At 62.0% G+C, this 53720-nt stretch carries 48 protein-coding genes (1 of these 48 running past the window's edge); 12 read left to right on the top strand and 36 right to left on the bottom strand.

Annotated elements, in window-relative coordinates:
* Positions 1 to 217: 217 nt before the first annotated feature.
* From AC1ROI_RS13830 to AC1ROI_RS13735, 20 genes are all read right to left on the bottom strand, one after another.
* Positions 218 to 1084: a CsgG/HfaB family protein gene (locus tag AC1ROI_RS13830; RefSeq protein ID WP_010455674.1), complete on the bottom strand. Its 867-nt coding sequence runs from the start codon at positions 1082 to 1084 to the stop codon at positions 218 to 220.
* Between the two features lie 31 nt (positions 1085 to 1115).
* Positions 1116 to 1535, bottom strand: a complete 420-nt coding sequence (locus tag AC1ROI_RS13825) for a curli assembly protein CsgF (RefSeq protein WP_010455676.1) — start codon at positions 1533 to 1535, stop codon at positions 1116 to 1118.
* Positions 1532 to 1924 carry a curli production assembly/transport protein CsgE gene (gene csgE / locus AC1ROI_RS13820; protein ID WP_077750410.1) on the bottom strand — a complete coding sequence of 131 codons (393 nt, stop codon included), beginning with the start codon at positions 1922 to 1924 and terminating at the stop codon, positions 1532 to 1534. The genes AC1ROI_RS13825 and csgE overlap by 4 nt, the downstream gene beginning before the upstream one ends.
* Positions 1921 to 2460 (bottom strand): type II secretion system protein, encoded by a 540-nt coding sequence (locus AC1ROI_RS13815; RefSeq protein ID WP_077750409.1) that lies wholly within the window; start codon positions 2458 to 2460, stop codon positions 1921 to 1923. The genes csgE and AC1ROI_RS13815 overlap by 4 nt, the downstream gene beginning before the upstream one ends.
* A complete protein-coding gene (locus AC1ROI_RS13810) occupies positions 2435 to 2809 on the bottom strand; it encodes a type II secretion system protein (protein WP_042932745.1) in 375 nt (124 codons plus the stop codon). The genes AC1ROI_RS13815 and AC1ROI_RS13810 overlap by 26 nt, the downstream gene beginning before the upstream one ends.
* Positions 2810 to 2812: 3 nt before the next feature.
* Entirely contained in the window at positions 2813 to 3286 is a 474-nt protein-coding gene (locus tag AC1ROI_RS13805) for a type II secretion system protein (protein ID WP_042932743.1), read from the bottom strand.
* A gap of 2 nt (positions 3287 to 3288) precedes the next feature.
* Complete coding sequence (locus AC1ROI_RS13800; RefSeq protein ID WP_077750408.1) at positions 3289 to 5124, bottom strand: type II secretion system protein GspD; 1836 nt, start codon at positions 5122 to 5124, stop codon at positions 3289 to 3291.
* Entirely contained in the window at positions 5121 to 5639 is a 519-nt protein-coding gene (locus AC1ROI_RS13795) for a hypothetical protein (protein WP_010455686.1), read from the bottom strand. The genes AC1ROI_RS13800 and AC1ROI_RS13795 overlap by 4 nt, the downstream gene beginning before the upstream one ends.
* On the bottom strand, positions 5639 to 6187 hold the full coding sequence (locus AC1ROI_RS13790) for a GspMb/PilO family protein (protein WP_010455688.1): 549 nt from the start codon (positions 6185 to 6187) through the stop codon (positions 5639 to 5641). Before AC1ROI_RS13790 ends, AC1ROI_RS13795 begins: the two co-directional genes overlap by 1 nt.
* Positions 6174 to 6719: a PilN domain-containing protein gene (locus AC1ROI_RS13785; RefSeq protein ID WP_010455690.1), complete on the bottom strand. Its 546-nt coding sequence runs from the start codon at positions 6717 to 6719 to the stop codon at positions 6174 to 6176. Before AC1ROI_RS13785 ends, AC1ROI_RS13790 begins: the two co-directional genes overlap by 14 nt.
* Position 6720: 1 nt before the next feature.
* On the bottom strand, positions 6721 to 7524 hold the full coding sequence (locus AC1ROI_RS13780) for a hypothetical protein (protein WP_102595510.1): 804 nt from the start codon (positions 7522 to 7524) through the stop codon (positions 6721 to 6723).
* Positions 7505 to 9211, bottom strand: coding sequence for a GspE/PulE family protein (locus tag AC1ROI_RS13775; RefSeq protein ID WP_083376370.1), 1707 nt, complete (start codon positions 9209 to 9211; stop codon positions 7505 to 7507). The genes AC1ROI_RS13780 and AC1ROI_RS13775 overlap by 20 nt, the downstream gene beginning before the upstream one ends.
* 84 nt (positions 9212 to 9295) lie before the next feature.
* Positions 9296 to 9829 (bottom strand): response regulator, encoded by a 534-nt coding sequence (locus AC1ROI_RS13770; protein ID WP_102595509.1) that lies wholly within the window; start codon positions 9827 to 9829, stop codon positions 9296 to 9298.
* Between the two features lie 219 nt (positions 9830 to 10048).
* Positions 10049 to 11005 (bottom strand): peptidylprolyl isomerase, encoded by a 957-nt coding sequence (locus tag AC1ROI_RS13765; protein WP_256580181.1) that lies wholly within the window; start codon positions 11003 to 11005, stop codon positions 10049 to 10051.
* 11 nt (positions 11006 to 11016) lie between these two features.
* Positions 11017 to 12567: a cytochrome c/ABC transporter substrate-binding protein gene (locus AC1ROI_RS13760; protein ID WP_102595508.1), complete on the bottom strand. Its 1551-nt coding sequence runs from the start codon at positions 12565 to 12567 to the stop codon at positions 11017 to 11019.
* A gap of 9 nt (positions 12568 to 12576) precedes the next feature.
* Positions 12577 to 13191 carry an SCO family protein gene (locus tag AC1ROI_RS13755; RefSeq protein ID WP_102595507.1) on the bottom strand — a complete coding sequence of 205 codons (615 nt, stop codon included), beginning with the start codon at positions 13189 to 13191 and terminating at the stop codon, positions 12577 to 12579.
* On the bottom strand, positions 13188 to 13844 hold the full coding sequence (locus AC1ROI_RS13750; protein WP_042932740.1) for an SCO family protein: 657 nt from the start codon (positions 13842 to 13844) through the stop codon (positions 13188 to 13190). Before AC1ROI_RS13750 ends, AC1ROI_RS13755 begins: the two co-directional genes overlap by 4 nt.
* Positions 13845 to 13857: 13 nt before the next feature.
* The gene (locus AC1ROI_RS13745; RefSeq protein WP_102595506.1) at positions 13858 to 15810 is read right to left on the bottom strand and encodes a cytochrome D1 domain-containing protein; all 1953 of its coding nucleotides are present in this window, start codon (positions 15808 to 15810) and stop codon (positions 13858 to 13860) included.
* A gap of 77 nt (positions 15811 to 15887) precedes the next feature.
* On the bottom strand, positions 15888 to 21713 hold the full coding sequence (gene mnxG, locus AC1ROI_RS13740) for a manganese-oxidizing multicopper oxidase MnxG (RefSeq protein ID WP_102595505.1): 5826 nt from the start codon (positions 21711 to 21713) through the stop codon (positions 15888 to 15890).
* A gap of 205 nt (positions 21714 to 21918) precedes the next feature.
* Positions 21919 to 22527, bottom strand: a complete 609-nt coding sequence (locus AC1ROI_RS13735; protein ID WP_010455720.1) for a lytic transglycosylase domain-containing protein — start codon at positions 22525 to 22527, stop codon at positions 21919 to 21921.
* A gap of 195 nt (positions 22528 to 22722) precedes the next feature.
* Between AC1ROI_RS13735 and gspG the strand changes: the two genes are divergently transcribed.
* The 3 genes from gspG (at position 22723) to AC1ROI_RS13720 (ending at position 25150) form a co-directional block, all read left to right on the top strand.
* Entirely contained in the window at positions 22723 to 23157 is a 435-nt protein-coding gene (gspG, locus tag AC1ROI_RS13730; RefSeq protein WP_010455721.1) for a type II secretion system major pseudopilin GspG, read from the top strand.
* A gap of 16 nt (positions 23158 to 23173) precedes the next feature.
* On the top strand, positions 23174 to 24361 hold the full coding sequence (locus tag AC1ROI_RS13725) for a type II secretion system F family protein (RefSeq protein ID WP_102595504.1): 1188 nt from the start codon (positions 23174 to 23176) through the stop codon (positions 24359 to 24361).
* Positions 24362 to 24511: 150 nt separating this feature from the next.
* Positions 24512 to 25150 (top strand): hypothetical protein, encoded by a 639-nt coding sequence (locus AC1ROI_RS13720; protein ID WP_258538179.1) that lies wholly within the window; start codon positions 24512 to 24514, stop codon positions 25148 to 25150.
* 146 nt (positions 25151 to 25296) lie between these two features.
* Here the strand turns inward: AC1ROI_RS13720 and AC1ROI_RS13715 are convergent, their stop codons facing one another.
* Positions 25297 to 26193, bottom strand: a complete 897-nt coding sequence (locus AC1ROI_RS13715) for a LysR family transcriptional regulator (RefSeq protein WP_102595902.1) — start codon at positions 26191 to 26193, stop codon at positions 25297 to 25299.
* 161 nt (positions 26194 to 26354) lie between these two features.
* Between AC1ROI_RS13715 and AC1ROI_RS13710 the strand changes: the two genes are divergently transcribed.
* Both AC1ROI_RS13710 and AC1ROI_RS13705 read left to right on the top strand, forming a co-directional pair.
* A complete protein-coding gene (locus tag AC1ROI_RS13710) occupies positions 26355 to 27374 on the top strand; it encodes an alpha/beta hydrolase (RefSeq protein WP_077750467.1) in 1020 nt (339 codons plus the stop codon).
* Positions 27375 to 27529: 155 nt separating this feature from the next.
* Positions 27530 to 28966 (top strand): mechanosensitive ion channel family protein, encoded by a 1437-nt coding sequence (locus AC1ROI_RS13705; protein ID WP_077750468.1) that lies wholly within the window; start codon positions 27530 to 27532, stop codon positions 28964 to 28966.
* Between the two features lie 213 nt (positions 28967 to 29179).
* Here the strand turns inward: AC1ROI_RS13705 and ycaC are convergent, their stop codons facing one another.
* The 5 genes from ycaC to AC1ROI_RS13680 form a co-directional block, all read right to left on the bottom strand.
* On the bottom strand, positions 29180 to 29806 hold the full coding sequence (gene ycaC, locus AC1ROI_RS13700; protein WP_010455729.1) for an isochorismate family cysteine hydrolase YcaC: 627 nt from the start codon (positions 29804 to 29806) through the stop codon (positions 29180 to 29182).
* Positions 29807 to 29874: 68 nt separating this feature from the next.
* Positions 29875 to 31713, bottom strand: a complete 1839-nt coding sequence (locus AC1ROI_RS13695; RefSeq protein WP_102595899.1) for an amidohydrolase — start codon at positions 31711 to 31713, stop codon at positions 29875 to 29877.
* Positions 31710 to 32303, bottom strand: a complete 594-nt coding sequence (locus AC1ROI_RS13690) for an antibiotic biosynthesis monooxygenase (protein WP_102595898.1) — start codon at positions 32301 to 32303, stop codon at positions 31710 to 31712. Before AC1ROI_RS13690 ends, AC1ROI_RS13695 begins: the two co-directional genes overlap by 4 nt.
* Positions 32296 to 32712 (bottom strand): DoxX family protein, encoded by a 417-nt coding sequence (locus tag AC1ROI_RS13685; protein WP_102595897.1) that lies wholly within the window; start codon positions 32710 to 32712, stop codon positions 32296 to 32298. Before AC1ROI_RS13685 ends, AC1ROI_RS13690 begins: the two co-directional genes overlap by 8 nt.
* 966 nt (positions 32713 to 33678) lie before the next feature.
* Entirely contained in the window at positions 33679 to 34599 is a 921-nt protein-coding gene (locus AC1ROI_RS13680) for a LysR family transcriptional regulator (RefSeq protein ID WP_102595817.1), read from the bottom strand.
* 157 nt (positions 34600 to 34756) lie between these two features.
* On the opposite strand from AC1ROI_RS13680, the gene AC1ROI_RS13675 reads away from it, so the two are divergent.
* Positions 34757 to 35197 (top strand): helix-turn-helix domain-containing protein, encoded by a 441-nt coding sequence (locus tag AC1ROI_RS13675; RefSeq protein ID WP_102595816.1) that lies wholly within the window; start codon positions 34757 to 34759, stop codon positions 35195 to 35197.
* A gap of 55 nt (positions 35198 to 35252) precedes the next feature.
* On the opposite strand, the gene AC1ROI_RS13670 is transcribed toward AC1ROI_RS13675, so the two are convergent.
* Both AC1ROI_RS13670 and AC1ROI_RS13665 read right to left on the bottom strand, forming a co-directional pair.
* On the bottom strand, positions 35253 to 36077 hold the full coding sequence (locus AC1ROI_RS13670; RefSeq protein WP_077748146.1) for an alpha/beta fold hydrolase: 825 nt from the start codon (positions 36075 to 36077) through the stop codon (positions 35253 to 35255).
* 32 nt (positions 36078 to 36109) lie between these two features.
* Entirely contained in the window at positions 36110 to 36685 is a 576-nt protein-coding gene (locus AC1ROI_RS13665) for a flavodoxin family protein (RefSeq protein ID WP_102595815.1), read from the bottom strand.
* 408 nt (positions 36686 to 37093) lie between these two features.
* Between AC1ROI_RS13665 and AC1ROI_RS13660 the strand changes: the two genes are divergently transcribed.
* A complete protein-coding gene (locus tag AC1ROI_RS13660; protein ID WP_492573979.1) occupies positions 37094 to 39946 on the top strand; it encodes an ATP-binding protein in 2853 nt (950 codons plus the stop codon).
* Here AC1ROI_RS13660 and AC1ROI_RS13655 read toward each other — a convergent pair.
* The gene (locus AC1ROI_RS13655; RefSeq protein WP_102595813.1) at positions 39911 to 41395 is read right to left on the bottom strand and encodes an ATP-binding protein; all 1485 of its coding nucleotides are present in this window, start codon (positions 41393 to 41395) and stop codon (positions 39911 to 39913) included. The two genes, AC1ROI_RS13660 and AC1ROI_RS13655, sit on opposite strands and share 36 nt — an antisense overlap.
* 185 nt (positions 41396 to 41580) lie before the next feature.
* Positions 41581 to 42531 carry a GlxA family transcriptional regulator gene (locus AC1ROI_RS13650; protein WP_042932737.1) on the bottom strand — a complete coding sequence of 317 codons (951 nt, stop codon included), beginning with the start codon at positions 42529 to 42531 and terminating at the stop codon, positions 41581 to 41583.
* A gap of 341 nt (positions 42532 to 42872) precedes the next feature.
* On the opposite strand from AC1ROI_RS13650, the gene AC1ROI_RS13645 reads away from it, so the two are divergent.
* Entirely contained in the window at positions 42873 to 43595 is a 723-nt protein-coding gene (locus AC1ROI_RS13645; protein ID WP_010455748.1) for a pirin family protein, read from the top strand.
* Between the two features lie 194 nt (positions 43596 to 43789).
* Here the strand turns inward: AC1ROI_RS13645 and AC1ROI_RS13640 are convergent, their stop codons facing one another.
* Positions 43790 to 44665: a LysR family transcriptional regulator gene (locus AC1ROI_RS13640; RefSeq protein ID WP_102595846.1), complete on the bottom strand. Its 876-nt coding sequence runs from the start codon at positions 44663 to 44665 to the stop codon at positions 43790 to 43792.
* Positions 44666 to 44780: 115 nt separating this feature from the next.
* Here AC1ROI_RS13640 and AC1ROI_RS13635 point away from each other — a divergent pair, with 115 nt between their 5' ends.
* Both AC1ROI_RS13635 and AC1ROI_RS13630 read left to right on the top strand, forming a co-directional pair.
* A complete protein-coding gene (locus AC1ROI_RS13635; RefSeq protein WP_102595845.1) occupies positions 44781 to 45998 on the top strand; it encodes a YbfB/YjiJ family MFS transporter in 1218 nt (405 codons plus the stop codon).
* Between the two features lie 138 nt (positions 45999 to 46136).
* On the top strand, positions 46137 to 47135 hold the full coding sequence (locus tag AC1ROI_RS13630) for an NAD(P)H-quinone oxidoreductase (RefSeq protein WP_083376360.1): 999 nt from the start codon (positions 46137 to 46139) through the stop codon (positions 47133 to 47135).
* Here AC1ROI_RS13630 and deoC read toward each other — a convergent pair whose 3' ends face one another.
* The gene (gene deoC, locus AC1ROI_RS13625) at positions 47136 to 47819 is read right to left on the bottom strand and encodes a deoxyribose-phosphate aldolase (protein ID WP_010455756.1); all 684 of its coding nucleotides are present in this window, start codon (positions 47817 to 47819) and stop codon (positions 47136 to 47138) included.
* A gap of 127 nt (positions 47820 to 47946) precedes the next feature.
* Between deoC and deoR the strand changes: the two genes are divergently transcribed.
* Positions 47947 to 48711 carry a DNA-binding transcriptional repressor DeoR gene (gene deoR, locus AC1ROI_RS13620; protein ID WP_010455758.1) on the top strand — a complete coding sequence of 255 codons (765 nt, stop codon included), beginning with the start codon at positions 47947 to 47949 and terminating at the stop codon, positions 48709 to 48711.
* Here the strand turns inward: deoR and AC1ROI_RS13615 are convergent.
* From AC1ROI_RS13615 to rbsK, 3 genes are read right to left on the bottom strand one after another with little or no spacing between them, the layout of a single operon-like run.
* Entirely contained in the window at positions 48704 to 49762 is a 1059-nt protein-coding gene (locus AC1ROI_RS13615) for an aldose 1-epimerase family protein (protein ID WP_102595844.1), read from the bottom strand. The genes deoR and AC1ROI_RS13615 overlap by 8 nt on opposite strands.
* Positions 49759 to 51090 (bottom strand): L-fucose:H+ symporter permease, encoded by a 1332-nt coding sequence (gene fucP / locus AC1ROI_RS13610; RefSeq protein ID WP_010455761.1) that lies wholly within the window; start codon positions 51088 to 51090, stop codon positions 49759 to 49761. Before fucP ends, AC1ROI_RS13615 begins: the two co-directional genes overlap by 4 nt.
* A gap of 44 nt (positions 51091 to 51134) precedes the next feature.
* Positions 51135 to 52061 (bottom strand): ribokinase, encoded by a 927-nt coding sequence (gene rbsK / locus AC1ROI_RS13605; RefSeq protein WP_102595843.1) that lies wholly within the window; start codon positions 52059 to 52061, stop codon positions 51135 to 51137.
* Between the two features lie 336 nt (positions 52062 to 52397).
* Between rbsK and AC1ROI_RS13600 the strand changes: the two genes are divergently transcribed.
* Positions 52398 to 53351, top strand: coding sequence for an alpha/beta hydrolase (locus tag AC1ROI_RS13600; RefSeq protein ID WP_102595835.1), 954 nt, complete (start codon positions 52398 to 52400; stop codon positions 53349 to 53351).
* Here AC1ROI_RS13600 and AC1ROI_RS13595 read toward each other — a convergent pair.
* On the bottom strand, positions 53323 to 53720 hold the final stretch of the coding sequence (locus tag AC1ROI_RS13595; protein ID WP_102595834.1) for an ABC transporter ATP-binding protein. Its footprint extends 1417 nt past the window's final position; only the last 398 of its 1815 coding nucleotides appear in the window; its start codon lies off the right edge, out of view; it ends in the stop codon at positions 53323 to 53325. The two genes, AC1ROI_RS13600 and AC1ROI_RS13595, sit on opposite strands and share 29 nt — an antisense overlap.

Raw genomic sequence — 53720 nt, 5'->3', positions numbered from 1 at the left:
GCGAAGCCGACCGGAGGCGATGCCCCCAGATGAATGCCGGAGCGAGGGTACGCCGAGCCCAGGCGAGGGGCCGGACGTTGGGGCGAAGCCTTTTGCTTACTTTTCGGCGTTTGGAAAAGTGAGTCGCTGTAAGAGCGAAACCATAAGCAGCCGTTACCGCAGCAATGGATATGTACTCAGTCAACAAGAACCAGGTCGGCCCGAAGGCCGCCTAGGTTCACTCTTCCTCCCCCTCAGGCACAACCTTGTTCTGGGTCAGGTAACGATCCAGCGTCGCATTGTTGTCAGGTGAAGAATTATCCCCCGCCACCTGCCACAAACGCCGTTCGATCCCCTGGGCCAACAGGTGCCCGACAGCCGCCTCGATCGCCGACAACACACACAACTGCGCCGGCTCGTTCGTGGTGTACCCGACCTCAGCCTCAAGCAACTTCTTGAACTCGATAAACTTGAACACCCCGGCACTGCGGCCCACGGAATAAATCGTCTTGCTGGTCATCACATTCGCCAGCACCTGCCCACTGCGTACATCCACCGCCCGCAGGTTGACCGTGACCTGATCTATCCGATACTCCCGGGAAATATCGATCCCCAGATAGCGCGCCCCTTCCCCGCCACTGCGCACATTGGTGTCGTAGGCGATGATCCCGCCTTCGAGCATCATGTTCGCCGCTTGCAGCGGTGGCAGCTCGCCCTGAATGTTCACCGGCGTATTGGGCTTCTTCTGCGAGGCGCGAATGATCTTGCGCTCGGTCAGCAGGTTTTGCAGCCCTTCACGTTCCAGCACCACAAACCAGCCGCTGGCCTGCAACGCATCCATCAACATGCTCGCCGCGCCCTGGGTCACGCTGGTCGAAAACGAACTGGCCGGGGTCGGTTTGTACTGCCCGGTCTGGTCCCGGAAGCCGTACACCACCGCCATCAACCGGCCCTTGGGTCGTGGCATGTTGATCAAGTCGTAATAGGTCGACGCCCGGGGTGTCAGGGTCGGTGATTCGGTGTCCTGCTCGGCACCCACGTTCTCGCGCAAACTGCACCCTTGCAATGCCGCCAACATCAGCCCCAGCGCTATTATTTTTTTCATGTCCGTCTCTCCCCATCAACCCTGATCCCCGTCAAGGGGCGAGGCCATTCACCTGGATTTCCGAAATTTCACCGGTCGCTCGGTCGGTCACTTCAATGGTCAGTGCACCGGAGTCGTCGACGACGTTGACGATAAAGGCGTCGGTGGACAGGCTCCCGGTGTTGCCCGTGGAGATGTTGTCCAGCAACTGCCCCAGCAGCCGCGACTGCAACTGGCTGGTGAAGCGCTCGAGGGCCGAAGTCCCGGCCACAGACGTGCGGTTTTTCAGGTCAGGATCGTCGTAGTCGTTTTGTGCCTGGGCGTTGTTCAGCAACCAGGTGCCGTTCAACGGGTTGCCGCCGAACGAAGGGTTGATGGGCGTGTAAACCAGCTCCGTGGCCTGCACCAGGCTGCAACTGCCCAGCCCGATCAACCAGAGCCCGAGGTTCCGTGAGACCGTTGTCGTTTTCATAATTCGTCCCTCTCAAGGTCCGTAGTGTCCTGCAACAAGGCTTCCAGCTTGCGCTGGACAATCTGTCCGCGAACCCAGTCGGCGGCGTCATAGGCCTCGTCCTTGAGTTCCACGGTGTTCGGCGGCAGGAAGCGCCGATAAACCAGTCGCTGCTGATATTCCACGGTCACCAGGCTGCCCCAGCGTGCCGAAGGTCGTTCGCGTACCACCAGGTTGAAATCCATCGGGCTGGTGGCACGCAGGCGTTCACTGAACGAGTAGTAAAAGTCGTGGCCGATGTGCGAGATCGTGTCATCGACGATAAAGCCCAGCATCTCGTCCTCCTCGCCGGCGCTGGCGAACGTCGCCACGCACGCGAGGATCAGGGCCGGCAGCCAGTGACGGTTCATGGCGACACCGCCTGAGGCGATCCGGCCTGGTTTTTCACCGGCCCCGAAGCACCATCGAGGAAGGCTTTCTCGGCCACGAACTGCCAGTCCTTGTAGCTCGCCATGCCGGTGAAGTCCGACCACTGGCTGGGAAAATCCGACTGCTTCAGCGGCAGGTCCGTGGAAGGACTGCTGAGGCCGGTGATGCGTCCGTCGAACCCTCGCATCAGTGTCCATTCACCGCCGCCAATCGGGTCCGGGTAGAGCTGGCGAATGTGATGTTTAGGCGTTGGAAAACGCTCGTCCTGCAACAGGTCTTCAAGTTCTTTCGGGTACTGCGCCAGCCCCGGAGAACTGCGGTAATAACTGCGCAACGCCTGGGCGTATTGCGTGCCGACCCACAGCAACTGACGTTCGCGATCACGGCGCGAGGCGGTTGACCACAACTCGCCGGCACTCGCCAGGCCCATGCCCATCAGCATGATCAGAAACAGCACGCCCAGGTACGTGAACCCGGCCTCGTCGGCGGGCTTACCACTCGGAATAAAGGCTGCCATCACGCGCCCTCCCTGTGGCACCGCTTTTGATATCGGCGACCCCGCCCGGTACGCCGTCAGGCGGCGCGACCAGCACCCAGAGGTCCTTGCGTTCGGAAATCGGGTCCATCGGCGGGTTGCGCAAGTAGCGCTGCTCCACCAGTTGTTCCAGGGAATCGGGATAGCGCCCGGTGTCGCCGTAGTAGTGATCCAGGGCTTCGCGCATGGCCGACAGGCTCTGGCGCAGCGTGGTTTCTTTCGAGGCCTCGAGGCTGTTGAAATAGCGTGGCAAGGCGATGGTCATCAGGGTCGCGATGATTGCCATGACCACCATCAGCTCCAGCAGGGTAAAACCCTTTTCCCGACGCATGATTCACCACTCCTTGTACGCGATGCCGTTGAGACCCTTGCCGCGTGCATGGGAGTAAACGTCAAAGACGTCTTCGCCCTCCCGCGGGTTCTGAGCCGTACTGTCGTAAGAGCGCAAGCCCCAACCACCTTCATCGTCACGCTTGACCGGCGTCAGCGGGTCATGGGGCACGCGCCGTAAAAAGTAGAACTTGGCACCCTTGGCGCTGCGCACATCACGCACACCTTCCACCAACACTTGCAGGTTCGGTGGATAGCCGCTGCTGTTCAGCGACTTCTCGATGTAACCGGCGTCGAAGGCGCGTTTGTAGGCGTCGATGGCGTCGCGGATCTGGTACAGCGCCGCACGCAATTCCTGCTCTTTGCCCCGGCGCACCACGGTCTCGGTCAGCGGCGCGGCCATGCCGGCCAGCAGGCCGATCAGGGCCAGCGTCACCACGACTTCGATCAAGGTAAAACCACGTTGCGAGGCGTTCATGATCAAGGCTTCTCGACGACAACAGTGGTGGAATTGACCGCAACCGGCCGATCGATGTGTTCATTCTGAATCGGCGCCTGCATCCGCCGGTCAGGCGCCTGGATGTGCATGCTGGTTTCGGTGCCGGTGGGGAATTCCATGTCCGACGGGCTCTGGTACGGCAGGTTGCGCACGATGCGCGGGGTGATGGAGAGCACCAGTTCCGATTTGCCGACGGTGTCCTTGTTACTGCCGAACAACCGGCCAAGACCGGGAATGTCGCCCAGGCCCGGAATCTTGTTGCCAGTGGCGCCATGGTCGTTACGCACCAGGCCAGCAAGGATCTGGGTTTCGCCGTCATGCAAGCGCAGCGTGGTTTGGGCATTGCGGGTGTCGACCTGAACCGGAATCGTGCCTTGGCGGGTCGGTTCCAGTGGCGTGGCGTTACTGACTTCGAGTGCGATCTTGATCGCCACTTCGTTGTTCAGATGGATGGTCGGCTGCACTTCGAGCTTCAGACCGACGTCCAGATAGGTGACGCTTTCAGTGATCACCGGACCTTGGGTCGACGGCACGGAGGTGGCGCTGATGATGGGCACACGCTGACCGATGTGGATGCGCGCCTGTTCACGGTTGCTCACGCGAATCACCGGGCTGGCCAGGGTGTTGATGTCGTTGTCCTGGGCGTTGATCTTGGCCTGAGGCGACGGCGAGATAGTGATCCGGCTGGAGTTGATGCCTTTGAGTTGATCGAGCAGGGTCACGGCCGAGCCGTCGCTGTTGACCACGCCGAAGGTGTTCGGCCATTGCAGTCCCAGGTCGAGAATCCGCTGAGTCGCGACTTCCATCACCTCCACTTCCAGCACCACTTCAGGGTTGGACTGGTCCTGCGACTGCAAGAGTTTTTCGGCCATGCGTATGGCGTCTTCGGTGTCGCGCATGGTCAGGGTGTTCAGGCGTTCATCGACGAACACGTCACGGGTCTTGAGCATGGTCTTGATCATGTTCAGCGCGGTGTTGGCATCGATGCTGGTCAGGTAGAACGTGCGCATCACCAGCTCTTGATAATCCTTGAGCTTCTGCGGCGAGTCCGGGTAGATCAGCAAGGTGTTTTCATTCACCACTTTCTGATGCAGCTGGTTCTGTTGCAGCAGCAGTTCCACGGCGTCTTCGATGCGCACGTCACGCACGAAGATGGTGGCTTTCATGTCGGGGCGCAGATCCTTGTCGAAGATGAAGTTCAAACCGGCGACCTGGGACAGCACTTCGAAGATGGTTTTCAGGTTGGCGTCGCGAAATTCCAGGGTCACCGGCCGGTCGAGACGGGTGCGCAGTTGCGGATAAGGAATCACGTTGCGGCTTTGCACCAGACGAATATTGTCTTGCAACTCCAGGGCACCGCCATTCTTGGGGTCCAGTTCGAGGATCTGTTTCACCTGACGGTCGGCGCCGTAGATGTCGCCGCGACGCAGGTCACCCCGGGCCAGTTCGAGTTTGTCATCAAGACTGCGCATGTGCTCTAGCTGGCGCATTGAATCCTGGGCGCGGCGGTTGTTGGGTTCAATGGTCAACACCCGGCCATACTCCAGACGGGCCGAAGCGAAATCACGCTGGGCGCGATCCATGTCGGCCTGGGTCAACAATGCCGTCACGGCACGGGCACGGCCGCTGGTCAGGGCCAGGTGCAGCTCGGTATCCCGAGGGTTTTCCTTCAGCCCTTCCTCAATACGCGCCAGGCCGGCTTCGTACTGCCCCGACTCCATCAGGTCGGTTGCTTCCTGCTTGGCCACCTGCGCCGAACTGCACGCAGCCAGCCCTGCGCATATACAAAGATTCATCAACAAACGGGAACTGTTCATTGCGTGCTCCCCACAGACAAGGTCTGGGACAAATGCAGAGGCAGGTAGACAAAGCTGAGTTCCACATCGGAAATCCCCTCGATCCGCCAGGTGTCGTCGATCACATCCCCTTTGCGCACGACGTATATTTTCTCGCCGTTCTGCAAAAACACTTGCAGGTCGGAACGGTCATTGAGCTTGCCGACGAACTGGAAAGGCATCGGCGGTACGCTGGGGACTGGCACCACCGGGGTCTGGTTGACGGGTTGTTCGGTGACGCTGGCCAGCATCGGTGCAGCCTTCCAGCTGCGGGCGGCGAACAGATCGCCGGACGGGCTCAGGTCCTTGATCACCGCGGGTTTGCCACTGGCTGAAGCGGCCGGCAGCGTGCCGCGAATTTTGCTTTTGGCGGGCGTGGCAGCGGTCGCAACCGACGCCTCGCCTTCGTCCGAAGGCATGAAGTAATCAGGCCCCCAGGTCAGCGCCGCAGCTACGCCGAAGAACGCCACCCAGCCCACTACGCGTTTGGTATTCATCATGACCTCGACAGGTAAAGGGTCATGCGGATTCGCCCGGTCAGGTCGGTGTCGGCGATTTTTTTACGCTGAAACTCCACGTCCTCCACCACCACGGCCGGCAACTGGCCGAGCAACGCGTGCAGGAAGCGCCGCAGTTGCGGGTAGCTGCCCCGCACCGGCAGCAGAATCTGATAACGGGCCAAGTGGGTCTTGGGGTCGATGCCCAATGAATATTCACCGCGCGCCAGGGTGATGTGTTCCTGGGCCGCCAGCGCGTAGATCTTGTCGATGGCCACCGTGGCTTGGGGCTGCGACGGCAGTTTGCTGCGGAAGTCGTCGAGCTGACGTTGCGGCACCACCGGGGCGGCGACACTGCCGTCTTCAACCTTGGCCAGGTACTCGCCGGCTTCGCGGGTCTGCTGGCTGAGGGTTTGCAACGAATTCCAGTCCGGCATCAGGCCACCCAGCGCCCAGGCCAGCGCCAGCAGCAACATCGCCAAGCCTGCCAGGCCGGGCATACCCAGGCCTTGCAGGTATTCGTGGACGATCAATCTAGGGATTCGCATCGCCGATCTCCCAGCTAGCCGACAGGTTGAATTGCACCGGTTGTTCCGGCGATTTCACGACAATTTCGTGGCTGAGCAGCGACACATCGGAGAGCTCGTCGCTGGCTTCGAGACGGCGGTGGAAGTCGAGCATCGCTTCCAGGTCCCGTGCTTCGGCGCTGATGCGCACCTGCCCCTTGCGGGCATCCGGGGTCAGGGTCAGCAAAGCGATGTTGTCGCGCGGCATCGCTTCGAGCATGGCGAACAGACGTTCCCAAGGCCGGCGCAGTTGCTGCGAGACCTTGCGCATTTCTGCCAGGTTCTGTGCTTGCTCGCGGGTTTCGGCCGGGCTCAAAGTGACTTTGCTGCCGGTGTCGCCGGTGAGTTCGCGCTGGGCACTTTGCAGATGGCCTTGCTGTTGCGAGGTCTGTTCGGCGACGTGCTGCTGGGCGACAAAACAGGTCACCACCAGCACCACGCCGCCCGCCAGCAGGCTCCAGCCCAATGGGCCCGAGCGGCGGCGCGGCTGGAAGTCGAGCGTCAGGGCGCGCATATCAGGCCACCGCCCGGGACATCACGTACAAACAATCGTGTACGGCTGTCCGGTCTTCTTCGAGGGTGCGAAAATGCACACCGGGTACGTCGGGCTGTACCTCGATCCGCGCTGGCGCGTGCAGGTAAACGTTCAGCGGCCGTTCGCTGATGGAGGCTTGCAACTGGCTTTCCCGGCCGATCAGCGCGGTCAGTGCGGCATCGCTGTCGCTGCTGCCCACCGAACGCACCGAGGTCCAGCGCCCTTCCCTGGCCAGCAGCAAGACACTGCGTACCGGCTCGGCGACCACGAACAGGAAGTCACCGGCGTCGAGGCTTTTATCGAAGTGATTGAACGCCGCCATCAGGTACGGCTGCACCGACCGCAGGCGCAGGCCGCGACCGCTGACCAGATTGCGCAAACGCGTCAGCAAGTCTTGCGGCAGCGCGGTGGCGATCCGGTCGTAACCCGCAGGTTCAGCCGACAGCACCATGCTCCAGGGTTGGGCCGGTACACCGTAGAGGTCTTCGAAACACAGTTGGGCAAACCCGAGCAATTCGTCGGGGCTGCTGATTTGTTCGCTCCAGGGCACCAGGCAGAAGCGGCTGAAGTGACCGGAGACCACCACGCTCAGTTCCGCACCGGTCGGGGCGTGTTCGCCCAGCAAACGGTCGAGGGTTTCGAGGGCGACGGCCCAGGCATGGAAGCCTTCGTCGATAAAGCCGACGCTGCCCAACCACAAGGTGTCGCCACCCTTGCGCTGACCCAGGCCGACACCACTGGCGCCGAGTACGGCGACATAACGATCACGAGACAAAAGTGACACGATTGATCTCCTCGAGCGTGGTCCGCCCCTCAGCTACCAGTTCCAGAGCGGACTCGCGCAACAAGCGCAAGCCACGATTGCAAGCGTGTGCCTTGATTTTCGAAACGGGTTGGCGCTCGACGATCATCTGCCGCAGTTCGTCGTCCAGGTGCAGCAGCTCGGCAATCGCGGTCCGCCCGCGATATCCGGTGCCGCGGCAATGGCCGCAGCCTTTGCCATGGACGAAGTGGTAGTGATCGACCTTTTGCGGATCGAGCCCTGAGAGGCGTAGTTCTTCATCGGTCGGGGTGCTCGGCGCGCTGCAACTGGCGCACACCAGGCGGATCAGCCGCTGGGCGAGCACGGCGTTGAGGGCCGAGACGAGGCTGTAAGGGTCGATTTCCATCTGGGTGAACCGGCCAATCACGTCGAACACGTTGTTGGCGTGAATGGTGGTGAACACCAGGTGCCCGGTCAGGGCCGATTGCACGGCGATCTGTGCGGTGTCGGGGTCGCGGATCTCACCGACCATGATCTTGTCCGGGTCATGGCGCAGGATCGAGCGCAGGCCACGGGCAAAGGTCAGGCCTTTCTTTTCATTGACCGGGATTTGCAGCACGCCCGGCAGTTGGTACTCCACCGGGTCTTCAATGGTGATGATCTTGTCCACGCCGTGGTTGATCTCGGTGATCATGGCGTAGAGCGTGGTGGTCTTGCCGCTGCCGGTCGGACCGGTCACCAGCACCATGCCGTAGGGTTCGGCGGCCAACCGGCGCAGCTGGCGCAGGGTGTTTTCTTCAAAGCCCAGGGCTTGCAATTGCACGCCGCTGACCTTGTCCGCCAGGTCCTGTTTGTCGAGCACCCGCAGCACCGCGTCTTCGCCAAAAATGCTCGGCATGATCGAGACCCGGAAGTCGATCTGCCGGCCGCTGATGCCGATCTTGAAGCGACCGTCCTGGGGCACGCGTTTTTCGCCGATGTCCAGTTCGGCCATGACTTTGACCCGGGAGATCACCTGCTCGGCGAACTCGCTGCCCTGGATTTTGCTGATGTTGTTCAGCACGCCGTCGATCCGGTACTTGATCACCAGACCGCTGCCGGTGGTGCCCAGGTGGATGTCGCTGGCGTGCATTTTCAGCGCGTCGTAGAGGGTCGAGTTGACCAGTTTGACCACCACGCTGGCGTCTTCACTGATGCTGGTCAGGGACAGGCTTTGCAGGGTGTCGATTTCGACATTGGCGTCGGCCTGGGCGTTGAGCGATTCCACCGCGTGGAAACTCTCTTCGTGACGCGCCAGGTAGGCTTTCAGGTCGTCGGCATGCACCAGGTACAGCGGCGCGCCGTGCAGGCAGTCGTCGATCCACGCCAGACGGGTTGTGTCGAACGGGTCGGCAAACACGCCAATGACCGCATCGTCATGACGCAGCAGGATGAATTCGCGCTTGAGGCATTGGGCCAGGGTGACCCGGTCGAACACCGGGGTGGCTTGAAACAGGGTGTCGGTGTCGAGCACCGGATAATGCAGGGTAGCGCCGAGGCACTGGATGAAGGGCATGGGGGCCAGTTCGCACAACCCCCCGAGGGCCTCCAGAACCCGCTCGCCGGAACTGGTTGCCAGGGCCCGGGCCTGGGCCAGTTGTTCACTGGAAAAGCGAGACGGTACACATTCCAACTGCGCCGGTTCTACGGCAAGGGATAGACGGTCCATGGCATGCTCTCCAACGCCGGGGGCTTTGAGCCCTGTCGACGCGGCAGGCCATTGCGGCGTATGCCGGAACGTCTTGTCGCGCCACTACTCCCCGGTGAGCAATTGTTGGTCGTCTGGTGCCTTGGAGGTCGATGGAGTTCGTCGACGATCTGCCAGCACCCAACTGCCGTCGTACAACTGCAGCGGGAAGCTTTCGGTCCTGCTCTGGCGTCGTTCGACGAATCCTTCGGACTTGCTCATGCCTGCTCTGGGTTCGCGCTCCATCCCCAAAAGGTCACAGACTGCACGGGCCAATTCCGCCAATGGAAACGGTTTGAACAGGATATGGCTGACTCCCAGTTGCCGGGCCCGCTCACAGACTTCAGTGGTTGGGTGTCCGGTAATCAGCACAAAATGGCAGTTCCTGTTCTGGCGGACGGCATCGAGCACCTGAAAGCCTTCCATGTCTGGCAAGCGGTAATCGAACACCATCACATCGGGTGAAAAACTTTTGGCTTCGCCGATAGCTGTTTCACCGTTGTGAGCTATCCGGACTTCCAGCGCTTGCGCCTGCAGGTAACCCTGGAGGTTTTCCGCCAGCAGCTGTTCGTCTTCAACAACCAGTACTTTGTTTAACAAGGTGGACTCCTTGAAACCGCAGGTCCGATATTCGTGCCTGGGAGTACGCGCCTTAATTAGGCTAACGCACACTTCATGCCAGACTGAGCGCCGGTTTTCGACCGCTTCATCTCTATGATTTTCATGAAAAAATCTTTTCCTTCAGGAACCCCGTCCCCCAAAGGCGGGGAAGCGCTCGGAATTGCCCCTGAAGCTTTCCCCACATTTGGGGGGGAACCTTCAATCGTCGTCAATCCGCTCGATTCGATTGCTTGATCGCAACTGCCCCAGAACTTGTAGACGAGCCTGGGACTTTTGCTGTCGGGCAAGGTAAGCCCGAACCATTTCAAGTCCCTGAGCTTCTGAGACATCGGCCGCCTCCTGGTGGTTCTGTAGGTAGATCAAATGCCAGCCCAACGGTGTGCGCACTGGCGCGCTGACGGATCCCGGCGCCAGCGCAAATGCCGCGGCTTCGAATTCCGGCATCATGCGCCCACGGGGGAAATAGCCCAGATCCCCGCCTTCGGTGGCGGAAGCATCTTCGGAGCCGGCCCGGGCAATGCTGGCAAAGTCCTCGCCCTGGCTGATTTTCACCCGCATCTCCTCTAAGCGTAGCCGGGCGGCTTCAACGGTGGCGGCATCGGCGCCCTGAGGCACTTTGACCAGGATGTGCCGCGCCTGGATTTGCTCGGGAGTGCTCATTTCGGCGCGGTGTTCCTCGTAGAACGCGCGGACCTGTTTTTCGTCCGGCTCAGCCACCTGGAGCAGGTCGGCGAACACCTTTTGCGCCGCGAGCTCACGGCGCGTGTACTCGATAAAGGTGGCTTCGTTGAAACCGGCGTCTTCCAGCCGGCGGGCGAACACCTCGGCCCCCCCCATCGCTTGCCGCGTCTGCTCAACCTGGCTTTGTACGACCTCATCGCTGATCTTCACCCCGCGTTTGCGCGCTTCCTGCCACAGCAACTCCTTATCGATCAGCGCATCCAGTGCTTTCTGGCGCAATTGCTTGTACGCCTTGGGATTGCGAATGCTGCCCACTGCGCGGCCCTGGTCCTCCAGGTATTCGGCAAAATAGCGCTCGAGACGGAACTCGGAAATTTCCTCGCCATTGACCCGTGCGGCAGCCGGGCCGTTGCTGCAGAAGGCCACGGGGACCCACATCGTCAGCAGAATCAGCAGCGTATTGAGTTTCATCATCAGCCCTCTTTTCAGGGTGTCACGGCAATCGGTTTGTACGGTGCGACCAGAAAGAAGCGCTGGTCGGGCAAATCTACGGTGACGATGTGGGCACCGCTCAAGCCCAGTCGGCGACCCGGACCGAAGCTGAGCAGCGGGGTCAGCCCGGTGTCGAAATCGTGCAACCCTTCCAGGGCACTGACGAGTTTTTCGCGGCTGGCGTCGCGCCCGGCCTGTTTCATGCCTTCGCTGAGCAGCAGCATCGAACTGTAGGCGCCGACTTGCAGCACCGCGTGCTCACCGCCGAGCCCCTGGTGCTCGCGCAGTTGCGTCAAGGCCAGGCGCCCGGCCAGCGTCCAGTCACTGGGCACGAACGGATAGGCCAGAAACACTCGCCGGGAAAACCCGCTGGGCAATTGAAACAGGTCACCTGCCACCTGATTCGACGCGGCGAACAGGTAAGGCACCTGCCCCGCCGTTTGCAGGCGCTCGGCGAAGCGACTGAAACCGACGCCGCTGCCCAGGTAAAACACCGATCGCGAGCCCAGCGGCAACTCGTCCTGCGCCGAGTTGTAGGCCTGCAGCCGCACTTGCTGCCAGGCGTGATCATGCAGGTACTGGCCGAGGTGCTGCGCCGCCTCCTGTTGGCTCGGCTCGTCCGGGTAGACAATCAGCGTCGGGCCCTGGAGCAAGCGCAAATTGGCGGCACCGTAGTCGGCCAAGGCGATCAGTTGCTCGCGCAGCCCTGACAGCGGTTCGAAAATCTGCCGACTGGCCGGGGCCATGCCCTGCAACGAGAGCGGCCCGATCAGTGGAATGCCGGCGCGTTCCAGCCGCGTGACCAGTTCGGTGTCGAGCGCAGGTGCCAGTGGTGCGATCAGGGCGAACACCTGTTCCTGCTCAATCAAGCGATCCAGCGCCTGTTTGGCACTGGCGCGGTCCGGGCCCGGATCGAGGATGGTCAGGCGCAATTGCCGGCCATGGATCCCGCCCGCCTCGTTAATCCGCGCCACGCTGCCCTTGAGCACCGCCGCCACCGTGGCGCCCTCCGTGCTCAGCGGCCCCTGCCTCGGCAACAAGGTGCCCAAGTGCAGGCTGTCGGCGGTCAACCCGGGGTCGCGATCATCGGCCACGCGCTTGAGGTAGGCCGTCAGGTTGCGCTGATCATTCATCGACAGCACGAACCGGGGCATCGCCGGGTCGAGCCGATTATTCGCCGAATCGCGCCCTTCCTGGATCGCCCGGGCCAGTGCGGCCTCGGTGTAGGCCGGGTAATTGCGACCGTTGATCTGCTGTTGCCCGTAACTGCTGGAGAGCCGCGACCAGCTAATGTCCGGCGGCCGTACCCCGCCTTCGGGTCGCCCCTGGGCATCGGCGCCATGGCAATTGGCGCAGGGTAGGCTGGTGGCGGGCAGCAACATGCCCGCCGCGCCCACCCGAGCCATGATCGGCTCACCGCTTGCCGACACGCCCTCGCGATACAGCCGTTTACCGGCGCTTTCGCTGGGGCTCAGCGGCAGCGCATTGGCGGCGAGATTGATGCCGCCAATCAGTAGCAGGCCGAGGACGAGGGCAATGTTCATGGCGCGCGCTCAACGACTGGCCACGGGCATTGTCAGCAACTGCAAGCGCTGGGCAATGGCGGCGGCCGGTGCATCGGGACGGATCTTGCTCCAGCGCTTGTTGGCCACGTCACCGACAATCAGCTGCGTCGAGTGCTGCTCGGGAGTCGGCACAATCTGGCCGATGCGCCCCAGTACAAGGTCCATTTGTGCCTTGTCGCCGGTGAGAAAAAGCCAGTGGGGGCCATCGACGCCCTGCTTCAAGGTGTAAGCCTTGAGTACCGCCGGCGTATCGCGCAGCGGATCACTGGTAAGGGAGATAAAGGTGATGCCATCGGCCTTGTCGCCCAGCACTTCGCGGACTTCCTTGAGCTTTTGGGTGATCAGCGGGCAGGCATCGTTGCAACTGGTGAAAATCACGTTAAGCAACACCACGCGGTTTTGTAGCGCGTCACTGTAGAAACGCAGCGTGTTGCCGTTCTGGTCCTGCAACGGCGTGTCGGTGAACCAGGTTTTCGCATCCCGGGTGCCGCCGGCCGGTTGCGCAGCGGCCACCGCCGGCTCCTGGTGTCCTTCGTGGGAAAACGCCATAAAGCTGATGACGCAAAAACACATCGTAAGGAAGATCAAGGCGAGGGCTTTCATGGTTGGTGCTCCATGGCAATGGCCGTGTGTTTGGCGTGGGCGTTGCGCTGGCCGCTGAGTTTCTCGACCTGGCGGGTCAGCACGGTCGGGTCGGTAAAACCGTAATAGCGTGTCCAGTGGCGGCTGTTGCCGTCCCCCACCAGAATCAGCGGTTGATGGCTTTTGAAGTCACCGCTGAAGGAGCCGAGGCCCTTGAGGGTTTCGTTGATCGACTGCGAGCTGCCAGTCAGCCAGCTCCAGCCCGGCCCCTTCTGGAAGCTGCGGGCGTAGTCGTTGAGACGCTTGGCGTCATCGCGCTGCGGGTCGATGCTGATGGACACCAGTTGCACCTCCTCGCCGACCCGGGCGCCGAGTTGCTTCTGCACCTTGCCCATGATCGAGGACACCACCGGGCACACCGTGGTGCAGCTGGTGTAGATGAAACTCATGACCACGATTTTGTCGGTCACCAGGTCCTTTTCCAGACGCACCGGTTTGCCGTTCTGGTCCACCAGCGCAACGTCGGCGAATTTGACCTGGGCGCTTTCCGAACTGGCACTTTTAGCCGGCATGTCATGCCCGGCGTGTTCATCCGCCGAGTGCGCCAGGGCCTGGCCGATGCCGACGGCCAACAGGCAGAACGTCAGCAGTCCACGGTGTGCGAATCGGTTCATGTCGGTTTCCTCTTCAGTGGGCATCGCCGGGAATCACCCGAACGCTGGCAAAGGTCTTGTCATCGAAACTCGCGCCAAGGGACGCCGCACGCACGTGCAGGTACCAGGCGCCGTTCTGGTCGAGGGTCACCGGGGCTTCATAGATGCCATTGCCCACGTCAAGGGCCGCGACTTGCTGGGCCCGGGAAGTCGGAGCACGGAAGTAGCGCACCTGAACGTCCTTGATCCCGCTGCGCTGTGCCTTCTGCTGGCCCTGAACAATGCGAAACCGCACGGTGTAAGGGCTGCCGAGGGCGGCCGTGGACTTATCGAGCATGAACTCGACTTTTGGCACGCCGGGGAGCGTGGCGAGGTTCGGGTCCGGCTCAACCAGCGCCGTGAAGCAATGGATGATGTTCGGCTGGTTGAGCAGGAACGCCACGTCGAAACGCCCGGCGGCTGGCAGCTTGATCCGCGAACTGTAAAGCCCTGGCTCGACCTCGCGCAGACTTCGGTCGATGACCATGGCGGCCCGCGCCACCTGCCCGCGATTGGGGTAGCCGGACATCGGCGCGTTCATGCCTTCGGCGTAGAAATAGGTGGTGTTGTCCACCGGGTTGACCACAAACACCGCGTTGTCGTCCCGCGACACCGCGAGGCTCGAGGCCAGGGGCAAATCACCGGCCAGTCGTGGCGCCTGGGGCCCGGCTTCGAAACCCTGACTGATCGGCGTGCGGCCGGCCCCCAACGACGAGAGGTTGATCATCGTGACCTTGGCCGAGGCCAGTCCACGGATGTAGGCGTAGGCCTTGGTGAACACCACTTGGTAGGGTTCGGCGGATACGTCCAGCTCGTGGATCATCGAATCGGTGGCCGCGTCGATCACCGCCACCTGGTTTTCCAAGGTGTTGAGGACGATGCCGAAACGCCCGTCCGCACTGAACCCCATCGGCCCCAGGCCCTGTTTCATTTTGATCACCCGCCGAACCGCGAGGCTGGCGGTATCGACCACGGTCACGCTGCCGTCCTTGCCGTCGGCGACATACACCGCCTGGGACAGCGGCGAGTACGCCACCGACAGCGGGTGCGAGCCGGTCTTGAGTTGCTTGCTGATGGTCAGGCTGGCGATGTCGATGATGCTCAGGGTGCCGTCGTCGCGGTTGCTGACGAAGGCAAAACGGCTGTCTTTGCTGAAGGCGATTTCATGGTGCCCGGCCCCGGTGGCCAGGTGTTTGAGAGGCTTGAGGCTGCGGGTGTCGATCACCGTGACCCCGGACTGCTCGGCGGTCTTGGCATTGTTGCCGACCCACAGCAGGCGCTCGTCCGGTTGCAAGGCCACGCGCACCGGGTTGCTGCCAGCGGCGACCGAGTCGACCAGCTTGAACTGCTCGCTGTCGATCACCGCCACTGCATCGGCGGTCGGCATGGAGACGAACACCCGTTTGTTGTCCTTGGGCGTGGTCCAGTCCATCGGCGGTTGCTTGATATCAATCCGCGTCATGGTGCTGGTGATGCCGCCCACCGACACCGACGGGTCGACCACCGAGACACTGGCGTCGCGGTTCATCACCAGCAGGAAGTAGCTGTTCAGGTCGAGCAGCGGCCGCGCGCCAATGCTGGATTTGAGGAAGACCCCGACCCGGGATTTGCAGCTTTGCTCCCGGCCCTGGGCCTGGTCGGCGGCGATGGTTTCCGGGTCCAGCCAAGCGCCGGGGTTGACGCCTGACAACGGCTGGCCCGAGGCACTGTCGCTGACGCGGAACTGCACGTCGGCAAACTCGCCTTCACGCAACACACCGTCCTGGGCCAATGACTTGACCTCAAGCGCCACCGAAATCCCGTCTCGGGAGAGGTTCTGACCGCTCCAGGTGTTCGGCAGTGCGACTTCGCTCAGCAGGTTGGGCGGCGCGGTGCGCCAGACGCCGAAGCTGATGAGTGCCACTGCGACGACCAGCCCACAACCGGCGATTTTTGTAGTCCTGTTCATTACCCTCTCCCCTTACAGATCTGTGCCTGCCTTGTCCCTTGTAGGTACGAGCGGTGTCAGCCCCCCAACCCCTGGCTTTACGGTGCCGGTGCCGGTTCTGGCTCGTTGGTCACCCGCAGCAATCCCCAAAGCCCGGCGGTGTTGCCGTAGGCGCCGTAATCACGGAACAGGTAGTCGCCCGGTATTGCGTTGCTGCCCCCGGCGCTCGGGTGCATGAAGCTGAAGTGCGCCGCCGGCAGGATGCTTTCACGAGCGCCGATGTACATCGACATCGGGTTGTAGCCGAACCGCACCGACCCCACCCCAGGTGTCATCATCGGATAGCCACCGGTATCGCTCTTCTCCGACTGGAACGGGTTGACCGACCAGACGTGACCGTCCAGTTGGAAGGTCGTGCCGCGACTGCCACCGGTCGGCATCAGGATGTGGGTGCGGAACGGTTGCCCCGGTTTCACATACAGCACCGGTGTCTGAGGATCGCCCCCGATCAGCGCATTGCTGTACGCCATATGCGCGTTAGGCACGTCACCGTAACCGGCGCCATTGGCGTGCCCGAACGGCGCATCCGGCGCCAACCCGAAGCGGAACCAGATCGGCTCGGCCTTGTAGTTGATGGCCATGCTCGAGTTGTCCTGTGGATCGGTCGGCACACCAAAGCCTTCGGCGGCAATACCTTCCACCGGCCGACCGTTGGCCCAGCGGATGTTCAACGCTTTCTGCCAGACCATCGCAAAGTCGCGGTAAGTGGTCTGCCCTGGTGCCGTGACCGTTGCGTTGGTTTTACGCGCATCCTCAACCCAGGTTGCGCCGATCGGCAGGATGGTCATCGCCCCACCCAAGCCTTTCTGCGGTTGTTTGATGAGGTCCGCCGGCGTGATATTCAGTCCGCCGAACTCCACCGCCGTGGCGTTGATGTTGTCGACACTGCGGCCCAGTTGCGAGATCGGCTTGCCTTCACGCTCCAGGTGCCCGGCGTAGTACTGATAAGTACGGGTCGGGTATGCGCCGCTGTTGCCGATGCGCGGTGGCACGGTCTGGATCGGGTTGGCGCCGACATTGGTGCCATCGGATTTGGTGATGTCATACGCCAGCAGTTGTGCATGCAGGCCAACGTGGCTCGACGGCCGCAGCAGGTTGTTGGTGAAGATGGTCGAGCCCTGGCCATTGTTGCGATCTCGCTTGACCAGCCCTTGCATCACGGCAGTCTGGGTCAGGTCGGGCATGACCACAGGCAAGCGGTTTTCCAGGGTGACGTTGATGCAGTCACCCGCCGCCGCGCGCAATACCAGCGGCTCCACCGGTACACCTGGTTTCATTTTTCCAGTGAGCGGATCGAGGTCGGATTTGCGCACGTACAGGATCGCAGTCGGATCATGCAACGGGCCGCTTTGACCGCCGATGGTGATGGTTTCGCCATCTTCAGGATCGACCACGGTGACCTGAGGGATGTTCACCGGCCGCGAGTTGAACACCAGGGTGCCACCCGCCGGGTTCAACGGCCCACCCACGTGTTGCCCGATACCGGCCGGATCGCCGATGGTCAGGTTCAACGGATTGCGCAGGATGTCGTTGGCCAGCGCCGCAACCACTTCATAGTTGCGCTGCACGGTCGGCCGGGTGCCGATGCCGTTCGGGTTGGCGCCATACCGTGGGCAGATGCCATCGAACGCCACGGTGTTGCGCATACCGGTCGGTTTCGGGTTGTTTGGCAGTGCGAACAGATCGCTGCGCTGGGTCGTGTAGTTGCGCATCACGCCCCAGATACCGTTCCAGTAACCTTCAATCGAAGCGTCCATCGAGTACAGGTAATCCCCCGTGGCCGCCGCCGAACTGGAGAGCATCGAGACCGGCGCGTTGAAGCCCAACTGTTCGGAGATACCGACCATCTGCGACGAGCGCCAGCCGGAGTTGGAGCTGTTGCCGAAGCCGGAACCGCTTTGCAGCCATTTCACGCCGTGCAGGGTCACGTTGTGCTCTTCTTCGTGACCGCCGGCATGCACCCGCAGCCGCACGTTGTCACCGGTGTAAGTGCGCAACATTGGCGTGAACGGGTCACCCGGTTCCGCGCCGCCACGGTTCACGTGTGGCGGGAACAGTGTGGTGCCGCCGGTTGGACCGGTGGCGGCGGTGACCAGGTTCGGTGCCAGGTTCATCGCCGGGATGGCGCGGTCGGTACGGCTTTGCATGGCGTACGCCAGGTCGCCGCCGAGGCCGTCGGCCTGCATGCCGCGCTTGCCGTCCGGGCCGACCTTGTTCGGGTCGTAGACCCGCAGGGCCAGCGGTTCGTTGCGGTAGTTGACCACGAACATGCCGGGGTCATCGACCGAGATCGCCTGTGGGCAAGGCCGAGTCGGACAACCCGGCACCATACCGCCCTGCACTTCGATGATGCCGTCGAGCAAGGTGCTGGCGTTGTTGCGCACTGGCGGGTTGATCGCGTACCGGAAGCTGTCCGCGGTGGCCGGGAAGGTTTGTGGATCAGGCACGCCGTTAGGACCGGCGCCCACATACACCCCGGCTTCATAGGCGTGCTGGAAGTCGCTGTACTCAAGGAAGAACTCACGGAAGCTGTCGTTCTTGCCGTCGCCGTCGATGTCCCCGGTGGACACCACCGCTTGCCACGACGTCGGCCCGCCGTCCTGGCGCGCGCCGCTGTACAAAGGCTCGCCGGTTTCGGCATGGAACCAGGTGGAACCGGCCGGTTCAGCCAGTACGGTGGCGTACAGGCCAATCTGTTGGTGAGTCGATGGGCCCAGGTGGTCGTGGGTAAAAATGGTCCCCAGTCCACGGTCGACACCTTTGGCGTTTACCACCGGATCGACGAACCAGCGCTGCATCGCCGTGCGCGCGCCCACCCAATCCGCCCGGCCATACTGACCGAAGTACGGGTGATTCCTGGCTTTTGGACAGGCCGGTGTGCCGTCACGTGGATCGGTGCCTTCGCACTGGTTGAACTCGCGAATGGCGCGGATGCGTTCTTGCACGGCCCCCGGGGAAAGCACGCCGTCTTCGTAGTTCCAGCCGTTGGCCGAACCGTCGGCCGCCGTCAGGTCCCATTTGGGCAGGTGAATGTGCTGACCGATCACGTCGGTCGGCGTGCGCACCTGATAGTCATCCATCTCATAGACGGCCGGCACCAGGTTGGTTTGCTGGTATTGCACGCAGTCGAAGGTGTTCATGCGCATCACCAGCGGCTCTGGCGGACGCTGCTTGGTGATGACCGGCCAGGCGTCTTCCCACAGGGCCAGAATGCGCGCTTGCGGGAAGTGGTAGCCGACCTTGTTGTACACCGCGTCGAACTGGATGTTCGCCGCTTTGTAGACCCGTGGACGGTCGGCGGTGAAGGTCGAGGAGCCGGTATAGGACATGCCGTCGATGCGTTCACCGCTGGCAAACTCGCCGGTGCCGGCGCTGCTGGTCAGGCGTTTTTGCCGGTCGTCCATGCATGGTTCGTAATAAGGCGCGCCGGCAATCGGCAAGGCACCGTTGGTGCGGAAGGCCTTCGCCACGATTTGATTGCCGGGCAGCAAGGCAAAGCTTGGGTGGTCCTTTTTGGCGTGGAAGGCCATGGCCGCCTGTTCGACTTCGGTGCCCTCTTCCGGCATGTAGATCGGTTTGGCGCGGGTCACTTCCTTGGAGAAATCCAGCGACGTGGTAATGGTGTGCGCCACGCCACCGGCGGAGAAACCGTCCAGGGAATGACGCCCCAGGCCGCCATCCCAGCCACCGGACTGCGCCGGGTCGAGGTTGGCCCACAAGGCGTTGCCGCTGGTTTTCAAGGACTGGGCCTTGGCCGCGTCGAGCATGTCCAGCGGTGGCGTCGGCGGACGTTGGCCGACCGAAGTTTCCATGCCGCCGATCCAGAACGGATAGCCAGGGTTTTTCAGGCTGCCGTCGGCATTGCGGTTGGCTTCGCTGCGATCCACCAGGGCCAGGGAACCGATGGCCTGAGCGCCGCCGCTGCTGCCGCTACCGCCGCCGTCGTCATCTTCTTCGTCATCGTCGTCATCACCACCGGCGACCAGGGTCTCGCCGATTTTCGGCACCACCGCGACCTTGCCTGGCATCGGCGCCATGGCTTTGCCCGGCAGCGGCACGACCGCTGGAATCGGCGTACCGGCAATGATTTCGCCATCGGGCAAGGCCCGGGCACCTGCCGCCGGTTTGCCGCTACGCAAGGCGTAGGGTTCGCTGTGGAACCCGTCGGCACCTTGCTGGGAAACTTCGAGTCGGGTGCCTTCTTCAAACACGTCATGCACCCGCCACATGCTCCACATACCTTGTGCGAAGTGCGGATAGAAGTGGCAGTGGTAAATCGCATCGCCCGCTACGCGGTTACGGTTGCCCGAACCACCATTGGCGATTTCATAGGTGTAGCCGGCACCCGGGCCGATGCCCTGGGCATCCACATAGTCGGAGTTGTCGTCGTTGGGGTTGAACAGCCATTGATGACCGTGCAGGTGGAAGATGTGCTGCTCGTGGCCGTTGTGGGTGTTGCGGAATTTGACGAAGTCGCCAATGTAGCTGTGGTTGACGTTGGACGGCTCGGACGGATACAGCGCCATGGTCGCCTTGACCCCAATCTGATCGGCGCTCGGTACCTGCCCTGGAAGAATGCCTTCCAGGCCAGCGTTGGCCGGCACGTCCACCAGCATCGCCACGTCGCCGACAGTGTGCGAACTGAGGAAGAATTCTTCATAGGCGCAGGACAGGCAATCGTGCATCGGCCCGACACCCAGCCGGTTGGCCACCACCTCGGCGCCCATGCCGCCGGAGCCATAGTTGATCATGAACGAGTCGCGGGTCGGCTCCAGCACATGGGCCATGACCGGGTCGGCCCAATATGCGGGGAACGCCTGGGTCGCGGCGGTTTCATCCTGGAACTGCGAGGCGAAATCGCGGAACGGTTCCAGCCGGTTCGGAATCGCCGGGTTGCGTTTGCCGACGGCTTCCAGCGGATAGGTCGACGGCGGGAAGCTGCCGTCGGCGTTGCTGCCCATCACAATCGCGTCGCTTTCGCTGGAGATGATTTCATTGCCGTCGACCATGTTGATGATCGGTGTGCCGGCCTTGCCTTCACGGATCCACGGTTCGCGTTGCGGGTAGCGCGCCTGGTAGTCGACGATCGGTTGACCGGCCGGGGTGCGGCCGCTGCTGGCCAGGCGCATCTCTTCTTCGGTCACGGTGTTGCGGTAGCTGCGGCCGCCCTTGGGCACCACCACGACCTGGCCGAACAGGCCGTTGGCAACGTTGCCCGCATCGCCTTCACCACCGAAAGTCGCGCCACGGCTGCTGGCGGCGAATGCACCTTCGCGCTCGGCGAACAAGGTGTAGGAACGGGTGCCGCCGGGGGCGACCAGCGAATTGCCGTTGCGCCCGGTGTACGAGGCGATGTCATCGATGCTGTTGACCGCTTGCATGCCGTTGACCTGGAAGCCGACGTGGCGGTCGGTGACCTGCTCATCGACTTTGAACTGCTCGACGTCACCGATTTCGACCTCCCCCTCGACCCCTTCCTCGCCGTTTTCGTGGCTGCCGGGATTGGCCTGATACGCCAGCAGGTTCTGCAGGTTGATGGTCAGGCAGTCACCGGCGGCCACCCGCAACACCAGGGGACGCGGACGCTTGTCGGGCCGCAGCGAGACTTTGCCCGGCACTGCCGCGCCGCCCTGAGCCAGGGACACATTGTGGTCGTCGACCACGTCACGGCGCAGGGCGAACATCATGCCGTTGGCGTTCTGCGCCCCGAGGCGGTTGAACATCAGCGGCTGATCCAGCGCCACGACGTTCGCCACCAGATTGCGCTCGCAGCGCAGGGCCGCCTCAGCCAGCTCGATGCCGAACATCGACACCACCAACAGCGCGAATTTAAACAAGGACGAAGCGTTGTGTATGCCGGTCATGATCACGGGCCTCGCTGTGGGTGCTCACAGGGAATAATTCTCGACAAATCCGCTTGAGCAATCCGCATGCCATAAATAATTCAGTTAGTTTTCAGCCACTTGAAGCGACGATCTGAGAACCCGGGGGATATTCCCCACTTATTCCCCACTTTTCGGCCCAGTCCTTGTTGCCCCACTATTGGGGGACGTTCCCCACACTCGCCGATCACAACGGTGCGTCCATGGCCAGGCCTTGCAAACGCCGGTACTGACGCAAGACGCTGGGCACATAACGCTGGGTTTCAGCAAACGGCGGGACCACTCCGCCACGGCTCAGCACCGCTTGCGGCCCGGCGTTGTAGGCCGCCACGGCGAGGGTGATGTCGTTGTCGAACAGGGTCAGCAGGCGCTTGAGGTATTTGGCGCCGCCCTGGATGTTGGCCTTGGGGTCATAGACGTTTTTCACCCCCATCTCCCGGGCGGTATCGGGCATCAATTGCATCAGCCCGCCGGCGCCTTTGGGGGACGTCGCATCCGAGTTGTAGCGGGACTCTTCGCGGATGACCGCGTGCAACAACGCGGCCGGCAATTCATTGGCCGTGGCGGCCGCCGACACCAGCTCTGCATAGGGTTGCCTGGCAATCATCTGGGGCTGCTGATCAAGACCGACCAGCGAGGATTGGGGCTCGTGAATCACCCGTTCATAGGTGCGGCCGGGACGGTGAACATTGGACAGTACGTAACTGCCCTTGGCGTCCACGGAAACGAACACATCGGCCTGTACGACGCTCGTCAGCAGCAAACAGCCGAGCAGTCCTGTGGTGAGTGTTTTCATTTTTTTGTCTCCCCTGCCCGGCCCCGAAAAATGGGGGTAATGCCCCAATGGCCGGTAGTAAACAAGCCATACGCAAGCACTGTGCCGAAAGCGCAAAGGCCCGGAATACAGGGGTTGTGGAAGAATGACCGGGGGTGAGCATGGCAATTGCATACGCCTCCATGGCGACCCTTCTGCCGACTGTGTGAGGTCATCATGAATCAGCGTTTGCGTTCCGCCCCGCGCCCTCAAAGCGGGTTCACCCTGCTCGAACTGTTGGTGGTGCTGGTGGTGCTGGGGCTGTTGGCCGGCATCGTCGCGCCGAAGTATTTCGCCCAACTGGGCCGCTCCGAAGTGAAGGTGGCCAAGGCGCAAATCGAAGGCTTGGGCAAAGCGCTCGACCTGTACCGTCTGGAGGTCGGTCATTACCCATCGACCGAACAAGGTTTGCAGGCGCTGGTCACTGCGCCAAGCGATGAAACCAAATGGACCGGTCCTTACTTGCAGAAAAAACTGCCGCAGGATCCGTGGGGTCGTAACTACAACTACCGCTACCCCGGCGAAAACGGCGAGTACGATCTGCTGTCCATGGGCAAGGACGGCCAACCCGGCGGCGAAGGCGAAAACGCCGAAGTCACCAGCTGGCAATGACGGGGGGAGGCCGACCATGCGCTTTCATCTCAAGGCAGTGGGCAAGGCCGGCGTGGTCTCGATGACCGTCGAGGCTCCCGGCCACAGCGAGGCCCGGCGCATCGTCGAAGACCAGGGCTTGCGGGTGGTCAGCCTGCACGTCGAGCGGCACTGGCGCGCGTTGCGCCTTCGACAGCGCGAGACATTCAATCTGGTGTTGTTCAGCCAGGAACTGACCACCTTGCTCAACGCCGGCCTGCCGTTAATCGATGCGCTGGAAAGCCTCGCAGAAAAAGAGAACGCGCCACAGGCCCGTAAAACGTTGAGCGAACTGGTGCGCCTGCTGTATGAAGGCAAATCGTTCTCCCAGGCATTGGCCCAGCTGTCGGCGGTGTTCCCTCCGCTCTACGTGGCGCTGGTGCAGTCCAGTGAGAAGACCGGCGCCGTGGGTGATGCCCTGGGCCGCTATGTCAGCTATCGCCAGCGCATGGACGAGGTTCGGCAAAAAATCGTCAGCGCTTCGATCTACCCCCTGCTGTTGCTGGTGGTGGGTGGTGGCGTGGTGTTGTTCTTGATGGGTTACGTGGTGCCGCGCTTCAGCCTGGTGTTCGAAGGGCTGGGGTCGAATCTGCCGTGGCTGTCGCAAGTGCTGATGAGCTGCGGAATGTTCCTGCACGCCCACCAGGGTGAGTTCTTCGGCGCATTGGCGGCAATCATCGTCGCCCTCGGCTTTCTTCAGCGACAACCGGCTTTTCGTCGGGGCGTCGACCGTGTGATCGCAAAACTCCCGGCGGTCCATCAACGCATTTTCATGTACGAACTCGCGCGCTTCTATCGCTCCCTGGGCATCCTGTTGCAGGGCGGCATTCCCCTCGTCACCGCCATGGGCATGGTTCGCGGCCTGCTCACCCCCGCCTCCCGCGTGCGCCTGGACCAGGCCTGCGAACGGGTACGCGAGGGGCAATCGCTGTCGGCCGCGCTGGAGCTCAATCACCTGGTGACCCCAGTCTCCCTGCGCTTGCTTCGAGCGGGCGAACAATCCGGCAACCTCGGCCAGATGATGGAGCGCAGCGCTGACTTCTACGACGAAGAAATCAGCCGCTGGATCGAATGGTTCGTGCGGCTGTTCGAACCCTTGCTCATGACCTTCATCGGCCTGCTGATCGGGGTCATCGTGATCCTGATGTACATCCCGATCTTCGAACTGGCCTCGAGTATTCACTGACCCGCTGGAACAGGGTCGATGTGTACCGTTCATCGTTCATACGCGTTGCCACTGAATTAATCGGCGCGTTGCGGTGTTCTCCCATTGAATCGAGCAGCAAGTTGCATTGTTCATCAACGTTCCAACCTGAATAAGAAGACGGAGAACGACATGCACATCAACAAGCTTTTACTGGCAGTAGCTATTGGCGCAGTTCTGTCGGCGTCTACCGTATTGATCCCGGACAGCTTGTCCGGGGTATCGAGTGCCCAGGCCAAGGATGGTGGTAGTGGTGGCGGCGGTGGATCGGGCGGCGGGGGCGGTGGTGGTGGTCACGGCGGCGGTGGGTCTGGCGGTGGTGGCGGAGGTCACGGCGGCGGTTCTGGTGGCGGTGGCGGCGGTCACGGCGGCGGTGGTTCCGGTGGCGGAAGCGGGGGCGGCGGCAATGGCGGTGGTCACGGTGGCAGCGGCGGCGGTGGCAATGGCGGCGGCCACAGTGGAAACGGCAGCGGCGGCAACAGCGGCAGCGGTCACAGCAGCGGCGACCATGGTTCGGGACACTCAGGCAGCTCAGCCTCATCCGGGCGCAGCGGCACTCACTCTGAGCCCGGCGACGATCACGGTGTACACCGCTCGGGCGAAATCGGCGACGACCACGGTGTGCACCGCGCGGGCGAAATCGGCGACGACCGCGGCGTACATCGCGCGGGCGAAATCGGCGACGACCGCGGCGTGCATCGCGCGGGCGAAATCGGCGACGACCGCGGTGTGCATGTCGGTGGCGAGCCAGGTGATGACAAAAGGTCCTGACAGGGGCTGATCTTCAAAACCCCACAATCCTTTGTAGGAGCGAGGCTTGCCCGCGAAGGCGTCGTGACATTCAAAACAAGCGTTGACTGATACGACGCCTTCGCGGGCAAGCCTCGCTCCTACAAGGAGATGTGTGATCCGGCGTTCTACAACCCACACTCAACCCGATCCAGCCGCTCGCGCAAAAACTCGATCAACGCCTGCACCGGCCGCGAACTCTGGCGGTGCTGCGGATACACCGCCGACAACGTCAGCGGCGGCGGACGAAACTCATCCAGCACCGGCACCAGCCGACCCTCCTTCAGCGCCGAACCGACAATGAACGTCGGCAAATACGTAATCCCCATCCCGGCCACTGCCGCATCCTTGAGCAACTCCCCGTTATTGACCCGCATCCGGCCCGTCACGTTGACGCTCAGCGGCTTGCCCTGCCCTTCAAAACGCCATTGCACCTGACGCCCGTGGCCGTAAGGCAGGCAGTCATGGTTGTGCAAATCTTCGGGTTTGAGCGGCGTGCCGCGCTCAGCCAGATAGGCCGGGCTGGCGCAGTACACGCGCTGGATGGAGGCGATGCGGCGGGCGATCAGGGTCGAGTCCTCCAGGATGCCGATGCGCAACGCCAGGTCGTAACCCTCGCTGAGCAAGTCCACCGGCCGATCGCTCAAGTCCACTTCCACCGTGACATCGCGATAGCGCTGCAAAAACAACGGCAGCAAGCAACCCAGATGCGCCAGCGCAAACGACAACGGCGCACTCACGCGGATGGTGCCGCGCGGCTCGGTGGTCTGGCCGGCGATGCCCTGCTCCACTTGCTCGACTTCACCGAGCAAACGTAACGCGGACTCGTAATAACTCTGGCCCAGCGGCGTGACGTCCAGCCGCCGCGTGGAGCGATTGAGCAGGCGCACGCCCAGACGCTCTTCGAGCTGCATCAAGCGCCGGCTGACAAACTGCTTGGACAGGCCCAATTGATCGGCTGCCGAGGTGAAGCTGCCGGAGTCCATGACCTGGCAAAAAATACGCATATCTTCGAACGGGTTCATTGTCACGCCTTGGTTGACAGTCAAACACTTTATAGCTGCTTTTTCCCTTTTGGGCGACCTATTAATCTGTGTCCACGGTGTTGCTGAGGCCTGACCTACAGCGCCAGCAGCGACCTGACCTCAGGTAATCAAAAATTAATTAATTAAAAAGGATTTGCCCCATGAACATCGTCAAACAAACCCTGACCGCTTCCCTTCTCGCCCTTTCCATCGGCAATGCATTCGCCGCCGGCAGCCCGGGTGTCGAACACAATACCCAGGCCTTCCTCGAAGCCCTCGCCGCCGGCGGTGGCAAGCCGCTTGAGCAGTTGAGCCCCAAAGATGCCCGTGCGGTGCTGACCGGTGCGCAAAACTCGGTGAAGGTTGATCTGTCGGGTGTGGACGTCAGCGATCGTGCGATCAAGGTCGACGGGCAAACCATCAACCTGAAAATCGTCCGGCCGGCCAAGGTCAAAGGTGAACTGCCGGTGTTCATGTTCTTCCACGGTGGCGGCTGGGTGTTGGGCGATTACCCGACTCACCAGCGTCTGATCCACGATCTGGTGGTCGGCTCCGGCGCTGTCGCGGTGTATGTCGATTACACGCCGTCGCCGGAAGCGCATTACCCGACTGCGATCAACCAGGCCTACGCCGCGACCCGTTGGGTGGCCGAGCATGGCAAGGACATCGGCGTCGATGGCAAGCGCTTGGCGGTAGCCGGCAACAGCGTCGGCGGCAACATGGCGGCGGTCGTGGCGTTGATGGCCAAGGAACAGAAAGCACCGTCGCTGCGCTTCCAGTTGTTGATGTGGCCGGTGACCAACGCACAGTTCGACAGCGGCTCGTACCAGCAATTTGCCGAAGGCCACTTCCTGACCAAGGGCATGATGAACTGGTTCTGGGACAACTACACGACCGACCAGGCCGAGCGTGCGCAGATCCATGCCTCGCCGTTGCAAGCCAGCGCCGAACAGCTCAAAGGCCTGCCCGCCGCCCTGGTGCAAACCGCCGAGTTCGACGTGTTGCGTGACGAAGGCGAAGCCTATGCCCGCCACCTCGACGCAGCCGGTGTGCCGGTCACGGCGGTGCGATACAACGGCATGATCCACGACTTCGGCCTGCTCAACCCGCTGAGCCAGATTCCGGAGGTGAAAGCGGCGGTTCGTCAGGCAGCACTGGAACTCAAGACTCACTTGAACTGAGTCACCTCGCCTCGCCACACAGCAATGCGTGGTGAGGCTGCTTTTTGTAGGAGCCAGGCTTGCCGGCGAAGGCGTACTTGAGGGCGCCTTCGCCGGCAAGCCTGGCTCCTACAAAAAACTACCGCCAACAACAACCAGTCTGCCGGAGTTCTCCCATGTCTTTTGTCCTCGCTCACCTGTTGTCCTGGAGTGCCCTGCTGCTGGTGATCGACACCGTGCTCTGGCACCTCGCGCCGTTCAAGCATCGCGTCATGCGGGTTGGCGTGCGGCTGGCGTTGTTTGTGCTGTTCAGCGCGCTGGTGATCAATGCCGGTGTGAGCCCGTTGCAGGCACCGTTGTTCGCCGAGGATCGTGTCGCGCAATTGGGCGCCACGGCGTTGGGGATTCTCTGGTGGCTGTACTCCGCGCGGGTGCTCACCGAAGTCATCGGCCTGGTGCTGATGCGCCGCATCGGTCACAGCGGTCGCTTGTTGCAGGACGTCATCGGCGCGCTGGTGTTCCTGATTGCAGTCGTCGCGGCGGCCGGTTACGTGCTGGAGCTGCCGGTGAAAGGCTTGCTGGCGACGTCCGGTGTCGTGGCCATCGTCGTCGGTCTGGCGTTGCAAAGCACCTTGAGCGACGTGTTTTCCGGGATCGTGCTCAACACCACCAAGCCGTATCAGGTGGATGACTGGATCATGATCGATGGCGTCGAAGGCAAAGTCCTCGACATCGACTGGCGCGCCACGCACCTGCTGACCAGCGCCGGCAGCACCGCTGTGGTGCCGAATTCGGTGGCGGCCAAGGCGAAAATCGTCAACCTCAGCCGGCCTACCAACATGCACGGCGTGTCGATCAGCATTCAAGTGCCCAACCACATCCGCCCGCGTCGGGTGCTGGATGCGCTGGAGCGCACGCTTCAAGGCAGCAGCAGCTTGCTGCTCAGCCCGGCGCCGAAAGCCGTGCTCAAAGAGGCTGGCGAAACCATGTCCGAGTACGTGGCCAGCGGCTTTATCGCCGAGCTCGGCAAGAAGAGCGAGGTGCGCAATCAGCTGTTCGACCTGGCGCACCGGCACCTCGAAGCGGCGGGAATTTCCCGGCAGATCGATGGTGTGATTGAACCGACAACCCGCGCACGGGCGTTGCTGGATGAAGTGAAAGTCTTCCGCTCCCTGAGCGAGGACGAGCGTGATCAATTGGCTCAGTCCATGGTCCCGCAGCAATACGCGGCGGGTCAGGTGGTGCTGGAATTGGGCGAAGTGCCGGACAGCCTGATGGTGATCGCCACAGGCGTGGTCAGCGCCACCGTGCCCGATGGCACCGGGCAAACCGAAGCCGGGCGCATGGGGCCGAGTGAGGTGATGGGTGAACAAAGCGTGCTCACCGATACACCGTCCCAGGCCACCTTCACCACCCTGACCTCATGCATCATTTACCGGATCGACAAATCCCTGACCCGTGGTTGCATGGAACAACGGGTTGAAGTGGGTCGGGCACTGAACAAGCTGCAAGCGGTGCGGCAGCAGAACACCCGGTTGGCGCTGATGGCCAAACCGGTTCCGATCAAGAAAAACGGCTTCCTCAACTGGCTGCAAAAACGCCAACAGGCCTAGTTTTTGTGGCTGCCTGAATGTTGTGGTGGCGTGCTTTTGTGGCGAGGGAGCTTGCTCCCGCTTGAGCGCGCAGCGCTCACCAAAAAAAAAGGGGCTGCTTCGCAGCCCAGCGGGAGCAAGCTCCCTCGCCACAAAAAACCTCACCACCCAATGAGGTTGTCCCAGACATAAAAATGCCCGCACAGTCGCGGGCATTTTTATGGATCGCCGGGCTTACTTCGAAGTCAGCGCCACGTAGCTGTTCATCAAGTTGCGATAGTTCGGAATACGCGGCGACAGCAGGTTCGCCAGGCCTTCCATGTCGTTGCGCCAGTCACCCTGCAGCTCGCACGCCACCGAGAACCAGTTGACTAACTGTGCTCCGGCCGCCGACATGCGTGCCCAGGCCGCTTGCTGCACGGTTTCGTTGAAGGTGCCCGAGGCGTCGGTCACTACAAACACTTCAAAGCCTTCCGCCAGTGCCGACAACGTCGGGAAAGTCACGCATACGTCGGTCACCACACCCGCGATGATCAGTTGCTTGCGGCCAGTGGCTTTAACGGCTTTGACGAAATCTTCGTTGTCCCAGGCATTGATCTGGCCTGGACGCGGGATGTACGGCGCGTCCGGGAACAGTTCCTTGAGCTCCGGCACCATCGGGCCGTTCGGGCCATTTTCGAAACTGGTGGTGAGGATGGTCGGCAATTTGAAGAACTTGGCCAAGTCCGCGAGGGCCAGCACGTTGTTCTTGAATTCGTTCGGCGAGAAATCCTGGACCAGCGAGATCAGGCCGGTCTGGTGGTCGACCAACAGGACTACGGCATCGTCTTTGTTCAGGCGCTTGTACGGAACGTTGCTCATGTGAAACTCCTCGATGGATGGGTATTACGCAAGGCGCCGACGCAGCGCATCGGCGCGTTTTGTGATCGTCAGAACGCGAAGCACGAGCAGCCGAACGCGCCCCAGAAACCGGCGAAATCGCTGACCGGCGCGTTCGACAACCGGGCCTTTTCATGGCTGTGGGCATGCACGCCGCACGGCCCGCTGCAATGGTGAACCTGCGCCTGCATCGGCGACGTCGGACGCCAATGACCCGGCACCTTGACCACCGGCGACCAGTCCGGCAGCACCGGCACGCTGGCAGGTCCCAGTTTTTCGAAATCACCGGCGGCGTACACCACCTTGCCGCCGACCACGGTCAACACCGATTCGATCCACTTGATCGCTTCTTCATCGACGCTGAAAAAGTCAGCGCTGAGCGCCGCGACATCCGCCAGTTGGCCAATCTTGATCTGGCCTTTCTTGCCCTGCTCGGACGAGAACCAGGCGCTGCCGTGGGTGAACAGCTCCAGCGCGGTCTGCCGGGACAGGCCCTCGGCATGCAGTTCCAGGCCACCGACGGTGCGGCCACTGACCATCCAGTACAACGATGTCCAAGGATTGTAGCTCGACACCCGCGTGGCATCCGTACCGGCGCCGACCGGTACCCCTTCGGCCAACATGCGCTTGATCGGCGGGGTCGCCTCGGCGGCCTTGGCGCCATAACGCTCGACGAAATACTCGCCCTGAAACGCCATGCGATCCTGAATCGCAATACCGCCACCCAGCGCCCTCACCCGCTCGATGTTCTGCGGCGTAATGGTTTCAGCGTGGTCGAAAAACCATGGCAAACCGTTGAACGGAATGTCGCGGTTGACCTTCTCGAACACGTCGAGCATGCGGCTGATGGATTCGTTGTAGGTGGCGTGCAGACGGAACGGCCAGCGCTGCTCGACGAGGTGGCGAACCACCGGTTCCAGCTCATCTTCCATGGTCTGCGGCAGGTCCGGACGCGGCTCGAGGAAGTCCTCGAAATCCGCCGCCGAAAACACCAGCATTTCCCCGGCGCCGTTGTGTCGCAGGTAATCGTCGCCCTGATGCAGGGTCACGCTCGACGTCCAGTTCTTGAAGTCGGTCAGCTCTTCTTTCGGCTTCTGCGTGAACAGGTTGTAGGCGATGCGAATGGTCAGCTGCTGGTCCTTGGCCAACTGTTCGATCACCTGATAATCGTCGGGATAATTCTGGAAACCACCGCCGGCATCGATGGCGCTGGTCAGGCCGAGGCGATTGAGTTCGCGCATGAACTGGCGCGTCGAGTTGACCTGGTACTCCAGCGGCAACTTTGGCCCCTTGGCCAGCGTCGAGTACAAAATCATCGCATTGGGACGGGCGACCAGCATGCCGGTCGGCTCACCGTTGCTATCGCGCACAATCTCGCCACCCGGCGGGTTCGGCGTGTTGCGGGTGTAACCGGCCACGCGCAAAGCGGCGCGGTTGAGCAACGCGCGGTCGTACAAATGCAGGACAAACACCGGGGTGTCTGGCGCGGCCTGATTGAGTTCTTCGAGGGTAGGCATGCGCTTTTCGGCGAACTGGAATTCGTTCCAGCCACCGACCACCCGCACCCATTGCGGCGTGGGCGTGCGATCGGCCTGGTCCTTGAGCATGCGCAAGGCATCGACCACCGATGGCACGCCTTCCCAACGCAGTTCGAGGTTGTAATTCAGACCGCCGCGAATCAGGTGCAAGTGCGAGTCGTTGAGGCCGGGAATGACGCAACGACCCTTGAGGTCGATGACCTGCGTGCCCGACCCGCGCAGGGCCATGGCTTCAGCGTCGGTGCCGACCGCGACGAAGCGACCTTCGCGGATCGCCACCGCGCTGGCGCGTGGGTTTTCACGGTCAACGGTATGAAATTGGCCATTGAATAAAATCAGATCGGCGTTCATCGCGTTTCCTTGGACGGAGTGGATTGAGACAGCCAGGGCGCGAACAGACGCGTCGCCATCGGCATGAACAGGTACACCACCGAAACGACGATGGTCAGCGTGATCAGGAACGTCGCGACCACGTAATTGGACAGGATGGCGTTAAGTTGCAGCAGCGGGCCCCAGAGCAGCGGCACCAGCAAGGTGTGCGGCAGAATCACCAGCAACGTCACCACGGCCTGCTTCCAGCGCGGCGGCGGTGGCGAAGCGGCGTCGGCCTGCGGCGCGAACCAGAATTCGTTGACCGGATTGACCTCGGTCTGGTCGCCATCGGCGAGCATCGGCGTGGCTTCGTTGACCAACTCAAGGCGCTGCGGCGAATCGAGCCAACGCTGCATCGCGTCGGTGGAACAAAAGCGCAGCACGCAGGTGTACATGTCCAGGCCAGCGTTTTTACCGCGCATCACGTCCACGCCCAAGTGCCCTTCCTGCTGCCCGGCGATGCTGACAATGTTGCGCAACCAGGCTTCATAGGGCGCTTCAAAACCGGCTTTGACCCGGTGCTTGATGACCAGGGTCACGACTTCCTCGAAACGATTGGATTCAGGCATAACGCAAAGCTCCGGCAAATCGGACATTGAGCGCCAGCCGTCCCGGCCCGGCGATAAGTAGGCTGGTGAACACAATCAACAGCAGCCAACCGAACTGCCCTTCATCGAGACTCCATTGCACATGCACCACCAGCAGCGCGATCAGCAACACTGCCAGAATCGGCAGACACGCCAGACGCACCAACACCCCTGCGATAATCAGCAACGGGCACAGCACCTCGGCAAAAATCGCCAGCATCAGCGTGACGTTCGCGCCGAGGTGAAACGGGTCTTCGATGACTTGCAGTTGAGCGCTGAAGTTAAGCAGCTTCGGCAAACCGTGCACCCACAGTAGAAACACACCGCCAGTGACCCGCAAAAACAGCAGTCCGAGATCCTGCGCCCGCTCATCCCATCGCGATGTATTCATGGGCTACCTGCACAAATGAAAAACCACCGACGTTCATGCGCCGGGACCTGGTTTGATAGTGCCGGGACGGGAGCGGGGAAAATTGGATGTACGTGCTGTTTTGCGGATGAGCCGGATCTACAACCGACGAAGATCCTGTGGGAGCGAGCCTGCTCGCGATAGCGGTGGATCATTCAGCCTTGATGGTGGCTGATACGCCGCCATCGCGAGCAGGCTCACTCCTACAATTGGATTGGGTGCATCTGCGAAATATTGGTCGGCTGGCAGGCCGCCTTCGCTGGCAGGCCAGCTCCCACAATTGGATTGGGTGTATCCGCAAAATGTTGGTCGGCTGTCAGGCCGCCTTCGCTGGCAGGCCAGCTCCCACAGTGGAATGTGGGTACCTGCAAGAGAATGGTCGGCTGTCAGGCCGCCTTCGCGGGCAAGCCTCGCTCCTACAGTGGAATGTGGGTACCTGCAAGAGATTGGTCGGCTGTCAGGCCGCCTTCGCGGGCAAGCCTCGCTCCTACAAGGGGTTCGGTGTACACGCTTCGCTTTTCACCACTCATTAGGCCGAGCGTTAGCTCGCCTGCTTTTGATCTTGATCTGCCCGCCCCTTCGGGAGGCCGAGTGGAGGCGTTCATCTGGGGGTGGGCGCGTAGCGCCGTGCGGCGAAGCCGCACACATCGAGAGGAGGTCGAAGCGAAGCCGACCGGAGGCGATGCCCCCAGATGAATGCCGGAGCGAGGGTACGCCGAGCCTAGGCGAGGGGCTGGACGCTGGGGCGAAGACCTTTGCTTCCTTTGGGGCGTTTGCCAAAGGGAGTCGCCGTAAGGGCGAAACCATAAGCAGCCGTTACCGCAGAAATGGATATGTACACCTGAAAGAGATAGGTCGGCTATCAGGCCGCCTTCGCGAGCAGGCTCGCTCCCACATTGGGGACGGGGTACGTCAAGGGGAACCTGGTCGGCCCGAAGGCCGCCACGTTCAAACCGAAACCACCAAAGGCCTAGACATGAACTCACTGATCCGCGACCGCAACCACCGCTCCGCCGGATCATTGTCATGCACCCCACTCCAGGCCATCGACAACTGCGCCGCATCAATGGGAAACGGCGGATCCTCCGCCCGCAACGCACACCCCTCCACCAGCGCACACGCCGCATAATCCGGCACCGTGGCAATCATCTCAGTCCCGGCCAACAACGCCCGCAACCCGCTGAACTGCGGCACACCCAACACCACCCGACGGCTGCGACCGACCTTGGCCAGATCCAGATCGATATTGCCGCTCAAATCACCCGAGAACGACACCATGGCATGCGGACGTTCACAATATTCGTCCAGCGTCAGCGTCCCCGGCCGCTTGTCCCCGCGCAGCACCTTGCAAGGAATGTCCCGCAACTTCTTGCACTTGGCATTCGCCGGCAAATCCGTGGTGTAACTCACCCCCACGGAAATCTCACCCGAGGCCAGCAACGCCGGCATCAGCAGATAGTTGGCGCGACGCACCACCACCACGATCCCCGGCGCCTCTTCCTGCAATTGCCGCAACAACGGCGGAAACAAACCGAACTCGGCATCGTCCGACAGCCCGATGCGGAACACATCGCTACTGGTCGTCGGATCGAATTCCTTCGCCCGACTGACCGCCCCGGAAATCACATCCATCGCCGGTTGCAGCTCCTTGAGAATAGCCAGTGCCCGCGCCGTCGGCTCCATGGCGCGACCATTGCGCAGCAACAACGGATCGTCGAACAAATCCCGTAACCGTCCCAGCGCCGCACTCACCGCCGGCTGCCCCATGAACAGTTTTTCAGCGACCCGGGTCAGGTTCTTTTCGAACATCAACGCTTCGAAAATCACCAGCAGGTTCATGTCGACGCGACGCAGATCGTTACGGTTCATAGGCACGGTTTCCTTGTGTGTTCAGCCAGGCTTGAGGGTAACGATTGTCTCTGACTTTACGTGAGACTGCCCACCCGGCATGAGGAATTAACAACGTTTAACTCGCCTGACAAGGCCTCGCAACCAAGAATGAAGCTCACCGACACGGACATTTGTCATGGCCCATTCTCAGCAAAACGTCGCCCGTGCGGCAGTCGATGACGCACCCAGAAAAGCCACCGGCGGCTTGACCCCATGGCGTGAAGAGCTGGCCAAGCAACTGATCCTCGAACGCCTGGGTGAAACCGTTGAAGTCACCGAACTGGCCCGCGCCTGCGCCCTGTCGCGCAGTCATTTTTCCCGAGCGTTCAAGTGCAGCACCGGGCTCTCGCCCCAGGACTGGATTCGTCATCAACGCATCGCCCGGGCCAAGCAATTGATCCAGAACACCGACATGACGCTGACGCAAATCAGCCTCGAATGCGGCTTCTGCGATCAGGCGCATTTCTGCCACATCTTCACCCGCAGCGAAGGCATCAACCCATTTGCGTGGCGTTGCCGTGCGGTGCGCACCCTTCCCCCACGTCGCGCCTGCACCGCTCAAACTCACGCGCTATAAAACCTGTTTTATCAGAGTGAAAACCGGCGCGGGTCCATGCCCGCGCCGGGGCACATCAACCCTTGAGAAACGCCAGCAGATCAGCATTGAGCTGATCCTTGTGGGTATCCGTCAAGCCGTGGGGCGCACCGGGGTAGACCTTCAGCTGCGAACCTTTCACCAGTTTTGCTGAGGCGATGCCCGCCGCTTCGAAGGGCACCACCTGGTCCGCGTCGCCGTGCACCACCAGCGTCGGGATGTCGAACTTCTTCAGGTCTTCGGTGAAGTCGGTTTCCGAGAACGCCTTGATGCAGTCGTAGGCGTTCTTGTGGCCGGCCATCATGCCTTGCATCCAGAACCAGTCGATCATGCCCTGGGACGGCTTGGCGTCCGGTTTGTTGAAGCCGAAGAACGGCCCGCTGGCGAGGTCGATGTACAGCTGCGAACGGTCGGCCAGAGATGCCTGGCGAATGCCGTCGAACACTTCGATCGGCAGGCCACCGGGGTTGGCTTCGGTCTTGAGCATCAGCGGCGGCACCGCGGAAATCAGCCCGGCCTTGGCCACGCGACCGGTGCCGTGGCGACCGATGTAGCGCGCCACCTCGCCGCCGCCGGTGGAGAAGCCGAACAGCACGGCGTCTTTGAGGTCGAGCAACTCGATCAACTGCGCCAGGTCATCGGCGTAGGTGTCCATGTCGTTGCCAGTCCACGGCTGGCTTGAGCGGCCATGACCACGACGGTCGTGGGCGATCACCCGGTAGCCTTTGGAGGCCAGGAAGATCATCTGCGACTCCCAACTGTCGGCGTTCAACGGCCAGCCGTGGCTGAAGACGATGGGTTGGCCGGTGCCCCAGTCCTTGTAGTAAATCTCGGTGCCATCTCGGGTCGTGAATGTACTCATGCGATGTCTCCTTTGCGAGTGTTGGGGGTGTATCAAAGCGGTGATGGGTTCATTCGTTCAGCCAGCCGCGCCACCCGCTCGCCGAGGTGCGCGGCGGTGCAACGGTCTTCGGGAGGTGGGGCGAGGTCCGGGGTCTGTTCGACATTCGACTGGGCCATGGCGCCGAGCGAGCTACCGAGGCGATTCATTTGCCCGTCGAAGGCGCCGGTGCTGGAGCGCGCCGGCAGCAGGTCGAGGCCGACCCAGATCATCGAGTGCTGCGCGGCGAATACCGCCATCTGCAGCAAGGTGTTGAGTTTGTCGCCGCACAGGCAGCCGGAATTGGTGAAGCCGGCCGCCAGTTTGTCGCGCCACGGCTGGGCGAGGTAGAACGCCGCCGTGGACTCCATGAAGCCTTTGAACTGCGCCGACGCGCTGCCCATGTAGGTCGGGGCGCCGAAGATGATGGCGTCGGCGCTGTGCAACCGGTCCCAGTGCTGGTCCACTTCATCGACCGGAACCAGCAGGCAGGTGCTGCCCACATGCCGTTCCACACCCAGGGCCACGGCTTCGGCCATGACCCGGGTGTGCCCGTAGCCACTGTGATAGACCACCACCACGTTGCTCATCCCGGTGTCCTCATGACAAGTTGATCCCTTTGCTACATGCCCCACTCGCCAGCCCGGCACAATTCCCTGTGGGAGCGAACCTGCTCGCGATGGCGGCGGCACATTCAACATCGAAGCGAGCTGGCTCGCGCCTACAAGACCAGCGGGTGTTGAAGCAGCAGAGTTTTGGGCGTAGACCAGACGCAGGACGAGTTAAACGTTGTTAATTTTCATTGGCGCGCCAAAAGCCTCAACAGCGGCTTTGCCAAGGTTGCCCCTCAATAAATGCGGCGCCTGCCAGGGACGCCAGGTACAGGCAGTCGCAGCGGACACCCGACAGTCAGGCGAACACCTCGTTGCGTTGCCGGAAAAACCTGAGGAATATGCTCGGAAACCGCGTACCAGACGGCTGCAAGCAGGAGCGACACGTTGACCCTTTCCCCAGAACAGGCCATCCATTTCGGCCCCTACCGGATCTATCCCGGACAACGCCTGGTGCTGGAGGCCGACCAGCCCCTGCGCCTGGGCCGGCGCGCCATGGATATTCTGCTGATTCTGCTGGAGCACGCCCCAAACGTGGTCAGCAAACAGCAACTGATCGCCGGGGTATGGCCCAAAAGCGTCGTCGAAGACATCAACCTGCGCGTGCACATGGCGGCGCTGCGCAAAGCCCTCGGCGACGGCCAGGCCGGCCAGCGCTATATCGTCACTGTCGCCCAGCGCGGCTACAGTTTTGTTGCGCCCTTCTCCCTCGAGTCCATCGAGCAGCACCCCGCGAGCGAAAGCCTCCAGCCGAGCGCCCATAACCTGCCGATCCGCCGGATGCGCATGATCGGTCGTCAATCACTGGTCGAAAACCTGGTCACGCAACTGTCACGCCAGCGCTTCATCACCCTCGTCGGCCCCGGTGGCATCGGCAAGACCACCGTGGCGCTGCGCGTCGCCGAACTGTTGATCGGCCGCTACCGCGACGGTATTCGCCTGCTGGACCTGGCGCCGCTCAGCGATCCGAGCATGATCAGCGCCCAGTTGGCGACGCTGCTGGATTTGTCCCTGCACGATGCCGAATCTACAAACGGACTGGCCACGTTCCTGCGCGAGCGGCGGATGCTGCTGGTGATCGACAACTGCGAGCACCTGCTCGACGCGGTCGCGCTGCTCTGCGAAAGCATCCTGCGCGCCGCGCCGCACGTGCACATCCTGGCCACCAGCCGCGAGAGCCTGCGGGCCGAAGGTGAGTTCGTCCAGCGCCTCGAATCGCTTGATTGCCCACCCCCCATCGCGGTGCTGGACCGCGCCCAGGCGCTGACCTTTTCCGCATTGCAACTGTTCGTCGAGCGGGCCATGGCCAGCCAGGACAGCTTCGAGCTGAGCGATGACGACCTGCCGTTATTGATTGATATCTGCCACCGCCTGGACGGCATTCCGCTGGCCATCGAACTGGCGGCGGCGCAAGTCAGCCACTTTGGCCTGAGCGGGTTGCTGACGCAGTTGCAAGGCAGTTTTCGCCTGCTAACCCAGGGCTGTCCGTCGACGCTGGGCCGGCACCAGACCCTGCGCGCCACGCTCGACTGGAGTTTCGAACTGCTGAACGCCTGCGAGCAAACCTGCCTGCGCCGACTGGGGGTGTTCAGGGGCGGTTTTACGCTGGAGTCGGCCGCGGCGGTGATCGTCGGCGAACACATCGAGCCCGGCGAGGTGTTCGGCTCGATCACGCAACTGGTGGCCAAGTCGTTGCTGAACGTGGAAGTGGGCGACGAAGAAGTGTTCTACCGCTTGCTCGACACCACCCGCAGCTACGCACTGGAAAAACTCGACCAGACCCTGGACCTGCCGGACACCCGAAAGCGCCACGCCGAACGCTGCCTGGCCTTGATGCATCAGGCTCAAACTGACTGGGAGCTGATTTCCACGGGCCTGTGGATCGAGCGTTACGCCCGCAGTCTGGATGACATTCGTTCGGCCCTCGACTGGGGCTTTAACGCCCAAGGTTCGCAGGCGCTGGCGATCCGGCTGACTGCGACGTCGACGCCGCTGTGGCAGGAGTTGTCGCTGCTCAAGGAACATGGCGTTTACGTGCGCAAGGCGCTGGCCTTGCTGGAGGCCGCGCCCGAGCCCTGTCCTCACCTGCAAATGGCCCTCAAGCTCGCCCTCGGCAGTTCCTGCTACCACACCCAGGGCGGCACGGCCGAAACCATTGCCGCGTTCGTCAGCGCCAGAACCCTGGCCAGGCACAACAACGACGTAGCCGGTCAACTGCGGGCGGTGTCCGGGCACATGGCGGTCAATCTCAGTTGCGGCCACTACCAAATGGCGCTGGAGCAGAGCCAGCTGTTCGACCGCCTGGGCGCCCAGGGTGACCCCGTGCTGTCGCTGAGCACGCACCGCTTGCGCGTCCTGGCCCTGCACTTTGCCGGCAATCAGCAACTGGCCCGGGTGAATGCCGAACAGGTCATCCAGCGCATGGCCCAGAGCGGGCACCTCAACCGCTTCACCCACGGCTTTGGCGTGCAATACGATCAGAGCGTGGCCGCCCTGACAATTCTGGCGCGCATCCTCTGGTTGCAAGGTCAGCCGGAGCAGGCGTGGCGCACCGCCCGCCAGGCGCTGGACATCGCGCTCCAGATCAACCACGGCACCTCCATTTGCTACACCCTGGCGCTGGCCGGCTGCCTGATCGCCCACTACAACGGCGACAGTACAACCGCACGCAAACTGTTACGGCTGCTACTGGAACAGGCGCAGAAACATTCGGTGCTGCTGTTTCACACGTGGGCGCAACACTACGCGCAGGTGATCGACCAGGCTGGAGCACCGTCGGCGCCACCGCCGGGTGCCGGGCTGATCAAGGAAATCATGGTCACGCTGGACGCCACGTTCGTCGATGACGCCTTGTGGCAACGGGCCGATAACGGGGCAGCGGGCTGGAGCACGGCGGAGATATTGCGGGCCAGGGCTGATGCGTTGCTGACTGAAGAAAATGCGCAGGCAGTGGATGACCCGAGTGAACGCGTTCGCGAGCAGGCTCACTCCTACAAAAGCGAGATGGCGGAGGAGGTATTGCTGCGAGCGTTGAATGTGGCCAGGCATCAGGGCGCCCTGGCCTGGGAGCTGCGCAGCGCCACCTCGCTGGCGCAATTGTGGCAGCGCCAGGGTCGACATCAGCAGGCTCATGAACTGCTGACGCCGATCTACAACCGGTTCACCGAAGGCTTTGCCACCCCGGACCTGAGCAAAGTCCGTCGGCTACTCGACGAGCTGCATGGGCACCTGAACGCCTGAGACCCAGCGTGCCCGGCTGATGTAATGCGAGTAGCGCTGTTCGAACGTACGCAGGTGGCCGCTGTGTTCGAGTTTCTCCAGGGCATAGGTGCGCGTGGTATTGAGCAAGCGGTACCGCGTGGTGCCGTTGACCTGATCCATCGACAGCAGCGACTTGGCGACCAACCGCTGCACCAGCGTCGCCAGTTGATCGGGTTTGAGCAGCTCGCAACTGCTGACGCCAATCGCCGCCTCCAGGGTGAAGGACATCTTGAACACCGAGAGGCGCTGCAACACGGTTTGCTCCCCCTGGTTCAGCCGTTCATAGCTCCAGTCCAGCGCAGCCTTGAGGGTTTGATGCCGGGGCACGGCCGTGCGTCGCCCCTGAGTCAGCAGTTGAAAACAGTTATCCAGCTGAGCCTGCAAGCCGACCAATGCCAGCGCATCGATCTGCGCCGCTGCCAGTTCAATGGCCAGCGGCAAACCGTCAAGTCGTCGACAGATTTCACGCACTGCCTTGAGGTCCTGTTCGCGCAAGGCAAACCCTTGTTGACGGGCTCGGGCGCGACTGACGAACAGCTGCACCGCCGAGTAGCCCATGGACTCGGCCACGCTGTGCAACGCCGACGCGGGCGGCACCGCCAACGACGGCAAGCGCTGGACTGTTTCCCCCGCCGCCATCAGCGGTTCACGACTGGTGACGAGAATCGACAGCCGAGGCGCCGACGCCAGCAAATCGTCGACCAATGCCCGGCAGCGTTCCAACAGGTGTTCGCAGTTGTCGAGCACCAGCAACATATGCTGATTCGCCAACACCTCCAGGGTTGTGCCGACCTCCAGTCCCAGGGTTTGTGTCAGGTGATCCACCACGCGTGCGGGATCATCGAGCACCGCGAAATCCACCAGCCAAACGCCATCTTTATAGTGCTGCAACAGCAGTTCGGCCACGCGGAGCGCCACGGTGGTTTTGCCGATGCCAGCGGGGCCGACCAGGGTCATGAGCCGCCGAACCGGTAATTGCCGGACCAGGCTGCCGACCATCGAGTCCCGTCCGGTCACGGGTGTGAGCCGCGCAGGCAGGTTGTGCTGATGCTTTAGCACGGTCTCGATCGAGACCACGGTGGTCGCCGGCACCGACTCCACCGGGGCGACAAAGCTATAACCGCGCTGGGGGATGTTGACGATGTAGCGCTCACCGTTCTGCCCGTCGCCAAGCGCCCGGCGCAGCGCCGCAATATGCACGCGCAGGTTGATTTCTTCGACCACGGACGTCGGCCAGACGTGGGCAATCAACTCGTCCTTGCTGACCACATGGCCGGCGCGCTCAACCAGCACCTGGAGGATATCCAGGGCGCGACCGCCCATGCGCAGCGGCCGATCACCGTCCAGGATCAGCCGTTGCCGCTGGTGAAAGGCGTAGGGGCCGAACCGCAGCACCGTATCGCTGTTTAAATCTCTGAAGCTGTTCATGCACGTTTGCGTGCTGAAAACCTGGCCCGGCTCACAGTGCAGAAATATCGATCGCACCCACCTTCCAGGCTCCCGCACCTCCATTGCAAAGAGTTCATGGCTATCTTGGCAGGCCTCGGTGACGGTACAACTGCCACGGGGGGAGCGTCACGGCCATTGCGGTGCGCACAACGGCCAAGAACGCTCTAGCTGAACTGTTCGCGGTATTGCGTCGGGGTCAGACCGAGCTTTTCAGCGAACAGGAAGCGCATATGGCGCACGCTGCCAAAGCCACTTTTGAAGGCCACGGTCTTGAGTGGCAGATCGCTGGTTTCCAGCAGATTCCTGGCGCAATCGATGCGCGCGCTTTGCAGAAACTCCATGGGCGTCATGTTCACGTCCCGGGCAAACATCCGGGCGAAGTGCCGCGTGCTCATGTTCGCCAGGCCGGCCATGCGTTCGATGCTGAAGGCTTCGTCGAGGTGTTCGAGCACATGGTTCTGCACGCGGGTGATCGGCGTTTCCTGCGGCGCGACAGTGGCCATCAACGGACTGAATTGCGCTTGCCCGCCCTGGCGTTTCATCACCACCAGCAACACCTTGGCCACGTCCTGGGCGACTTTCTTGCCGTGGTCTTTGGCGACCACCGCCAGTGCCAGGTCAATACCGGCAGTGACGCCGCCGGAGGTGATGAGGTTGCGGTCCTGCACGTAAATCTGATCGGTCTCCACCGTCGCCTTGGGGAACCCTTTGATCAGCCGTTCGGTGTAATGCCAGTGGGTGGTGACGCGATAACCGTCCAGCAAACCGGCATGCCCCAACACGAACGCGCCGGTGCAGATCGAGCCGTAGCGCCCGGCGCGATCGACAGCTGCTTTGAGCCAACACAGCAACGGCGGATGTTTTTCGTTGTACGCGCCCGGGCCGCCCGGCACCAGCAGCAGGTCGTAGGCTTGATCGGCCTGATCGATGTGCAGATCGGCCTGCACGCTGACGCCGTTGGAGGCCCGCAACGCGCCATGCTCGGTGCCGATGGTCGCCAGTTCATAACGGTCATCTGCTGCCAGGTATCGATTGGCGATGGAAAACACTTCCATGGGCCCGGCCATGTCGAGCAGCAGAAAGTCCGGAAACAACACCATAGCCACGGTTTTCATGGGTTCACAGTCACTGAAGTCAAAAGAAGGTCCCTCTAACAAACACCAATCCCCTGTAGGAGTGAGCCTGCTCGCGATAGCGGTGTGTCAGTCAGCATAAATATTGAATGTAATGACGCTTTCGCGGGCAAGCCTCGCTCCTACAGGGTTCTTGCCAGCCATTGCTGTGCATTATGGCTAATGTCCGGCGCCAGCGTCGGAGGAAAATGCCTGAATGCCCGTTCATTACTGTCAACCACAAAGCGACAGTATTTCAATTTCCATCTACTTATTGCACCAACCAGTAACCATTAACCTTCTCCTCACTCGGACGAATCAACGTCCCCACAGGAGATTTCATCATGCTGACCCTTCGCAAAGCCTCGGATCGCGGCGCCGCCAATCATGGTTGGTTGAAGTCGTTCCACACCTTTTCCTTCGCCAATTACCGCAACCCGAAAGAGCAGGGTTTTTCTGACCTGTTGGTGATCAACGATGACCGTGTGGCGGCCGGTAAAGGCTTCGGCCAGCACCCGCACCGCGACATGGAGATTTTCTCCTACGTGCTCGAAGGTGCTTTGGAACACAAGGACACCCTGGGCACCGGTTCGGTGATCCGTCCTGGCGACGTGCAATTGATGAGCGCCGGCAGCGGCGTGGCCCACAGCGAGTACAACCACTCGGCCACGCGGCCGGTGCACTTTCTGCAAATCTGGATCGTGCCGGACGTCAGCGGCGCCAAACCGCGTTATCAGCAAGAGCACTTCAGCACCCAGAAAAAACGTGGGCGCCTGCAACTGATCATCTCCCCCGACGGGGCCAAGGGTTCGCTGAAGGTGCGTCAGGACGCACGGGTGTATGCCGCGCTGATCGACGGCAAGGAAAGCGCCACACTGGAACTCGCCGCAAACCGCTATGCCTATGTGCACGTGGCCCGTGGCAGCGTCGAACTCAATGGCGTGCAGCTGCAAGAAGGTGATGGCGTGCGGGTTCGTGATGAGCAGGTGCTGGCGTTGAGCAACGGTGTGGATGCCGAAGTGCTGGTGTTTGACCTGCGCCCGCAGGAACTGCCAGAAATGCCATGACCGTGACTGACCTGGGGGCTTCTGTGTCCCCAGGCTTTACCAGCCAATCACATCATCTGTGGCGAGGGAGCTTGCTCCCGTTGGACTGCGAAGCAGTCCCCTTCTCTTTAGATAGATAGGGGGCCGCTCCGCAGCCCAGCGGGAGCAAGCTCCCTCGCCACAAGGGTTGTGTGAGTCCTTCGATTGGCGACGACTCACTCGCCGGTACCGGAAAACACCGCGACAATTTCATCGATAACCGCCCGAACCCTGGCCGTATGCCGCAAGTCCGCGTGGGTCACCAGCCAGACGTCATAGGGCACCGGTCGCGTGCGCTCCGGCCATAACCTGACCAGCCCGTCCCTCTCCCCCATGTACACCGGAATTTCCCCGACCCCGAGCCCCGCCGCGATGGATCGGCGCACCAGCAGACTGGAACTCAGACTCGCCACAATCCGCCCGCGCCCCAGCGGTTCCGAGATCAGGGTCATGTCTTTATTGCCTTGCAGGTACGGCTGATACACCACCAGGTCGTGCCCTTCGAACGCCGAGCCCGGCGTTGGCACGCCATGGGCATCTACGTAATGCTGAGAAGCAAACAAACCCACCGGCCAGCGTGCGATGCGACGGGCGATCAGGTCCGGGTTGTCCGGCCGGGTGTTGCGCACGGCGATGTCGGCTTCACGTTTGGCCAGGCTGAGAATCTGGGTGGAGGCGTCCAGTTGCACGCGCACGTCGGGGTGCTGTTCATGTAAGTGGGCAATGGCCGGGATCAGAAAATCGATGGCCAGGGAATCGGTGGTGCTGACCCGCACCAGCCCGGTCAGTCGATCGTCGAGCCCCTGAATCCGACGCTCCAGTTCCAGTGCCGAATGCTCCATTTTTTCCACGGCCGTCAGCGCCGCCTCCCCCACCGCTGTCAGCGCATAGCCTTCAGAGGTGCGCAGAAACAGCGTCGCACTCAACGACTTCTCCAGCGACGTGATCCGTCGACCGACCGTGGCCTGATCGACCCCCAGCACCCGCGCCGCGCCGCGCAGCGTCGACTCTCGGCACACCGCCAGAAACACCCGTGCGTCATCCCAATTCATACGGCTACCACGCTGATGCAAATTTGCATCACCATAGCGCAAACTCGCTGCGTTATTACATCAACCGATCGGGATAGTCTGAAGGCCAGCGTAAAACCTTCTCAGGACCTTTCCCATGCACAGCACATCGACTACCCCGCGCAGCGCGATCTGGCTGCCGATCTTCGCCGGCCTCAGCGCCAGCCTGGTGAGCATCGGCCTGGCGCGGTTTGCCTACACGCCGCTGATTCCCTCATTGATTCAGGCGCACTGGTTTTCCGCCAGCGACGTGGTGTACCTCGGCGCCGCCAACCTCGTGGGTTACCTGATCGGTGCGCTGATCGGCCGGCCAGTGGCCAACCGCACGTCGAACAAAACCGCGTTACGCCTGATGATGCTGGCCGTGACCTTGTCGTTTTTCGCCTGTGGTTTTCCATTGTCGGTGAGCTGGTTCTTCGGCTGGCGATTGCTGTCGGGGGTTGCCGGTGGCGCAATCATGGTGTTGGTGGCCGCGACGGTATTGCCCCACGTGCCGGCGTCCCGCCGAGGTCTGGCCAGCGGTGCGATTTTCCTCGGCATCGGCCTGGGCATCGCCGGCTCGGGGACGATTGTGCCGCCGCTGCTGAGCCTTGGCTTGCAGCAAACCTGGTTTGGCCTGGGGCTGCTGTCACTGTTTCTGACAGCCACGAGTTGGTTCGGTTGGCCGAAAGAGGCGCATCATCAAGCCGCTGCGGTGTCGATCGAGAAAACCACCACACCAACCGACCCGGGGGTGTACCTGCTGTTCGCTCAATACGCCTTCATGGCCGCCGGGCTGGTGCCGGCCATGGTGTTTTTGGTGGATTACGTGGCCCGCGGCCTCGGCGCCGGCCCGCACATCGGCGCGCTGATCTGGGTGATGTACGGACTGGGCGCGATCATCGGGCCGGTGAGTTACGGTTTTCTGGCCGATCAACTGGGCGCAAAGCTGAGCATCCGCCTGGTGCTGGTGGTGCAGGCGATTACCGTTGGCCTGCTGTCGATTTCCAGTTCGTTTACGGCACTGGCCGTGCTGGCCGTGATCCTCGGTTCGTTCCCGCCAGGCATCGTTCCACTGGCGCTGGCGCGGGTGCATGAACTGCTGCCGAACCATCACCAGCAGCAGATTGCCTGGAGCCGTGCGACGGTTTCATTCGCCACCTTCCAGGCGATTGCTGGGTTTGCGTATTCGGCGCTGTTCAATGCCAGCGGCGGGCAGCATGGGTTGTTGTTTGTGATTGCGGCGGGCGCGATTGTGGTTGCACTGTTGCTGGAACAGGCCATGCGTTTGCTGAACAGACCCACTGTAGGAGTGAGCCTGCTCGCGAAGACGTAGGCAGATCCTGCAGCAATGTGACTGATATACCGCTATCGCGAGCAGGCTCGCTCCTACAGGGGGTTGGTGGTTTGGACTGAATTATTGATTCACTGATGCGATCCCATTTACAGACGACTTTCTCGACAGGACTCCAACATGACTTTGCCCCACACCATGACCCTGATTGAAATCACCGAGCCCGGCGGCCCCGAGGTGTTGAAGCCGCGCCAGGAACCGGTGCCCACGGTCGGCGCAGGCGAAGTGCTGATCCGTGTGCACGCCGCCGGGGTCAACCGTCCCGATGTGATTCAACGCGCCGGCAAGTACCCGATGAAACCCGGCATGAGCCCGATTCCCGGGCTGGAAGTGGCCGGTGAAGTGGTGGCCGTCGGCACCGGCGTCAGCGAATTCATCGTCGGCGACAACGTCTGTGCGCTGACCAATGGCGGTGGCTATGCGCAATATTGCGTTGCACCGGCCAGCCAGACGCTGCCGATTCCTGAGGGCATGGATTGGGTGCACGCAGCGGCCGTCCCGGAAACCTTCTTCACGGTGTGGGCCAACCTGTTCGACATGGGCGGCGCCAGCAAAGGCCAGCGCGCGTTGATTCACGGCGGCACCAGCGGCATCGGCACCACGGCGCTGATGCTCTGCCGCGAGTTCGGCGTCAAGGCGTTCGCCACGGCGGGCAGTGAGGAAAAGTGTGCGGCAATCCGCAAGCTGGGCGCCGAGGCGATCAACTACCGTGACCAGGATTTCGTCCAGGTCATCGCGGAAAAAACCGCCGGCAAAGGCGTCAACGTGATCCTCGACATCATGGGCGGCTCGTACCTGAATCAGAACATCGCGGCACTGGGCATGGAGGGTCGCCTGGTGATGCTCGGCTTCCTCGGCGGAGCCCGCGCCAACGATGTCGACCTGATGGCGATCATGGGCAAGCGCGCGACGATCACCGGCTCGCTGATGCGCTCGCGCACCCGTGAAGAAAAAGCCTCGATCGCCGAACAGCTGCGCGAGTATGTGTGGCCGGTACTGGCTGCCGGGCGTTGCCTGCCGATGATCGACAAGGTTTACCCATACACCGAGGCCGCGCAGGCCCATGCACGGATGGAAGCCGGCGATCACATCGGCAAGATTGTGTTGCAGGTGGACTGATCAGTAACCCTCGCCAGCCGCCAATGCGCCGCCGATGATCGCGATGCCCGAGCTGGTGCCCAGTCGCGTGGCGCCGGCTTCGATCATCGCCAGGGCGGTCGGGTAATCGCGCACGCCACCGGAGGCCTTGACGCCGATGTCGGGGCCGACGGTGCGACGCATCAGCGCAACGTCTTCCACGGTGGCGCCGCTGCGGCTGAAACCGGTCGAAGTCTTGACGAACGCGACCTTCAGTTCACGACAGATCTCGCAAGCCTTCACCTTTTCGGCATCGGTGAGCAGGCAGTTTTCCAGGATGACTTTCAGCGGCACCCTGCCGCACGCCTGCAACACCTGGGCGATGTCGTCGCGCACCTGATCAAACAAGCCGTCCTTTAACCAGCCTATGTTCAACACCATGTCGACTTCCCCGGCACCGGCGGCGATCGCCCGCTCGGCTTCAAAGGCCTTGGTGTCGCTCAGGCCGGCGCCCAGCGGGAAGCCGACCACCGCGCAGATATTCACGCGCTGCCCTTCAAGGCACTGAGCCGCATGAGGGACTTGACCCGAATTCACGCACACCGAATAGAAGCCGTGTTCGGCAGCTTCGCGGCACAACGCAGCGATTTGCTCGCGGGAAGCATCAGGCGCCAGCAAGGTATGATCGATGTACTGCGCCAGCGCTTGGGGTTCGAGGTGTGCCATCGCAAAAACTCCTGTTTGTATATTCAAATGCCCCTGCGCCACAATCGAGGGTGATTCGCGCAAAAACGTTACAAAACTCACAAATAATGTTACTTAAATAACATAAACAATCAACCCCGGAATGCCTGTGGACAGTAAAAAAGCCGAGCGTCTCAAGCTGATTCAACAAGCCCTGCAAGACCAGAGCGCCATTCATCTGCGCGAGATGGCGGCATTGCTGGACGTGTCCGAGATGACCCTGCGCCGCGACCTCAGCAAGTACACCGACCACCTGCGCCTGCTCGGTGGCTACATCACCAGAATCCACGATGGCAACGAGCCCGGCGATTACCGCGTGGCCGAGCAGGACACCCGCCACGTCGAAGAAAAACGCCGTATCGGCAAACTCGCCGCCGGGTTTATCCAGCCGGGCGACACGGTGTTCTTCGACTGCGGCACCACCACGCCTTTCGTGATCGATTTCATTCCCGACGAGCTCGAGTTCACCGCGGTGTGCAACTCCCTGAACGTGCTGACCAAACTGTCGCAAAAACCCAACTGCCACATCGTGGTGTGCGGCGGCACGTTCCATCGCAAGAACCAGGTGTTCGAGAACACCCGCGAAACCGGCATCCTCGACAGCGTGCGCCTGACCTGGGCCTTCGTTTCCGCCGCCGGCATCAGCCAGGACTTCGGCGTGACCTGCTTCAATTTCAATGAAGTGGAGGTCAAGCAGAAGGTCCTGCGCCAGGCGCAACAGCGGCTGCTGCTGGCTGACCACAGCAAGTTCGACACGGTGCGTACCGCGCATTTCGCCAACCTCGGGGATTTCCAGTTCGTGGTCAGCGACAAGAAAATCCCCAAGGCCTACCGCGACGCCATCACCGCCAGCGGCGCGCAGTTGATCATCTGATCAAGGCCTGTTGTTCCGCTGCACTCAGGTAACCGGTGGTGACGCAAAAATCCGCCGTCGCCCCTGCCGCCAGCGAACGCACATGGCCCTTGGCGGACTCGGCGCGATAGCCTTCCGGCTCGCAAGTGGACGGCAGCACAAACGCTGCCACTTGCTGATCGGCGTTGTGCAGGATCCAGCGCGCGGCGTGGTCGAATTGGTCTGGACGGTAGCGGGTGTAGAACGCCGCACCGTCGGGATGGCTCAGCAGAAAATGCGCATGACCGCTGTCGTCCGCCCGCACGCCGTCGAAGAAAAACACAATCTCGGGGTCGTAGAGCCTCGGCTGATCCAGGCAGGTGAACTGCTCCGGGTCTTTGGCCAGCACCTGCATGTATTCAGTCCAGGCCGGCGTCGGTTTGACGTGGGCCGGCACGCTGCTGCGCAAGCGCACGCGCTCGACACCCAAGGGCTCGATGAAGCGGGCGCCGTCGACATAGGCGTAATTCATGTGCGCCATGTACATCAGGTCCATCGGCTTGCCTGCCAGATTGGTCACCTGCATGGCGATGTCGAACAGCCCGGAATCAGCGCGCAAGGTCACGCTGGGCGTGGCCAGGTATCGGTCACCAAACCCCTGCGCATATTCGTACTCGCCGCCGAGTCGCAGGAAACCGCCAGCGCTGTCTTCACCGACCTCCAGCCAGGCACGATCCATCGCCGCGCAAGGCATTTCGCCGTGCAACGGATGATCGTCCTCGGGGCTCGGGCAACCGTTGCGCAACAGGCCGCTGTGAAACATGAAACAGCCGTAAGTGCCGATCACCGTCGGGCTCGGCCGGGGCTGGCTGAACAGGTTGCTCATGGTCAGGTCGCAACCGTCGAACACGGCGGACCAGATCATCTGCCCCAGATACGGCAACACCACCAGACGGCCACGACTGTTGGCCAACTCCAGCGCCAGCACGCCACTGGGGTAAACCCAGGAACTGACCGTGAACGCCTCCGACTCCAGCAAAGTTTTGTGCGCCTCGCCGAACTGCGACGGCTGCAGGTTGATCCGCGTGTTCATGAAGTCACCACCGCACCCACTGGCCTCCGTTCGCTGTCGGAATGACGCAGGCAACGCACCGCGTACATCACGATCACGATGAAGCACAACAACGGCACGCTGTACGCCAGTTGCATGTTGCCGCCGCTGTAATCGGACAGCAGGCCCTGGAAGATCGGGATCACCCCGCCACCGACAATGCTCATCACCAGCAGCGAACCGCCGACGCCGGTGTCTTCGCCCAGGCCGTCAATGGTCAAGCCGTAGATGGTCGGCCAGCAGGGACCGAGGAACACGCTGACGCCAACGGCGGCGTACACCGCCGTGATGTTCGGCACCAGGATCGTATACGCCAGCAACACAATGCACAGCACGCCATACACCGCCAACACCTTGGCCGGGTGCAGTTTGCGCATCAGCACGTTGGCGATCAGCTTGCCGACGAAATAGGCGGCGAAGGTGGTCAGCAAAAACCACGACGCGCTGCGTTCGTTCATGCCGCCCAACTGCATCGCCAAGCGAATGGTGAAACTCCACACGCCGACCTGGGCGCCGACGTACAGAAACTGCGCCAGCACGCCAAAGGTGAAGCGCTTGTTGCGCCACAGTCGCGACAGGCTCTGGCCGAGACTGGCGGATTTCTTGCTGGCCACCTGATTGCCCTTGCACTTCGGAAACCGGGTGATGGCGATCAGGATGAACATCAGCACCAGCACCGCGATCATCCATTTGTACGGCAGCAAGGTGGACTGGATCATTTGCAGTTGCTGGACCGCCGCGTCCGAAGCGCTCATTTGCGTGAGCTGCTCGCGGGTGGCGTCGGTGTCCTTGAACATCACGAAGCTGCCGACGTAGACCCCGGCCATCGCGCCGAATGGATGGAAGGTCTGGGAAATATTCAGGCGACGGGTGCCGGTTTCACGCGGGCCCATCAGCGTCGAATAGGTGTTGCATGCCGTTTCGAGAAACGACAGCCCCGCCGCGATCACAAACAGCGCCAGCAGGAACATGCCGTACTTGGCGGTCGACGCCGCCGGGAAGAACAGCAGGCAACCGAACATGTAGAGCATCAGGCCAATGAGGATGGTGGTCTTGTAACTGAAACGGCGGACCACCAGCGCGGCCGGGATCGCCACGAAGAAATAGCCCAGGTAAAACGCCGACTGCACGAACGCGGTCTGGAAATCGCTGAGCAGAAAGGCCTTCTTGAAATGCGCGATGAGCACGTCGTTCATGCTCGCGGCGGCCGCCCACAGCGCGAAGATGCTGCACAGCAAAATGAAGGCGAACCAGGGCGTGCGGTTCAGGTAGAAACCATCGGCCGTCTGTTGGAGCGGAGGCTTTGTCATTGTTGTTCTCCGTGGTGAGTGTTGAGGGGTGAATCAGCTCGATTTCAAGCGCCGGGCTGGCGCTGGAATTCAGCGAATACAGTGGCGTCCGGGTAGGAGGTCTGGGTGCCCAGGCCGGTGACCGAGCAGGCGGAATACGCCACGGCCTGGGTCATGGCGGCGCGGATGTCGCGGTCGCGGCTCCAGTGATGAATGAAGCAACCGATGAAGGCATCGCCTGCGCCGGTGGTGTCGCGCGCGGCAACCGACAGGCCGGGAATCTGGAACTCGCCTTCCTCGCCGACGTACAGCGCACCTTGCTGGCCGAGGGTCACGATGACGTGGCGAATGCCGTCGGCGACCAAGGTCTGGGCGGCTTTATGGGCCGACGCTGGGGAGTCCACGACCTGGCCGGTGATCAGCGCCAGCTCGGATTCGTTGGGCACCAGGAAATCCAGGTGCGCCAAATGCTCACGGCTCAGGCCGGGCAAGGCTGGCGCCGGGTTGAGCAAGACTGGAATGTTGTGCGCGCGGCCGAATTCGATGGCGTGGTAAACGGTGTCGACATTGATTTCGAGCTGCAGAACGATCAGCGAGCACTCGCGCAACGCCTGGGCCGCCCCGTCGATATCCGCCGGGACCAGATGCGCGTTGGCGCCTTTGACGATGAGGATGCTGTTGTGCGAGTCGGCCTGGACGAAGATCGGCGCCACACCGCTGGACACGCCGGGCACGCGCTGCACGTAACGGGTGTCGATGCCAAAACGCTGGAAATTGGCCAGGGTGTTATCGGCAAACATGTCATCGCCGACCTTGGTGAGCATCAGCACATCCGCCCCGAGCTTCGCCGCGGCAACCGCCTGATTGGCGCCCTTGCCGCCGCACCCGAGGGCAAACCCCGGCGCTTCGAGCGTCTCACCCTGGGCCGGCATGCGGTCGATGTAGGTGATCAGATCCACCATATTGCTGCCGATGACTGCGATCTTGCTCATTGCTATCCCACCTTGATCCGGCTTGCCAGACTGATGCTGGACGTTGTTGTTTTGTTATTTAAATAACATTTTGTGTGATTATTCAATCTTTTTGTTGAGTGGGGTTTGAGGCAAAGACGAATGGCTTTGCGAGATGCGTGGGCAGAAGGGGCGCCATCGCGAGCAGGCTCGCTGCCACATTGGAATGCGTTCCCCTGCAGGAGTGAGCCTGCTCGCGATGGGGCCCTAAGCATCACCGACTGATCCGTGCCCTTCATACGACTGTCGAATTTATCCCCACCTCCCCCACGCATCTGTTGAAACCCGAACTTTCCTTTTCACCCTCAGGCCGCCTGCATGTTTTCAAACCTGATGAGCCGCATAAGCCGCCGCTGGCTGCCCTGGCTGTGCATGGCCACGCTGGTCGTCGGCTTGCCCGTCGGGTGCGGCGCACTTAAATACAAAGAGCGTGAGCTGTTGTTCCGCATCGAGCCGGGCACCGCCGGCTGGTATCGCGGTTTGCCAACAGACGTCCAGGAATTCGATATCAAGCCTGCCAGCTTCAAGGCCGGGCAAAACCTGCATGCCTGGTGGTGGCCGGCCGCGCGTCGCGATGCACCGTCGATCCTGTATTTGCATGGCGTGCGCTGGAACCTGACGGGCCAGGCGTTCCGCATCGAGCAGTTGCGGGCGATGGGTTATTCGGTTCTGGCCATCGACTACCGCGGCTTCGGCCAGAGCAAGGGGGACCTGCCGTCGGAAGCCAGTGTCTACGAGGACGCCCGCGTCGCCTGGGAGCGCTTCAAGACGATGCAACCGGACGCCAACAAGCGCCTGATCTATGGCCATTCACTGGGCGGCGCGGTGGCCATCGACCTCGCGGCAGACCTGGCGGCGCAGGCGAAAAAACAACGCAACCCGATACCGGTGCGCGGTCTGGTGATCGAGTCCACGTTCACCTCGCTAGGCGATGCCGTGGCGCAAGTGGCCGACAGCAACCTGCCGGTGAAATGGTTGCCGGTGCGCTGGCTGCTGTCGCAGAAATTCGATTCCATCGACAAGATCGTCGACATCGACATGCCGCTCCTCGTGGTGCATGGCCTGGCCGACCCGTTCATGCCCTCGCGGTTCAGCCAGCAGCTGTTCAACGCCGCCAGCGAACCCAAGCGTCTGCTGTTGATCCCCGGCGGCACGCACAACAACAGCATGAGCCGGGGTGGCAGCCAATACCGCCAGGCACTCGAAAGTCTGATGAAAGCAAAACCACCGCAGATCGCCGGGCCTAGCGGTAACCCCGGGCTTGCAGGTTGAACAACTGCGCATAACGCCCGCCCGCCGCCACCAGACTGGCGTGATCGCCGCGCTCAAGGATCGCCCCCTGATCCAGCACGATGATGTGGTCGGCATTGCGCACGCTGGAAAACCGGTGCGAGATCAGCAGCGTCATGCGGCCTTCGGTGTGCTGGCTGAAATGCTCGAACACCGCCGCTTCCGCTGCCGGGTCGAGTGCCGAGGTCGGCTCGTCCAGAATCAGGATGTCGGCGTTACGGCGCATGTAAGCGCGGGACAAGGCAATCTTCTGCCACTGCCCCCCGGACAACTCCTGGCCACCGGCAAACCAGCGGCCCAGTTGAGTGGCGTAGCCTCGATCCAGCCCCTCGATGAACGGCGCGGCCATGC

Source organism: Pseudomonas sp. GW823-FHT02C02, assembly GCF_058797635.1.
Note: the sequence above shows the minus strand (reverse complement) of the source record. Positions and strands in the feature narration are given on the sequence as shown.

What these genes read in the sequence shown, in the direction of transcription:
- AC1ROI_RS13830 (WP_010455674.1), bottom strand. Translation starts at nt 1,084, where the DNA reads ATGAAAAAAATAATAGCGCTGGGGCTGATGTTGGCGGCATTGCAAGGG.
- AC1ROI_RS13825 (WP_010455676.1), bottom strand. Translation starts at nt 1,535, where the DNA reads ATGAAAACGACAACGGTCTCACGGAACCTCGGGCTCTGGTTGATCGGG.
- csgE (WP_077750410.1), bottom strand. Translation starts at nt 1,924, where the DNA reads ATGAACCGTCACTGGCTGCCGGCCCTGATCCTCGCGTGCGTGGCGACG.
- AC1ROI_RS13815 (WP_077750409.1), bottom strand. Translation starts at nt 2,460, where the DNA reads ATGGCAGCCTTTATTCCGAGTGGTAAGCCCGCCGACGAGGCCGGGTTC.
- AC1ROI_RS13810 (WP_042932745.1), bottom strand. Translation starts at nt 2,809, where the DNA reads ATGCGTCGGGAAAAGGGTTTTACCCTGCTGGAGCTGATGGTGGTCATG.
- AC1ROI_RS13805 (WP_042932743.1), bottom strand. Translation starts at nt 3,286, where the DNA reads ATGAACGCCTCGCAACGTGGTTTTACCTTGATCGAAGTCGTGGTGACG.
- AC1ROI_RS13800 (WP_077750408.1), bottom strand. Translation starts at nt 5,124, where the DNA reads ATGAACAGTTCCCGTTTGTTGATGAATCTTTGTATATGCGCAGGGCTG.
- AC1ROI_RS13795 (WP_010455686.1), bottom strand. Translation starts at nt 5,639, where the DNA reads ATGAATACCAAACGCGTAGTGGGCTGGGTGGCGTTCTTCGGCGTAGCT.
- AC1ROI_RS13790 (WP_010455688.1), bottom strand. Translation starts at nt 6,187, where the DNA reads ATGCGAATCCCTAGATTGATCGTCCACGAATACCTGCAAGGCCTGGGT.
- AC1ROI_RS13785 (WP_010455690.1), bottom strand. Translation starts at nt 6,719, where the DNA reads ATGCGCGCCCTGACGCTCGACTTCCAGCCGCGCCGCCGCTCGGGCCCA.
- AC1ROI_RS13775 (WP_083376370.1), bottom strand. Translation starts at nt 9,211, where the DNA reads ATGGACCGTCTATCCCTTGCCGTAGAACCGGCGCAGTTGGAATGTGTA.
- AC1ROI_RS13765 (WP_256580181.1), bottom strand. Translation starts at nt 11,005, where the DNA reads ATGATGAAACTCAATACGCTGCTGATTCTGCTGACGATGTGGGTCCCC.
- AC1ROI_RS13760 (WP_102595508.1), bottom strand. Translation starts at nt 12,567, where the DNA reads ATGAACATTGCCCTCGTCCTCGGCCTGCTACTGATTGGCGGCATCAAT.
- AC1ROI_RS13755 (WP_102595507.1), bottom strand. Translation starts at nt 13,191, where the DNA reads ATGAAAGCCCTCGCCTTGATCTTCCTTACGATGTGTTTTTGCGTCATC.
- AC1ROI_RS13750 (WP_042932740.1), bottom strand. Translation starts at nt 13,844, where the DNA reads ATGAACCGATTCGCACACCGTGGACTGCTGACGTTCTGCCTGTTGGCC.
- AC1ROI_RS13745 (WP_102595506.1), bottom strand. Translation starts at nt 15,810, where the DNA reads ATGAACAGGACTACAAAAATCGCCGGTTGTGGGCTGGTCGTCGCAGTG.
- mnxG (WP_102595505.1), bottom strand. Translation starts at nt 21,713, where the DNA reads ATGACCGGCATACACAACGCTTCGTCCTTGTTTAAATTCGCGCTGTTG.
- AC1ROI_RS13735 (WP_010455720.1), bottom strand. Translation starts at nt 22,527, where the DNA reads ATGAAAACACTCACCACAGGACTGCTCGGCTGTTTGCTGCTGACGAGC.
- gspG (WP_010455721.1), top strand. Translation starts at nt 22,723, where the DNA reads ATGAATCAGCGTTTGCGTTCCGCCCCGCGCCCTCAAAGCGGGTTCACC.
- AC1ROI_RS13725 (WP_102595504.1), top strand. Translation starts at nt 23,174, where the DNA reads ATGCGCTTTCATCTCAAGGCAGTGGGCAAGGCCGGCGTGGTCTCGATG.
- AC1ROI_RS13720 (WP_258538179.1), top strand. Translation starts at nt 24,512, where the DNA reads ATGCACATCAACAAGCTTTTACTGGCAGTAGCTATTGGCGCAGTTCTG.
- AC1ROI_RS13715 (WP_102595902.1), bottom strand. Translation starts at nt 26,193, where the DNA reads ATGAACCCGTTCGAAGATATGCGTATTTTTTGCCAGGTCATGGACTCC.
- AC1ROI_RS13710 (WP_077750467.1), top strand. Translation starts at nt 26,355, where the DNA reads ATGAACATCGTCAAACAAACCCTGACCGCTTCCCTTCTCGCCCTTTCC.
- AC1ROI_RS13705 (WP_077750468.1), top strand. Translation starts at nt 27,530, where the DNA reads ATGTCTTTTGTCCTCGCTCACCTGTTGTCCTGGAGTGCCCTGCTGCTG.
- ycaC (WP_010455729.1), bottom strand. Translation starts at nt 29,806, where the DNA reads ATGAGCAACGTTCCGTACAAGCGCCTGAACAAAGACGATGCCGTAGTC.
- AC1ROI_RS13695 (WP_102595899.1), bottom strand. Translation starts at nt 31,713, where the DNA reads ATGAACGCCGATCTGATTTTATTCAATGGCCAATTTCATACCGTTGAC.
- AC1ROI_RS13690 (WP_102595898.1), bottom strand. Translation starts at nt 32,303, where the DNA reads ATGCCTGAATCCAATCGTTTCGAGGAAGTCGTGACCCTGGTCATCAAG.
- AC1ROI_RS13685 (WP_102595897.1), bottom strand. Translation starts at nt 32,712, where the DNA reads ATGAATACATCGCGATGGGATGAGCGGGCGCAGGATCTCGGACTGCTG.
- AC1ROI_RS13680 (WP_102595817.1), bottom strand. Translation starts at nt 34,599, where the DNA reads ATGAACCGTAACGATCTGCGTCGCGTCGACATGAACCTGCTGGTGATT.
- AC1ROI_RS13675 (WP_102595816.1), top strand. Translation starts at nt 34,757, where the DNA reads ATGGCCCATTCTCAGCAAAACGTCGCCCGTGCGGCAGTCGATGACGCA.
- AC1ROI_RS13670 (WP_077748146.1), bottom strand. Translation starts at nt 36,077, where the DNA reads ATGAGTACATTCACGACCCGAGATGGCACCGAGATTTACTACAAGGAC.
- AC1ROI_RS13665 (WP_102595815.1), bottom strand. Translation starts at nt 36,685, where the DNA reads ATGAGCAACGTGGTGGTGGTCTATCACAGTGGCTACGGGCACACCCGG.
- AC1ROI_RS13655 (WP_102595813.1), bottom strand. Translation starts at nt 41,395, where the DNA reads ATGAACAGCTTCAGAGATTTAAACAGCGATACGGTGCTGCGGTTCGGC.
- AC1ROI_RS13650 (WP_042932737.1), bottom strand. Translation starts at nt 42,531, where the DNA reads ATGAAAACCGTGGCTATGGTGTTGTTTCCGGACTTTCTGCTGCTCGAC.
- AC1ROI_RS13645 (WP_010455748.1), top strand. Translation starts at nt 42,873, where the DNA reads ATGCTGACCCTTCGCAAAGCCTCGGATCGCGGCGCCGCCAATCATGGT.
- AC1ROI_RS13640 (WP_102595846.1), bottom strand. Translation starts at nt 44,665, where the DNA reads ATGAATTGGGATGACGCACGGGTGTTTCTGGCGGTGTGCCGAGAGTCG.
- AC1ROI_RS13635 (WP_102595845.1), top strand. Translation starts at nt 44,781, where the DNA reads ATGCACAGCACATCGACTACCCCGCGCAGCGCGATCTGGCTGCCGATC.
- AC1ROI_RS13630 (WP_083376360.1), top strand. Translation starts at nt 46,137, where the DNA reads ATGACTTTGCCCCACACCATGACCCTGATTGAAATCACCGAGCCCGGC.
- deoC (WP_010455756.1), bottom strand. Translation starts at nt 47,819, where the DNA reads ATGGCACACCTCGAACCCCAAGCGCTGGCGCAGTACATCGATCATACC.
- AC1ROI_RS13615 (WP_102595844.1), bottom strand. Translation starts at nt 49,762, where the DNA reads ATGAACACGCGGATCAACCTGCAGCCGTCGCAGTTCGGCGAGGCGCAC.
- fucP (WP_010455761.1), bottom strand. Translation starts at nt 51,090, where the DNA reads ATGACAAAGCCTCCGCTCCAACAGACGGCCGATGGTTTCTACCTGAAC.
- rbsK (WP_102595843.1), bottom strand. Translation starts at nt 52,061, where the DNA reads ATGAGCAAGATCGCAGTCATCGGCAGCAATATGGTGGATCTGATCACC.
- AC1ROI_RS13600 (WP_102595835.1), top strand. Translation starts at nt 52,398, where the DNA reads ATGTTTTCAAACCTGATGAGCCGCATAAGCCGCCGCTGGCTGCCCTGG.